The following is a 57082-nucleotide window of genomic DNA, read 5'->3' as shown; positions in this document are numbered from 1 at the left end:
CAGTCGTTCGTAATTGCGCGGTTCGCCGGTGCTGCCGTGGGTCAGGGCCTCGCACCACAGCGCCGGATCGACGAGCGGTTCGCCGATCAGCCGTTCGAGGAAGGCGCGGCTGTCCTCGCCCAGTCCCGGCCTGAGGGCCATCGGTTCAGAGCGTGGCACCGATCCGGCTCCAGCGGGTGGCGGTGAACCAGGTCCAGGGCTTGATCCAGCTCGCGGAACCGTCGGTCGAGAACATCATGATCGTGGCGCGGCCCACCAGGTTGTCCTGCGGAACCAGCCCGATCCCCGCGCCCTCCATGGCCGGGAACCGGCTGTCCATCGAGTTGTCGCGGTTGTCGCCCATCAGGAACAGCATGCCTTCTGGCACGACCACCGGCGGGGTATCGTCCTGCGGGGTCGAGCCCAGGTCGAGCACGTTGTAGCTGCGGCCGCCGGGCAGGGTTTCGCGGAAGCGGGGGTAGTGGCACTCATAGCTGCCGTCGCGTCCGGTGGCTTCGAAGGCGGGTGCATAGCACCGCGTGTTGGGCGAAACCTTCAGCACGGAATCGGCGATCCGCACCTTGGGCACGGCCTGGCCGTTGAGATGGAGTACCCCGCCAATCATCTGCACCTGATCGCCGGGCAGTCCGATCACCCGCTTGATATAGTCGGTGTCGTTCACCGGAGGCGCCTTGAAGATCACCACGTCGCCGCGCTGCGGCTGGTGGGCGAGCACCCGGCTGGGGATCAGCGGCACCGAGAAGGGCAGCGAATAGCGCGAAAAGCCGTAAGGCCACTTGGCGGCCAGCAGATAGTCGCCGTTCTGCAGACCCGGCAGCATGGATTCGCTCGGGATATTGAACGGCGCGAAGGCAAAGCTGCGGAAGGCGCCGACGATCAGCACCAGCTTGAGCAGGAATACGAAGAAGCTTTCCTCCTTCGGTTCCTTGGCCGCACTGTCCGCGGTGGCGCTGTCCGTGATGGCACTGCCCACCTTGGCACTGTCCGCGCTGGCGCCGGTGCCGGTCGTATCAGGCTCGTTCGATGGCGCGTCGGCGGAAGCGGGGCTGGTATCGGTCATCCTGTGGTCCATCGATCGAGCAGCGAAGCGCCCCGGCTGATCCTGGCCATAGTCGACGCAAACGGCGGAGGAAAGGGGCGGCCGGACGAGGTTCTGCCGCGGCGGTCCGGCGAATACGATTGTCGCGATCCGCGGATACTTGCGGCTTGCGCCAAGTTCGGCCAGCGACACGCAGGTGTGTGGCGCTGTCGGATTCGACCGGGAGCGGCCGGCGCCGGTGAACGGCAAGACGCGAAGGATCGAACGATGAACGAGGCGGTGGACACGGCATGGCAGGCGCTGGCGGATTCGCCGTGCCGCACCCTGGCGGACCTGTTTGCCGATCCACGGCGGGTCGAACGGCTGGCCACCACGCTGGACCTGCCGGGCGGCCCGATCCGGTTCGACTGGTCGAAGACCCATCTGGATGAGAACCTGATCGCCGGTTTCGAGCGGCTCGCCCAGGCAGCCGGCTTCGCCGAGCGCCGGGCCGCGCTGCTGGCGGGTGAGAAGGTCAACGTCACCGAGGGGCGGGCTGCCGAGCATACCGCCCAGCGCGGGATCGGCCGGGACACCTCGGTGGAAGAGGCCAGCGCGCTGCACCAGCGCATGCGCGGCCTGGTCGAGGCGATCCGCGAGGGCGCCCTGGGCGAGGTGCGCCACCTGATCCACATCGGCATCGGCGGATCGGCGCTGGGCCCGGCGCTGGCGATCGACGCGCTGACCCGCGATGGTGCCGATGTGGCGGTTCATGTCGTCTCCAACATCGATGGCTGCGCACTGGAACAGGCCTTCGCCGCCTGCGACCCGGCCACCACGCTGATCGCGGTCGCCTCCAAGACCTTCACCACCATCGAAACCATGACCAACGCCGCCTCGGCCCTCGCCTGGCTGGGCGACAACGGGGTCGAGGACCCCTATGGCCGGGTGGTGGCGCTCACCGCCGCGCCCGAGAAGGCGGTCGAGTGGGGCGTCGACGAGACCCGCGTTCTGCCCTTCCAGGAGAGCGTCGGCGGGCGGTACTCGCTGTGGTCGTCGATCGGCTTCCCGATCGCCCTCGCGCTGGGCTGGGACGAATTCGCCGCCTTCCTCGATGGCGCCGCGGCGATCGACCGCCACTTCGCCGAGACCGAGGGCGCGGCCAACCTGCCGCTGCGCGCGGCCTTCGCCGACCAGTACTACACCCGGCTCGGCGGCTGCCAGACCCGCGCGGTCTTTGCCTATGACGAACGCCTGGCGCTGTTTCCCGACTATCTCCAGCAGCTTGAGATGGAATCGAACGGCAAGGCGGTGAAGGCCGATGGCACCCCGGTCGACGGGCCCACCGCCCCGGTGACCTGGGGCGGGGTGGGGACCGATGCCCAGCACGCGGTGTTCCAGCTCCTCCATCAGGGCACGGTGCTGATCCCGGTCGACTTCATCGCCTCGATCCAGCCGGGACATGGCCTCGACCCGGCTCATCACCGCATCCTCCTGTCCAACTGCTTCGCCCAGGGCGCGGCGCTGATGGCGGGCAAGGCCAGCGACGATCCGGCGCGCACCTACTCGGGCGACCGGCCCTCGACCACGATCCTGGTTGATGACATCAATGCCGCCACCCTGGGCGCGCTGATCGCCTTCCACGAACACCGGACCTTCGCCAATGCGGTGCTGCTGGGGATCAACCCGTTCGACCAGTTCGGCGTCGAGCTGGGCAAGCAGATCGCCAACCAGATCGAGGCGGGCGGGACGACCTTCGATCCCAGCACCGAGGCGCTGCTGAAGCTGGCCGGGATCGCCTAACGGTCGGCGCGTCGGCTGCGCGGCGGCGCAGACCCGCTCAGCGTCGCGGCCTCCGGCGCGCGCTTCCGCGGGCCTGCCGCCGCGCCATCGCAGCGCTCCCCGCGATGATCGCGATCCCGGTGTTCTCGAGGATGTGGTTCATCCGCAGGGCCAGGAAGCGGAGGTTGAGCACCTCGCCCATGTGATGGAACGAAGCCGCCCGGGCCGCGACGAACGCGCACAGCAGCGCCAGACCGAACAGGGCGCCAAGCACCCATCGCCCTGCCTTGCGGAAGGTGAAGGCGACGACGACCATGGCGGCGGCCGCCAACAGGATCGTCCCTTCGATGAACATCTTCTGCATTTCGCGGCGGTGATCGTACCAGCCGTGCCGGATCGCGTTGCTGCGGAACACGGCGGTCAGCAGCGATTGCAGGTCGAGCTGCTTGTTGATGCCCAGCGCCAGCATGACCATGGCGAGGAAGGCCCAGAACTGCGAATTGCGCCAATCGGCGCGGGCCGCCTTCACCGCCATGACCACGGCCAGCGCATAGTTGGCGACCGTCAGCCAGCCCCAGATCGTGGGGTCGCCGATGCCGGGCCGCCATCCTTCAATCTCAAACACGGCCACCACCATTTCCCGTTGATCGCCGTCGGTTGTCTCGAAAGCGGCGGCAAGTCAAACCCTATGCCGCGCAGCCCGACGCGGCGGACTCCGCTCTGGCAATCCGCGCCAAGCCCCGCCATATCCCGGCACCCACCTGGAGCACCGAGCCGATGACCGACACCTACGATTACGACCTCTTCGTCATCGGCGCCGGATCGGGCGGGGTACGGGCCAGCCGGATCGCCTCCGGGCATGGCGCGAAGGTCGCCATCGCCGAGGAGTACCGCGTCGGCGGGACCTGTGTCATCCGCGGCTGTGTACCCAAGAAGCTGCTGGTCTATGGTTCGCACTTCGCCGAGGAACTGCAGGACGCCGCGCACTACGGCTGGACTGTCGAGGGGATGCGGTTCGACTGGAACACGCTGCGCGACACGGTGCTGCGCGATGTTGACCGGCTCAACGCGGCCTATACCCAGACGCTGGAGAGCAACCGGGTCGAGCATTTCCTCGAGCGCGCGACGATCACCGGGCCGAATTCGGTGCGGCTGGCGGGAGGGCGCGAGATCACCGCGAAGGTCATTCTCGTCGCGGTTGGCGCCTGGCCGGTCAAGCCCGAGTTTCCGGGGATGGAGCATTGCATAACCTCGAACGAGGTGTTCCACCTGCCCGAGCTGCCGCGACGCATCGTGATCCAGGGCGCGGGCTATATCGCGCTGGAATTCGCCGGGATCTTCAACGCGCTGGGCTGCGAGGTGACCGTGGTCAACCGCAGCGACCAGATCCTGCGCGGCTATGACGAATCGCTGCGGGATCGCTTGCTGCAGATCACCATGGCGCGCGGGATCGTCTATCGCTTCAACTGCCCGATCCAGTCCGTTGAAAAGCAAGCGAATGGCAGCCTGAAGGTGTCCATCGGCAAGGCCGATCCGATCGAAGCCGATGCGGTCCTGATCGCCACAGGCCGCAAGCCCAAGACCGAGGGGCTGGGGCTGGAGAACGCCGGGATCACGCTGGGCGCCAAGGGTGAGATTCCGGTCGATGCCTATAACCGGACCGCGTGCCCCAGCATCTATGCCGTGGGCGACGTGACCGACCGGGTGCAACTGACCCCGGTCGCGATCCGCGAGGGCCATGCCTTTGCCGATACGGTGTTCGGCAACAACCCGCGCACGGTCGATTACACCTGCATCCCCAGCGCCGTGTTCTCGCAGCCGCCGCTCGCCGGGGTGGGCCTGACCGAGGGGCAGGCGCGCAATGCCTATGGCAACGTCAAGGTCTACACCTCGGACTTCCGCCCGATGAAGAACGTCTTCGCCGGGCGGATGGAGCGCGGGCTGTACAAGCTGGTGGTCGACGCCAACACCGATCGCGTGCTGGGCGTCCACCTGATCGGTCCCGAGGCGCCGGAAATTCTCCAGGCCGCGGCGATCGCGGTGAAGGCGGGGCTGACCAAGGCCGATTTCGACGCCACCGTGGCGCTTCATCCCAGCATGGCGGAAGAGCTGGTGCTGATGCGTTGAGGGCGGCGGCGTTGGGGCGTGCACCGCTGCGCATGGCGGCTTGCGCCCGGGTGCAGGCAAAAGAAGAAAAAGATCAAACCAAACTAGACCCGCTCAGCCTGAGCCTGTCGAAGGCCACGCGCCGTCATTGGCCCCGTGCTCCTGAGACCATGCCTCCAGACGGACCCGCTGCAGACGCCCGGCTCAACCGTCGCGAGTGGGCTTCGACAGGCTCAGCCTGAGCGGGCTTTGGGGATATCGGACTGTGTTCGTGGTTTGGCTATCCTCAGGTCCCGCCCAACGGCAACTCCCCCGGCACCGACATCATGTTCCCGGCTCCACCGCTGTCGCCCCTGCGGAGGCAGGGGCCCAACCCAGCCTGGCCCGACGAACCGACCCTGTCGCTGGCGGACAGGTGGGGATGGGCCCCTGCCTCCGCAGGGGCGACGGTGGCTTTGGAGGACAACTGCAATCCGCCCGGTCCAGCCATTCTCGCCAGCCCCTTTAATCGATCGCTTAAATTCTGTTGACGAGGCCTTCGGGCCGTGGCTTAGCGGCAACGGAAAACTGCGACGCACTCGGTCAGCACCAGGAGAGGGTAGCCCGGCATGTCCGCCAATATCGCCGAAATGGAAAAGCGCCGCGCCGCCGCCAAGCTGGGCGGGGGGCAGAAGCGGATCGACGCACAGCATGCCAAGGGCAAGCTGACCGCGCGCGAGCGGCTGGAAATCCTCCTCGACGAGGGATCGTTCGAGGAAGTGGACATGTATGTCGAGCACAACTGCGTCGACTTCGGCATGCCCGAGAACACGATCCCCGGGGACGGCGTGGTCACCGGGTCGGGCACGATCAATGGCCGGCTGGTCTATGTCTTCAGCCAGGACTTCACCGTGTTCGGCGGGGCCGTGTCCGAACGCCATGCGATGAAGATCTGCAAAATCATGGACACCGCGATGAAGGTGGGGGCCCCGGTGATCGGGCTCAACGATTCGGGCGGCGCGCGCATCCAGGAAGGCGTCGCCTCGCTGGGCGGCTATGCCGAGATCTTCCAGCGCAATGTGCTCGCCTCGGGCGTGGTGCCGCAGCTCTCGCTGATCATGGGCCCCTGCGCGGGCGGCGCGGTCTACAGCCCGGCGATGACCGACTTCATCTTCATGGTGAAGGACAGCTCGTACATGTTCGTGACCGGTCCCGACGTGGTCAAGACCGTGACCAACGAGATCGTGACGCAGGAGGAGCTGGGCGGGGCGGTGACGCACTCGACCAAGACCTCGGTCGCCGACCTCGCGCTGGAGAACGACATCGAGGCGCTGCTGACCGCGCGCGAATTCTTCGATTTCCTGCCGCTGTCGAACAAGGAAGAGGTGCCGGAACGGCCCAGCGCCGACCCGTGGGACCGCAGCGAGCCGAGCCTGGACACCATCGTCCCGGCCTCGGCCACGCAGCCCTATGACATGCACGAGGTGATCCGGAAGGTCCTGGACGAGGGCGACTTCTTCGAGATCCAGCCTGGCCATGCCGGCAACATCCTGTGCGGCTTCGGCCGGGTGGAAGGCAAGACCGTGGGCGTGGTCGCCAACCAGCCGCTGGTCCTGGCCGGCGTGCTCGACATCAACTCGTCGAAGAAGGCCGCGCGCTTCGTGCGGTTCTGCGATGCCTTCAACATCCCGATCGTCACCTTCGTCGACGTGCCCGGCTTCCTCCCCGGCACCGCGCAGGAACTGGGCGGGATCATCAAGCACGGCGCCAAGCTGCTGTTCGCCTATGCCGAGGCGACCGTGCCCAAGATCACCGTGATCACCCGAAAGGCCTATGGCGGGGCCTATGACGTGATGGCATCCAAGCACCTGCGCGGCGACCTGAACTATGCTTGGCCGACCGCCGAGATCGCGGTGATGGGGGCCAAGGGCGCGGTGGAGATCATCTTCCGTGGCCTGTCGCCCGAGGGCATTGCCGAGAAGACCAAGGAATACGAGGATCGCTTCGCCAACCCCTTCGTGGCGGCGTCGAAGGGCTTCATCGACGAGGTGATCCACCCCCATTCCACCCGTCGCCGGATCGCCCTGGGCCTGCGCAAGCTGCGCACCAAGGCCCTCGAGAATCCGTGGAAGAAGCACGACAACATTCCGCTCTAACTAGCCGCTCCCCCGCAGCGGTCGCAGAAAGCAGGATATCCCATGGAAGACATCTACATCGTCAGCGGCGTCCGCACCGCCATCGGCACCTTCGGCGGCAGCCTGGCGGGGTTCCGCCCGGCCGAGCTCGGCACCATCGTGATGAAGGAGGCGATCGCCCGCGCCGGGGTGGCGCCGACCGACATCGAGAACGTGGTGGTCGGCACCGTGGTCCCGACCCAGCCCAAGGACGCCTATGTCAGCCGCGTCGCTGCGGTTAACGCGGGCATCCCGATCGAGGCGCCGGCGATGAACGTCAACCGCCTGTGCGGATCGGGCCTGCAGGCGATCGTCTCGGCCTGCCAGGCGATCGCGCTGGGCGAGCATAAGCTGGCGATCGGCGCCGGGGCCGAGGTGATGTCGGGCGCGCTGCGCGTGATGCAGGGTACCCGCAACGGCCAGAAGATGGGCGACCTGACGCTTGAGGACATGATGCTGGGCGCGCTGCACGATCCCTTCGCGGGGATCCACATGGGCGTGACCGCCGAAAACGTGGCCGAGCGCTGCGGGATCAGCCGCGAGCAGCAGGACCAGGTCGCCGCCGAAAGCCACCGCCGCGCCGCCGCCGCCATCGCCGCGGGCTATTTCAAGGACCAGATCGTCCCGGTCGAGGTCAAGACCCGCAAGGGCGTGACCGTGTTCGACACCGACGAGCATGTCCGCGCCGAGGCCAGCGTGGAATCGATGGCGGGCCTGAAGCCGGTGTTCAAGAAGGACGGCACGGTCACCGCGGGCAATGCCAGCGGGATCAACGACGGCGCCGCCGCGGTGGTCCTCGCCAGCGGCACTGCCGTCGCGGACAAGGGCCTCAAGCCGCTGGCCAAGGTGCTGGCTTGGGGCCATGCCGGGGTCGCGCCGGAGGTCATGGGGCTGGGCCCGGTCAAGGCCGTGCCGGTGGCGCTGCAGCGGGCAGGGCTGACGCTGGACCAGATCGACGTGATCGAAAGCAACGAGGCCTTCGCCGCCCAGGCCTGCGGCGTCGCCAAGGAGCTGGGCTTCGATCCGGCCAGGACCAACCCCAACGGCTCGGGCATCTCGCTGGGCCACCCGATCGGCGCGACCGGCGCGATCCTGACGATCAAGGCGGTCTACGAACTGCACCGCACCGGCGGGCGCTATGGCCTGATCACCATGTGCATCGGCGGCGGGCAGGGCATCGCCATGGTGATCGAGCGGGTGTGACGATGAAGCTGGGCCGCATCAACCACATCGGGGTCGCCACCCCGGATCTCGATGCCAGCATCGCGTTCTACCGCGACGTGATGGGGGCGACCGACATCACCGAACCCTTCGTGCTGGAAAGCCAGCAGGTGCGGGTGTGCTTCGTCAACACGCCGGGTGAGAACGGGACTGCCGGGACCCAGATCGAGCTGCTCCAGCCGACCGTGGCGGACAGCGCTGTGGGCAAGTGGCTGGAGAAGAACCCGCTCGGGGGCCAGCACCACATCTGCTACGAAGTGCCCGACATCCATGCCGCCAAGGCCTGGTTCGAGGGGCTGGGCAAGCGCGTGCTGGGCGAGCCGCGGATGGGCGCGCACGGGACGCTGATCTTCTTCGTCCACCCCAAGGACATGGGCGGACAGCTGACCGAGATCATGGAGACGCCCGGGGACGGGCATCACTGAGGTCTTCTCCTGTCGTCACCCTGAACCTGTTTCAGGGTCCATCGCGCCTCCGGGTGCGACGACGAGTGGGGCAACATGGATGCTGAAACAGGTTCAGCATGACGGATGTGCGAGATGGTAGGATGACCGACAAGACTCTGGCCGACTGGCAGGCAGCCCTAGTGCTGAAGTCGCACTGTTGGTCGTCACCCTGAACTTGTTTCAGGGTCCATCGTGCCTTGGGGCGCGACGGCGATGGGGACGACATGGATGCTGAAACGAGTTCAGCATGACGTAATGTGTGAGAGCGTGGGATGACCGACAAGACACTGGCAGACTGGCAGGCCGCCGCGGCCAAGGAAGTCAAAGGCAAGGACCTCACCTGGCACACGCCGGAGGGGATTGCGGTCAAGCCGCTTTACACCGCCGCGGACGTGACGGCCGATCCCGGCCTGCCGGGTTTTGCCCCGTTCACCCGCGGCGTGCGCGCCTCGATGTATGCCGGCCGGCCCTGGACGATCCGCCAGTATGCGGGCTTTTCCACCGCCGAGGAATCGAACGCGTTCTATCGCCGCAACCTCGCCGCCGGGCAGAAGGGCCTGTCGGTGGCCTTCGACCTTGCCACGCACAGGGGCTATGATTCGGATCACCCCCGCGTGGTCGGCGATGTCGGCAAGGCCGGCGTGGCGATCGACTCGGTCGAGGACATGAAGATCCTGTTCGACGGGATCCCGCTCGATCAGATGTCGGTTTCGATGACGATGAACGGCGCGGTGATCCCGATCCTGGCCTTCTTCATCGTCGCGGGCGAGGAGCAGGGCGTTCCCACCGAACAGCTCGACGGGACCATCCAGAACGACATCCTCAAGGAGTTCATGGTCCGCAACACCTACATTTACCAGCCCGAGCCGAGCATGCGGATCATCTCGGACATCTTCGCCTATACCAGCGCCAAGATGCCGAAATTCAACTCGATTTCCATCTCCGGCTACCACATGCAGGAAGCCGGGGCGACCCAGGTGCAGGAGCTGGCCTTCACCATCGCCGACGGCATGGAATACGTGAAGTACGGCGTCGCCTCGGGCCTCGACATCGACAAGTTCGCCGGGCGCCTCTCGTTCTTCTTCGCCATCGGCATGAACTTCTTCATGGAAGTGGCCAAACTGCGCGCCGCGCGCGTGCTGTGGCACCGGGTGATGACCCAGCTGGGCGCCAAGGACGAACGCAGCAAGATGCTGCGGACCCACTGCCAGACCTCGGGTGTCTCGCTGCAGGAGCAGGACCCCTACAACAACGTGATCCGCACCACGATCGAGGCGATGGCGGCGATGCTGGGTGGGACCCAGTCGCTCCACACCAATGCCCTCGACGAGGCGATCGCGCTGCCCACCGACTTCTCCGCCCGGATCGCGCGCAACACCCAGATCGTGATCCAGGAAGAGACCGGCATGTGCAACGTGGTCGATCCGCTGGGCGGGTCGTACTACATCGAGAGCCTGACCCAGCAGCTGGTCGATCAGGCTTGGGCGATCATCGAGCGGGTCGAGGCCGAGGGCGGCATGGCCAAGGCGGTCGCTGCGGGCTGGCCCAAGGCGATGATCGAGGAAGCCGCCGCCGCGCGCCAGGCCCGGGTCGACCGGGGCGAGGACGTGATCGTGGGCGTCAACAAGTACCGCCTGGCCGAGGAAGACCAGCTCGACACGCTCGAGGTAGACAACCACGCCGTGCGCGAAGGGCAGATCGCCCGGATCAAGCGCGTGCGCGAAACCCGCGACGAGGCCAAGTGCCGCGCCGCGCTGGCCGCGCTGACCGAGGGTGCGCGGGACGGGGGCAACCTGCTCGCCCTCGCGGTCGAGGCTGCACGGCATCGCGCCACGCTGGGCGAGATCTCCGATGCGATGGAGGCCGTGTTCGGCCGCCACGGCACTTTCCCGACCCCGGTCAAGGGCGTCTATGGCGCCGCTTACGATGGCGACAGCCGCTACAGCCAGGTCCTCGACGGGGTCGCGGCGGTCACCCGCCGGCTGGGCCGCAAGCCGCGCCTGCTGGTCGCCAAGATGGGGCAGGACGGGCACGATCGCGGCGCCAATGTCATCGCCTCGGCCTTCGGCGACATGGGCTTCGAAGTCACCTCGGGCCCGCTGTTCCAGACCCCCGCCGAAGCCGCCGCGCTGGCGCTGGAGAACGATGTCGACGCGGTCGGCGCCAGCTCGCTCGCCGCCGGGCACAAGACGCTGATCCCCGAACTGATCGGCCACCTGCGCGAGGCCGGCCGGGCCGACATCAAGGTCATCGCCGGGGGCGTGATCCCGCCGCAGGACTATGACTTCCTGCGCGAGGCCGGGGTCCAGGGGATCTATGGCCCGGGCTCCAACGTGGTCGAATGCGCCGCCGACGTGCTGCGCCTGCTGGGCCACAACATGCCGCCGCTGGGCAGCGAACTGGAAGCGGCCGAGTAAGCCGTGGCCTTCGGCTTCTCCGTCGAGGCATTGCTGCCCACCGCGCGGGTCTCCGGCCAGTTGCGCATGGGGCTGGGGCGCATCACCGAGGCCGAATGGCGCGATCCGGCCCCCGATGTGGCGGCGCGCGCGGCGGTGTTCGCCGCCCATCCCGATGCGGTGCAGGTCCTGCCGGGAAGCGAGGACGCAATCGCCGAGCTGGGTGAAGTGGTCGGCGTGTCGGGCGATCTCGCCACCATCGCCAGCGCCACGCACGAGGACTGGTGCCTGCTGACCCAGGCCGAGCCGGGCGGGTCCTTCGTGCTGGTCGCCGGGGCGGTGGGCTATCCCACCGACTGGCAGGTGGCCGACAAGATGGGCAAGCCGGTCCATGCCGTCCACCAGCCGACTCACGGCTATGCCGAGCGGCTCGCCACCTCGGTCGACCGCTTCATGGACGGGCTCGCCCCGCGCGACCTGTTCGGGCGCACCAACATGTTCGTGCTGGCCAGCAGCGCGCACCGCTACATGCCGACCGTCCCGATGGTCGAGCGTTTCGCCCATGTGACGGCCGACAACGCCGGCGAGACGCTCTACGTCCGCTGCGAGCGCGAGACCCTGCGCCGCCTGCCGCGCAGCGGGGCGATCGTCTTCGGCATCGGCATCTACCGCGCCCCGCTCGGCACGCTGTCGGACGAGAACCTGGCGCGCGTGGCCAAGTCGCTCACCGGCTTCATGCCCGGCGAGGACGAGCGCCGCGGCGTTCCCCACTATGCCGCGGCGGCGGCGGGGTACATTTCCCGGCGGCTGGGCGTGGAGGTGGCGGCGTGACACGAATTCGCACAGACGGAGAGGTGCGATATGCCTACGGTTCTGCGGATTGGCGCGTTCCGGTTCTATTTCTTCAGTCACGAACCCAACGAGCCACCGCATATCCACGTCGACCGCGGATCGGCTTCGTTGAAAGCGTGGCTGGACCCGGTCGCGGTGGCGCGCAACGTCGGCTTCCGGGCGCACGAGATCGGTGGCATTCTTGCCATGGTCGAGGACCATCGCTCGACGCTGCTGGAGGCGTGGCATGAACATTTCGGCTAGGGTCACCGACGAGCGCGTGCTGGATGTGCGATGCGACGAGCATCGGCTGATCGTGGACCTGATGGACGGGCGGACCATCGCCGTGCCGCTGGCGTGGTATCCGCGCCTACTGAATGCGTCGGCCGATGCACGGGCCAAGTGGGAGCCATGCGCCGGGGGCTACGGGATCCATTGGCCTGAGATCGACGAGGACCTCAGCACCGAAGGCTTGCTGCGGGGGGCTCCGGCTCCGAAGGCGGCGTGAAGGTTATGACCTCGTGCATCGATCGTCATGCTGAACTCGTTTCAGCATCCATGTCTCCCCGGCCGGCTTCGGTGCGTGGTGCGCGCTGGACCCTGAAACGAGTTCAGGGTGACGATCCAGAGAGGATCGCCTGATGACCGGCGGGCAATGGATCGCGGTCTTGTGGGTCAGCTTTGCAATGCTGAATGTCACTACGACTGCAGCTTGGCTCTTCGCTCCGTTATTCTGATTGGCCTTAATGATCTGGCCGCTGTTTGTTTTTCTCATTGTGCGCAGGAAGAAGCACTGATGTTCAAGAAAATCCTCATCGCCAACCGCGGCGAGATTGCCTGCCGCGTCATCAAGACCGCCCGCCGCATGGGTATCCAGACTGTCGCGGTCTATTCGGATGCCGATGCCCGTGCGCCCTTCGTGCAGATGGCGGACGAGGCCGTGCACATCGGTCCGGCCCCGGCGGCGCAGTCCTACCTGATCGCCGACAAGATCATCGCCGCCTGCAAGCAGACCGGCGCCGAGGCGGTGCACCCGGGCTATGGCTTCCTGTCCGAGCGGACCTCCTTCGCCGAGGCGCTCGCCGCCGAGGGGATCGCCTTCGTCGGCCCGCCGGTCGGCGCCATCGCGGCGATGGGTGACAAGATCGAGTCCAAGAAGCTGGCCAAGGAGGCCGGGGTCAACGTGGTCCCGGGCTTCGTCGGCGAGATCGAGGATACCGAGCATGCGGTGCGCATCTCGGCCGAGATCGGCTATCCGGTGATGATGAAGGCCTCGGCCGGCGGCGGGGGCAAGGGCATGCGCCTGGCCTATACCGAGCAGGACGTGCGCGAGGGCTTCGAGGCGGTGAAGCGCGAGGGGCTCAACAGCTTCGGCGACGACCGCGTGTTCATCGAGAAGTTCATCCTCAACCCGCGCCACATCGAGATCCAGATCCTGGGCGATCAGCACGGCAATATCCTCTACCTGAACGAGCGCGAATGCTCGATCCAGCGCCGCCATCAGAAGGTGGTCGAGGAGGCCCCGTCGCCCTTCGTCACCCCCAAGATGCGCAAGGCCATGGGCGAACAGTGCGTCGCCCTGGCGCGCGCGGTGGGCTACTATTCGGCCGGCACGGTGGAACTGATTGTCTCGGGCGCCGACCCGTCGGGGGAGAGCTTCTACTTCCTCGAGATGAACACCCGCCTGCAGGTGGAGCATCCCGTCACCGAGGCGATCACCGGGATCGACCTGGTCGAGCAGATGATCCGCGTTGCCGCCGGCGAGAAGCTGGCCTTCACCCAGGACGACATCAAGATCGATGGCTGGGCAATCGAGAACCGCGTCTATGCCGAAGACCCCTATCGCGGCTTCCTGCCCAGCACCGGGCGGCTGGTGCGCTACAACCCGCCGGTGCCGGGCTGGACCGATGACGGCGCCGAGAACGGGCGTCGCGGCGTGGACGGCGTGCGCGTGGACGATGGCGTCTACGAGGGCGGCGAGGTTTCGATGTTCTACGACCCGATGATCGCCAAGCTGGTCACCTGGGGCGCGACGCGCGACGAGGCGGCCGACAAGCAGATCGCCGCGCTCGACGCCTTCGAGATCGAGGGGCTGGGCCACAACATCGATTTCGTGAGCGCGATCATGCAGCACCCGCGCTTCCGTTCGGGCGAGCTGACCACCGGGTTCATCGCCGAGGAATATCCCGAAGGCTTCACCGGGGCGGCCACCAGCGAGGCGCTGAAGGCGCGGATCGCGGCGATCGCCGGGTTCATCGCCACGGCCCGCGCCGATCGTGCGCGCAATGTCGATGGTCAGTTGGCCCACCACCTGCCGCCGCCGTCGGAATGGGCGATCCGGCTGGGCGGTTCGACCTTCGCGGTCGAGGTCAGTGCCGACGAGATCACGGTCGACGGGCAGCCGATCGATCTGGCCATGGAGTACACCCCGGGCGACCGGATCGTCGCCGCCGAGGTCGAGGGCGAGGCCATCGCGCTGAAGATCGAGCCGACCCGCACCGGGTTGAAGGTGACCACCCGCGGCGCGATCCACAAGGTGGAGATCCTGCTGGCGCGGATCGCTCATCTGGCCGGGCACATGATCGAAAAGATCCCGCCCGACCTCTCCAAGTTCCTGATCTGCCCGATGCCGGGGCTGCTGGTCTCGCTCAACGTCCAGGAAGGCGACAAGGTCGAGGCGGGGCAGCCGCTGGCCGTGGTCGAGGCGATGAAGATGGAGAACATCCTGCGCGCCGAGAAGTCCGCCACGGTGAAGAAGGTCAATGCCAGGGCAGGCGAAAGCCTGGCGGTTGACGCAATCATCCTGGAGCTGGAATGAGCTTCGCCGAGGTCCTCGCCTCGGCCCGGCCCGAGGACGACGGCTTTGCCGTCACCGTTCCGGAAAGCTGGTTCCAGGGCCGCACCGCCTATGGCGGCTTCTCGGCCGCGCTGGCCTTTGCGGCGGCGCGGCGGATCGTGCCGGACCTGCCGCCGCTGCGCACCGGGGTGGTCTCGTTCGTCGGGCCCACGGCGGGGACGGTGCGCGTCCGCGCCCGCCTGCTGCGGCGCGGGCGCAACGCGGCCTGGGTTGAAAGCCGCGTGGAGAGCGAGGCCGGGACCACGGTCACCGCGACGTTCTGCTTCATGGCGGCCGTGGCCAGCACCCTGCAGCTTGACCTGACGGCCCCGCCTGCGGACCTGATCCCGCCGGACCGGGCGGTGCCCGCGCTGACCGGCGGGTTCGCCCCGGCCTTTGCCAGTAACCACCTCGAAATGCGCCATGCCCTGCCGCGCGGGGCCGCCCCGCGCGCCGAGCTGTGCCTGTGGGCCCGGGCGCGCGAGGGGGTCTCCTGGCCCGGCGAAGCGGGTGCGGAGGCAGATCCCATGCTTGCGCTGGTGCTACTGGGCGATGCCCTGCCACCGGCGGTGATGCCGCTGATCGCGCCAACCGTCCCGGTCAGCTCGATGACCTGGCAGTTCAATCTGCTCACCGCCGCGCCGAGGACCAGCGATGGCTGGTGGCTGCTCCGTTCGACTGCGGACTACGCCGCCAACGGCTGCGCCAGCCAGCACATGCAGGTGTGGAACAGCGCCGGCGAACCGATGGTGGCGGGCATGCAGGCGATCGCAGTGTTCGGCTGAGCCGCGCGGGCGCCCCCTGCTCGCGCCCCACAGCCGCGGGCAGGGGGCGTCACGGCCGCAGCGGCCGGGACCGCTAAAGCTGCTCGTCGAGGAAAGCGGCGACGTCCTCCAGCGCCACGTCCCTGGCCAGATAGGCCTCGCCGATGTCGCGCAGCAGGATGAAGGGCAGGGTGCCCGAATCCATCTTCTTGTCGTGCAGCATGTGGGCCACCAGCCCGGCTCCGTCCGCCGTCAGACCCAGCTCGTGAAGCTCGGTGCGCAGCCCAACGGCGCGCAGATGGGCCGCCACCCGTTCCGCCTCAGCCGGGTCGATCAGGCCGCGGCGGGCGGAGTAGCGGGCGGCGAGGACCATGCCGAGAGCCACGCCCTCGCCATGGAGCAGCCGGTCGGAAAAGCCGGTCTCGGCCTCCAGCGCATGGCCGAAGGTGTGCCCCAGGTTGAGCAGGGCCCGCAGGCCGGTCGTTTCGAATTCGTCCTCCGCCACGATCCGGGCCTTGGCCGCGACCGAGGCCGCGATCGCCTGTTCGCGCAGCGCCTGGTCGCCGTCCATCAGCGCCGGGCCGTGATTCTCGCACCAGGCGAAGAAGGCGCCGTCGCCAAGCAGGCCGTACTTGACCACCTCGGCATAGCCCGCCCCCAGCTCGCGCCGGGGCAGCGTTTCCAGTGCGAGCGGATCGGCCAGGACCAGCGCGGGCTGGTGGAAGGCCCCGACCAGGTTCTTGCCTGCCCGGGTGTTGATCGCGGTCTTGCCGCCGACGCTCGAATCGACCTGGGCCAGCAGGGTGGTGGGCAACTGGATGAAGCGGCAGCCGCGCTTGAGCATCGATGCCGCGAAGCCGACGAGATCGCCGATCACCCCGCCGCCGAGCGCCAGCACGTGATCCTTGCGCTCGATCTCGAGGGCCAGCAGCCAGTCGACCACGTCGGCCAGATATGGCCATGACTTGGTCGCCTCGCCGGCCGGGAGGACCTTCCAGTGCGGCTGGAACCCGGCCGCGCGCAGCGAGGCATCGATGCGCTCGCCCCAGGCGGCCTGGACATTGGCGTCGGTCACCACCGGGACAATCGCCTTGCGCAGCAGCGGCGCGCACTGGTTGCCCACATCGGCGAGCAGGCCCGGCGCCACCCGCACCTCATAGGGGCGGCCGGCGAGATCAACCGGAACTACAGGCATGCGGCGATCCCCTTCAGTACCTTGTCCAGCGTCCGGCTGTGCGGGCCATTCTGGCTGATCACCTTGATCGGCGCTTCGGCATAGCAGGGTGCGCGCTCGGCGCGCAGGCGGCTGAGGATCTCGCGCGGGTCGCCGCCGCGCAGCAGCGGGCGGCTGTCCTTGCGCGCGACCCGCTCGACCAGGGTCTCGACATCCGAATCGAGCCAGACCGCGATCGCCCGCTCGAGGATCAGCCGGCGCGTCTCCGGATTGACGAAGGCGCCGCCCCCGGTGGCGATCACATAGGGCCGTCCGTTCTGTTCCTGATCGATCAGGCGGGCGATCACCCGCCGCTCGCCGTCGCGGAAATAGGCTTCGCCATAGGTCGCGAAAATCTCGGAAATCGACATCTTCGCCGCCTCTTCGATCGCATCGTCGGCATCGACGAAGGGCAGGTGGAGGGCGTGGGCGAGCTTGCGTCCGACCGAGCTCTTGCCCACCCCCATCATGCCCACCAGCGCGATCGGCTGCCTGACGCGTTCCGCCAGGGCCGCGATTTGCTGCGAGGTCATGCGCGGTTCGTCGACTTCCATTGCAGCGCCGCCTATAGTTGGGCTAGTCGCCGGCGCAAGCGTCCCGCCGTTGCGGGATGGTGCGGTCGGGACGGCAGATGGCAGGTCAGGGTGTCTCAGGTCAGGGTGTCGGGCGTGGCAGGACGGCGAGGCGGGCGATGGTGGTGTTGACCGGCCTGGCCCTGATCGCCCTGGTGGCCTGGGCCTGGATCGACGGCGGACGCGAACCCCTGCGCGAGATCGCCGAGCCCGTGGCCGTGCCGGAGGCTGTCCGATGAAGGTCGCCCTGTGGCTCGCCGGGACGGCGCTCGTCCTGAGTTCGGCCCTGGCGATCGCCCAGGATGCGCCCGAATCCCTGCTGCCGCCAGGGTTCGATCGTCCGGCCCCGCGCCCGGCCCGCGCCCCTGCGCCCGCGTCCGCTCCGGCTGCGACTGCGCCTCAGGCTCCGCGCGCCGCCACCCCGGTGGTCCAGCCGCTGCCGGGAGCGGCACCCGCGACTGCTGCGGGGCCGGTCGCCCTGCCGACCAATCTTCCCTCGATCGAGGCCCTGGCGGCGATGACGCCGGAAGAGCTCGAGGCGGCGCTCAACCTCAAGCCCAGCGACGATATTCCCCCGGCGGCCCGGCGCGCGATGAGCCGGGTGGGCCTGCTGGACGAGGGTGAGGGCGGTCTGCCGCACTGGCATCTGGCGCGGCAGGATCCGCTGCTGGTGCGCACGGCGCTGGCCGCAAATCGGGGCCGGCTGGTCTCGCGCTGGGGGCACATCGTGCTGCGCCGGGCGCTCGCCTCGCGGCTCGACGCGCCGGCGGGGATGGACCCGGCCGAGTTCGCCGCGCTGCGGGCCGGGCTGCTGGTCCGCATGGGTGAGGGCGAGGTCGCGCGGGGCTTGGTGCAGGATGTCGACACGGCCAACTTCGGCCCCCTGCTGACCGCCGCCGCGCTCGATGCCTATGTGGCCACGGGGGATTTCACCGGGATCTGCCCGGCGGTGCAACTGCAGGGCGCCGGCAGCAGGGACAAGCCGTGGCAGGTGCTCGGGGCGATCTGCGATGCCTTCGCCGGGGAAGGCAGCCGCGGCCTGGCTTCGCTCGATCGCCTCACCTACTTCGGCGCCATGCCGCGGGTCGACATGCTGCTGGCCCAGAAATACGCCGGGGCCGCCGGCAAGGGGCGCCGCGCGGTGACGATCGAATGGAACCAGGTCAAGGACATGACGCCGTGGCGCTATGCCATGACCACGGCCATCGGCCTGCAGCCCCCGGCCGACCTGATGAAGAGCGCCGGCCCAGGCTATGCCCTGATGGCGGCCACGGCGCCGGCGCTGGGCCTGGAAGCGCGGGCGGTGGCGGCCGATCGGGCCGCGGCCTGCGGCATCCTGTCGAGCACGGCGATGGTCGACCTTTATGCCCAGATCTATGACGAGGCGGACGCCACCAGCGAGAGCGGCCAGCGCGCCGCAAAGCTGCGGGATGCCTATGTCGCCGCCACTGCCGACGATCGCGCTGCGGCGATCCGTTCGCTGTGGGGCGAGGGGCGCGATCGTGAGCTGCGCTATGGCCGCCAGGTCCTGACCGCCTATGCCGCCGCGCGTCTGGCCCCGACCAAGGCCCTGGCCGACGACGCGGCGCCCCTGATCGCCGCGATGCTCAGTGCAGGGCTGGACCGCAACGCCGCCCGCTGGTCCGGAGTGGTGGACAGCGGCAGCGAGGCCTGGGCCTTGCTGGCCCTCGCCAATCCCGCCGCGACCCCTGTCACCGCCGGGGCGATCGACGATTTCCACGCGGCCGATGACAGTGCCGACCTGCGCAAGAGCCGGTTCCTGGTTGCCGGGCTGGCGGGCCTGGGGCGGTTGCCTCTGGCCACGGCGCAGGATCTGGCCGGCAAGTACGGCTTCGCGCTCGATCGGCCGAGCCGCTGGGCCAAGGCGATCGACCTGGCCGCCGAATACCGCAATGCCACGCTGGTGGCGCTGCTGGTCGGTCTGGGCATGCAGGGCGATGACTGGAAGCGGATGACGCCGCGCAACCTCTTCCACATCGTGAGCGCGCTCAACCGGGTCGGGCTGGGGGCCGAGGCCCGGATGATCGCGGCGGAAGCGGTCGCGCGCGCTTGACCGGGAGCGGCAATCCGGTCGATTCCTTTCTGGCGATGCTCGCGGCCGAACGCGGCGCGGCGCTCAACACCCTGGCCGCCTACCGGCGCGATCTCGATGGCGCGGCCGGGGTCTTGGGCGACCTGGCCGGGGCCAGCGAGGATGACCTCGGTCGCCTCGGCGCAGCCTGGAGCGAGCTCGCTCCGGCCAGCCTGGCGCGCAAGTGCTCGGCCCTGCGGCAGTTCTACGGTTTCCTGGTCGACGAGGGGCTGCGCCGGGACGATCCGTCCACCGCGCTGCCCCGGCCCCGCGCCCGCCGCCCCTTGCCCCGGCTGCTCAGCCATGCCGAGATCGCCTCGCTGTTCGCCCGGGCCGAGGAGGAGGCCGTGGCCGACCAGCCCGAGGCGGTCCGCCTGCTGGCCCTGCTCGAGCTGCTCTATGGCTCGGGCCTGCGCGCCAGCGAGCTGGTGACGCTGCCTCTCGCCGCCGTGCCGCGCGATGCGCCGTTCCTGACCCTGACCGGCAAGGGCGGGCAGCAGCGGATGGTGCCGGTCAGCACCCGGGCGCGGCAGGCGCTGTCGCGCTGGCTGGCGGTGCGGGTCGCCCCCGCAACCGGTCCGGGGGCGCGCCAGCTCTTCCCTTCGCGCGGCGAGAAGGGCCACCTCACGCGGGTCCGCCTGTTCCAGATGCTGCGCGACCTGGCCCTGCGCGCGGGGCTGGCGCCGGAGAAGGTCTCGCCCCACGTGCTGCGACATGCCTTCGCCACCCACCTGCTGGAAGGCGGGGCCGACATCCGGGTCCTGCAGGCCCTGCTGGGCCATGCCGATATCGCCACGACGCAGATCTACACGCACGTCGACTCGGCCCGACTGGTCGAGCTGGTCAACCGGCGCCACCCCCTGGCCACGCGCCCAAGGCCCGGCGCATCGGACGATGGCCACGGCTGAATGGCTTGCCCAGACCGCTCGGCCCGACTAAGCCGCCGCGGATGATTTCCTTTCTCGAATTCGAAAAGCCCGTGGCCGCGCTGGAAGCCCGCATCGCGGAGCTGCGTGCCACCGCCGCCGACGGCGATATCGACATCGCGGCCGAGATCGAGCGGCTGGAAAAGAAGAGCGCCGCGCTGCTGGCCAGCACTTACGCGGCCCTGACGCCGTGGCAGAAGACGCAGGTCGCCCGCCACCCGTCGCGGCCGCATTTCGCCGATTTCGTCGCCCATGCCTTTTCCGATTTCATGCCGCTGGGCGGGGATCGGCGGTTTGGTGACGACCGGGCGATCATCGGCGGCTTCGCCCGGCTGGGCAAGCGGCGGGTCATGCTGATCGGGCACGAGAAGGGCCACGACACGCACAGCCGCATTCGCCACAACTTCGGCATGGGCAAGCCCGAGGGCTATCGCAAGGCGATTCGCCTGATGGAGCTGGCCGGTCGGTTCGGCCTGCCGGTGGTCACTCTGGTGGACACCTCGGGCGCGTTCCCCGGGGTCGAGGCCGAGGAGCGCGGCCAGGCGGAAGCCATCGCCCGCTCGACCGAGGCCTGCCTGTCGCTCGAGGTGCCGATGGTCGCCGCGATCGTCGGCGAGGGCGGATCGGGCGGGGCCGTGGCCCTCGCCAGCGCCGAGCGCGTGCTGATGCTGGAGCACGCGGTCTATTCCGTGATTTCGCCGGAAGGGGCCTCGTCGATCCTGTGGCGGACGGCGGATCGGGCGCCTGACGCCGCCGAGGCGATGAAGGTGACCGCGCAGGACCTGCTGCGGCTGAAAGTGATCGACCGCATCGTGCCCGAGCCGGTCGGAGGCGCGCATCGCGATCCGCTGGGCACGGCGCGGGCCCTGGGCCAGGCCATCGGCGAGGAGCTGGATGGGCTTGCCCGGCGCAAGCCGGCCGACCTGCTCAGGCTGCGCGAAGAGCGGTTCCTGGCCATCGGCGACTGATCGTCGGCAGGGGAGGCATCGTCCGCCCCGTCGCTTGCCTGCCTAGCTATCGAACCGGACGCCCGGTCGCAGCGGGGGGACTTGGCCCGCCGCGTTTGCCAGCGATCCTATCGCCCAAACGAAAGCGGGCGGCAGGTTGCCCTGCCGCCCGCTCTGTTTCTGGACCTTCGTCCGCCGATTAGGCGTTGGCAGCGTTCAGCTGCGACGAGGTGCGCGAGAAGGTGGTGTTGAGCTGCGAGCCCAGACCCGAAACGGTGGTCATCACGGCGACGGCGATGAGGGCGGCGATCAGGCCATACTCGATCGCGGTGGCGCCAGCTTCGTCGCGGATCAGCTTGCTGAAGAAGGTCATGTCTAGTCTCCTGGTTGAGCAGTCTTGTTACCCGTCTCTTCCCGTCCCACCGGGCCGAGCGGTCTTCGAACTATCAGGCAGGTCTTGCCAAAACGTTAAGCGGAATGGCGGTTTTGTTCAGGCGTTGGTCGCATTGCGCATGGTGGTGGTGACGCGCGACCACATCGAGTTGGTCTCGCTGGCAAGGCCGCTGATCGCCGCCATGATGGCAAAGCTGAGCAAGGCGCACAGCATCGCATACTCGACCACCGTCGCGCCCTTTCGGTCACGCAGCAGTTGCTTCATGATACGCAGCATGTTCATTCAGCCCCCGCCGAAAGCAATCTCCGCCCAAGGCTGCCACGCTTCTCGTTACCATCGGGTTATTGAGGTCGCTCGGTAGAATGCCGTCCCCCGTCAGCCGCATGCCCGGCGTGTCCGCCGACTCAGCCGATCCCGCGGCGCCCGTGGTGCCGCCCGCGGCGATCCTGGTGGTGGCGTTGGCATTGCTGGATGATCGGGGCCGGGTCTGTCTGCAGCAGCGCCCTTACGACAAGCAACACGGCGGGCTCTGGGAGTTTCCCGGTGGCAAGGTCGAGCCCGGCGAGCATCCCGAGGCCGCGCTGCGCCGCGAGATCGACGAGGAGCTTGGCGTCGTGGTGGCGCAGGACGATCTCAGCCCCTGCGGCTTTGCCGCCTCCCCGGGACTGGTCATCCTGCTCTATGCCTGCCGCCGGTGGCGCGGCGAAGTGGCCTGCCTCGAGGGCGAATCGCTCGGCTGGTTCGATCCTGCAGCGGTGCCGCAACTGGCCATGCCGCCGCTGGATTACCCGCTGGCCGCCCAGTTGCAGAATCTTCTGGCGACCGGCGCGATTTAGCCATTGCCAAGCCCCGCACTCTGTCCTAATGGCGCCGCTCCCGAGGGCGCCCGTAGCTCAGCTGGATAGAGCATCAGACTACGAATCTGAGGGTCGGACGTTCGAATCGTTCCGGGCGCGCCAGGGACAAGACCCCGGAAACCACTGGTTTCCGGGGTTTTCTTATGGTGATAGAGCCATCAGCAAACGCGGCTGCCGCCATTCTGCTGCCCGGGGGGCGGCAACAAGAATTGTCCATAGGCTGGTGCCAAACCGCCATGGCCGCCCGGCGGGCGAGCGTGTAGGCCCGGGGCATGACCAGCGAAAACCCTGCTTCCGCAACGGCCGAGGACGCGGTTCTCACGCGCGTGGATGTCGTGCGTCTGGCTGCGACGGCGGGCAGCGCATCGGCGCAGCTGGTGGGGTGCACGCTCGACGGCGCCGATCTGTCGGGCCTCGATCTCACCGGCTGGCGCTTCGAGCGGTGCAGCCTGCGCGAGGCGGACCTGGCCGGTGCGCGGCTGGATCACAGTCGCTGGCATTCATGCCGCGGGGCGCTGGCCTCATTCCGGGCGGCGGACCTGACCGAGGCGGAGTTTCGCGCCTGTGACTTCAACAATGCCGACCTGCGCGGAGCCCGGATGACGTCGGTGCGCCTGACCGGGTGCAAGCTGACCGGCGCCGACCTGACCGAAGCGCGTCTGTTCGATCTGGCTTGCGAGGAGGTCCTGTTCGCGGGGGCGCGTCTGGCCGGCAGTGTCTGGCGGCGGCAGCGGCTGCGGCGGATCGACTGGGGCCAGGCCGATCTGCGCAAGGCCGATTTCCGGGAGGCCGTGTTCGAGGACTGCAGCCTGCGCGACGCGCTGCTCGCCGGTGCGCGGTTCGACAAGGCGGACCTGCGTGGCGCCGATCTGGGCGGGCTCAGGCTGTCCGATGCGGCCCTGTTCCGCGGAGCGACCATTTCTCGCGACCAGGCGGCCCTGCTGATGGCCGAACTGGGCCTGCGGCTGGGCTGAACCCCGCTGGCCGTCGCTTACCGCCTTGATGCACCGGCGACCGAGGTTGCGCAGGTGCTGGGCTGCGCCGCGGCGGGTGATCCCTGGCCGGGCGGCGAGGTGGTGCCGGGCGGCTATGCCCCGGTGATGATCGCCGACCGCGAAAAGGGCCGGCATCTGGTTCCCCGGATGTGGGGCGTGCCGCCACCGCGCGGCGACTATCTGGTGCCCTTTGCCCGCAATCTCGACAGCCCGTTCTGGGTCGGGGTGCTGCGCCACACGGGCTTTCGCTGCATCGTGCCGATGACCGGGATCCGCCGGGGGAGAGACTGGTGGGTGCCGCCGGGCAATGCGATCAGCGCCTGCGCCGGGATTTGGCGTGATACCGAAATTCCCAGCTTCGCCATCCTGACGAGCGGCGGTGCCGACGGTCAGCCCGGCGGACTGCCGGTGGCGCTGGGCCCTCGCGCCTGCGACCTGTGGCTGCGCGCCGATATCCGCGAGGCCCGGGTCCTGGTCGAAGAGGCATCGGCCGGGTTTCTTGCCCCCTAGAACTTAGAGCGCCAGCGGCAGTTGTCGGTCCTCGGGCGGGAAGGGCGGAACATCGGCCAGGACGGCCAGGGCCAATTCCCGCGCCGCGGCGGCGCGCTGCCGGGGATCGGGCGAGCCGAGCGCGGCATGGGCCCAGTCCGGCGCCGCGAGGATGGCGTGAGTCAGCTGATCGGCATCGATTCGCATGCCGGACAGTTTAGAACATAAGCGGAACATGTAAAGGCAATGCCCGTTCCGGGCGAAGGCAGGGCCCTTTGGGTGAAGCAGCACCCATGTAAAGAATTGTAAGCCTTGGCCCGTCCAGGCGGCCTGACACTGCACAACCGCAATCAGTTGCATTCGGTAACGGAAGCAACGCGGCCACCAGTCCATCCCAAAAAGGCGATGCCGCAGGCGATGATGGCGGCATCCGGGTGCACCGGTTGAGCTATATGTCGTTGTAAAAACTACAAACTACAGTCGCATCCGCATGGGTCCGGAGATCATGGCGACCGGATACCGCTTACGAAATCGATTGTACGTAATACCCCAGGGCTCGGGGACAACGCCAGATTTGCGCGGATACGGGCAGAGCGCCAGCCGACGCGACAGGAGCAAGAGGACAAGAGCATGCGTGCTGGCAAGACCATCCGCGAAACGGCGCGCAGACTGGGCGGGGTCGTGATCGTGAGCTTTGTGGTGGCTGTGGGGCTGGTGACCCTGGCCCTGCAGACCGTTCGGGTCGGCGGCCAGATGGATCGCGAGAACCAGCTCAACGCCGATTTCGTTGCGGACATCATGCCTCCGGCGTTGTTCCTGGTGGAACCGATGCTCCATGCGACCTGGATGGTCGCCGATCCCGAGCAGACCGAGCAGCATGCGGCCGAGCTGGACCGGCTGGAGAAGACCTATCGCGAACGCCTGAAGTACTGGCAGGGCACCGAGCTCGATCCGGAGTTTCGCCGTGAGGTGGTGGAAAAGCTGCAGCCGCTGGGCGACAAGTTCTGGCAGCATGTCCACGCCGAACTGATCCCGGCCGCGCGGAGCCGTGATGCCGAGCGTATCAATGTGGCCCATGACGGATTGGAAGGCTTCTATGCCGACTACAAGGCCCAGATCGATCACCTGGTCAGCGTGTCCCAGGCCCGCAACGCGGAACTGCATGACAACAGCCTGACGGTGAGCAACTTGGCGCTGGTGGCGCTTGGCGGTCTCTGCGCGGTGTTGGTGGCGCTGTTGCTGTGGACCATGCGCACCCTGAACCGGCGGGCACTGGTCCCGCTGGCCGAAACCGCCAGCACGATGAGCCGCATGGCCGCGGGCGATCTCGAGGCCGGCCGGACCACCGATCACCGTCCCGACGAGATCGGCGAGATGACCCGTGCGATCGAGGTGTTCCGTCAGGTGTCGCGCCAGCAGGTCGATAGCGCCGAGGCCCAGCGGCTGGTGGTTTCGGCCCTGACCGAAGGGCTCGACAAGCTGGCTGCCGGAAAGGTCAACTTCCGCATCGAGACGCGCTTTGCCAGCGAGTACGAAGCGCTGCGCGTCAGCTTCAACGAGACTGTCGCGACCCTGGGCACCCTGATTCGCGATGTGGCCGAATCCGCCCACAACGTCAGTCTGGGCGCATCGGAGATCCTCAGCGCCTCCGACGATCTGGCCAACCGCAACGAGCGTCAGGCGGGCAGCGTCGAAGAGACCGCTGCGGCCATGCGCCAAGTCGCGACCAGCGTATCGGCGTCGGCCCAGAACACGGTGCAGATGCGCGACACCATCGCCGAGGCCAACACTGAGATCGAGGCCGGGAACGGCGGGGTCTCGCGAATGGTGGCGGCCATGACCGAGATCGAGGCCTCCTCGCGCGAGATCAACGAGATCATCTCGGTGATCGAAGGCATCGCCTTCCAGACCAACCTGCTGGCTCTGAACGCCGGGGTCGAGGCGGCGCGCGCCGGCGAGGCGGGCAAGGGCTTTGCCGTGGTCGCCAACGAGGTCCGCGCCCTGGCCCAGCGGTCGAGCGATGCGGCGCGCGAGATCAACCAGTTGATCAAGACCTCGTCGATCCGGGTCGGCGAGGGGGTCAGCCTGGTGAACGCCACGGGCGACATGCTGGGGGTCGTCGCCCGGCGGATCGGCAGCATCAACGACAACGCCGCCCATATCTCGGAATCGGCCGAGGCGCAGGCGCGCAATCTGGAGCAGGTCAGCAGCGCCGTGTCCGACATGGACCGCGTCACCCAGCAGAACGCCGCCATGGTCGAGCAGACCACGGCCGCGGCACGCTCGCTGGCCGAGGAGGCCAAACGGCTGGCGCTGCTTGTCTCGCAATTCGATGCGGGCGGCAACGCCGGCGCGACCGGGGCAAGCCGGGCCGAAGTGCGGACGGCGGCGCAGCCGGTCGCGGCGATCCCGATCGTGCGGGCTCCGGCTGGCGCCATGCCGGTGCCGGCCACGATCGGCGCGACCGCGCTGGCCATGGCCGAGCCGGCCGACTGGTCCGAGTTCTGACGGTCTCCCGGCCCGGCCCCCGGCCGGGACGACACCCCCGGTCAAGCCCTGGAACGGGGGACCGTGGCGGGCGTTTTGCCATCAGGCTCGCAGTCGGGGTACAGGCCGTCTTGTGTCCAGTGCCAACGACGCCCTGACCGAATCCGCCCTGCCGCCCGAAACCGGCGAAGGCCCGGCCTATTGGCGCTTTGCCCGGGCCAGCCGGGCCCATGTGGTGGTCGACGCGGCCGACTTCTTCCTGCTGATGCAGCAGGCCATGCTGCGGGCGCGCCGGCGGATCATGCTGATCGGCTGGGATTTCGATACGCGGGTGCGGCTGGGGCCCGGCCGGCGCTGGTGGAACCGGCCCAACCGGCGGCGCTATCCGGCCCGGCTGGGCGCCTTCGTGATCTGGCTGGCGAACCGCACGCCCGGGCTTGAGGTGCGGGTGCTCAAATGGAACTTCGGGGCACTGAAGTTCCTGTTCCGCGGCAGCATGATCCTGGATCTGCTGCGCTGGTTCTGGCACCCCGCGATCGACTTCAAGTTCGATTCCGCCCATCCGCTGGGGTGCAGCCACCATCAGAAGATCGTGGTGATCGATGACCGGTTCGCGGTCTGCGGCGGCATCGACATGACCGGTGATCGCTGGGACACGCCCGAACACCGCGAGCATGATCCGCGGCGGCAGGGCCCCGGTCGCCACATCTATGGTCCGTGGCACGATGTCACGATGATGATCGAGGGCGAAGCGGCGGCGGCGCTGGGGGACCTGGGCCGGGCGCGCTGGCGGCGGGCCGGGGGCGGAGACCTGCGGCCCTGCCCGGGCCAGGTCGAGAGCGCCTGGCCGCCCGGGCTGATCGCCGAGTTCACCGACGTCGAAATCGGCATTGCCCGCACCTCGGCGCGCTGGGGACCTTACCCGGAAGTGCGCGAGATCGAGGCCCTGTTCGTCGAACATATCGCCCGCGCGCAGCACTTCATCTATGCCGAAAGCCAGTACTTCGCCTCACGCCGGGTCGCGGAGGCGCTGGCCGCCCGGCTGTCGGCCTCCGATCCGCCCGAAGTGGTGCTGATCAATCCCGAAAGCGCACACGGCTGGCTGGAGCAGGCCGCGATGGATGGCGCCAGGGTGCGACTGCTCCACGCCATCGCCGAGCACGATCCGCTGCGGCGGCTGAGGGTCTTTGTGCCGTATTCCGGCCGCAAGCCGATCTACGTACACGCCAAGCTCATGATCGTGGACGACGAGATCCTGCGGGTCGGGTCGGCCAACCTGAACAACCGGTCGATGGGTCTGGACAGCGAGGCAGACATGTTCATTGACGCCACGCGTCCCGCCAATGATCGCGCCGAGGTGCGATCGGCCATCACCCGCTTGCGCCATCGCCTGCTGGCGGAACACTGCGGTCTCGATCCGGCGGCGCTTCCCGCGCTGTTGGCGGAGGCGGGATCGATGGCGGCGATGATCGATGCCCGGCCGCGGTCGGCCAAGCGGCTGCAGGCTTTTGACTTGCGCCCGCTGACCGATGCTGAAAAAGCGATAGCCGACAGCGCGCTGCTGGATCCGGAACGGCCCGAGGAACTCTTCGAGCCGATCAGCCGCGGGCGGGTAAGGGGACTATTCCGGAGGGGCGGGCTGTTGCATCGGCCGCGCTAGCAAGAGGCGAATTCCATGAGCAAGACCAATGACGCCGCCGCGGGCATGCCTGCCGGGCTGGCCCCCGACGGCAAGATCATCGTGCCCGACGAGGTGCAGGAGGCGATCCGCACGCTGATCCGCTGGTCGGGTGACGATCCCCAGCGCGAAGGCCTGATCGACACCCCGCGCCGCGTCGCGCGGGCCTGGCGCGAGTATTGCCAGGGCTATGGCGAGGACCCGGCGGTCCACCTGTCGCGGATCTTCGAGGAAGTGGGCGGCTACAACGAGGTGGTCCTGCTCAAGGACATCCCGTTCCAGTCCCATTGCGAACACCACATGGCGCCGATCATCGGCAAGGCGGCCATCGCCTATCTGCCGCGCAACCACGTGGTGGGCATCTCCAAGCTGGCCCGGGTGCTGCACGGCTTCGCCCGCCGCCTGCAGATCCAGGAGCGACTGACCGCCGAGGTCGCGCAGTGCATCTGGGACAACCTGAAGCCCATCGGCGTCGCCGTCGTGATCGAGGCCAGCCACGCCTGCATGACCGCGCGCGGCGTGCGCACGCCGGGGGTCAACATGGTGACCAGCCGGCTGATGGGCACCTTCCTCGACGATGAGCGCTCGCGCAAGGAAGTGCTGAGCCTGATGGGCTACTGAGGTCAGCCGGGCCGCGGGCCCAGGCACCCTGATCCAAACGGGAGGGCACGGGGGAAGGCTGGCTCTCCCCTTATCCTCGCCAAACAAAAGAGGGCCCGTAACGGGCCCTCTCCTGTTTCCTCCCCGCAAGCGGGCAGGTCATGCCTGGAACCGGAGCCGTTCGGCCCGGCCGGTCCTTACAACTGCTCGAGCATGTAGTCGGCGGCGCTCACCTTGAACTCGCCCGGCGCCTCGACGTTGACCGTCTCGACCACGCCGTCGTTGATGATCAGCGAGAAGCGCTGGCCGCGCTGGCCCAGGCCGAAGCCGCTGCCGTCCATGGTCAGGCCCAGGGCCTTGACGAAATCGCCGTTGCCGTCGGCCAGCATGGTGACATCGGCCGATCCGCTCGCCGCGCCCCAGGCCTTCATCACGAAGGGATCGTTGACGGCGGTGCAGACGATCTCGTCGATCCCCTTGGCCTTGAGTTCGGCCGCCTTCTCCACGAAGCCGGGCAGGTGCTTGGCCGAGCAGGTCGGGGTGAAGGCCCCCGGAACCGAGAACAGGGCGACCTTCTTGCCCTTGAAGTACTCACCGGTCTGCACCGGCTCGTTGCCCTCCTGAGTGGCCTTGATCAGCTTGACGTCGGGAAGGGTATCGCCCTGGGCAATGGTCATCGTCTGGTCCTTCTGGCTGTCCGGCAGGTGCCGGGTGACTGTGTGGCCAGACATAGGGACGCCCCGATGAATCGCAACAGGGCATCGGGACGGCTTGCGCCATGACGGCGGAGCGAAGGGTGGTTGCGACGAACCGAACAGGGTGAACATCGGCTTAAGCGCGTGTCTTGAACGCTGGGTAAGCCTGGCTGCGTCACACCTCGGACGTGGATGGGACCACGCGAGGGAGCGCACGATGGACAGGATCAGGACCGGACACAGGATCAGGGCCGGAATGGCGGCACTCGCCGCGATCGGCACGCTGCTGGCCACGCCGGCACGGGCCGGGGATGCGCAGGAGGCGGAAAAGCTGCGGCGGCTGGACATCATGCTGATGGTCACCGCGCTGCGCTGCCGCACCACCGAAGACAATTTCCAGGCGGATTTTGCCGCGTTCGAGGCCTCGCACCTGGCCGAGCTGAACGACGCCGCGCTGCAGCTCCGCAAGAGCCTGGTCGCGGCGAACGGGGTGGTCGGGGCGAGCCGCGAGCTCGACCGGATCAGCACCGGCATGGCCAACCAGTACGGCCAGGGCCATCCCCGCCTGGATTGCGCCGAGCTCAAGCAGGCGACGCGGCTGCTGGCCGAACTGAAGGGCCGCGAGGCCCTGCTGAGTGCGGCGGACGAGCTGCTGGCGGCTCCGGCGCGGCCGGTTCTGGCCCTGTCGCGCTGAGGTCATGCCAGGGGCGCCGCCGGCCGGTCCGGAAGGACATATAAAGACTTCTTTATATTGAGAGCGAATACGGCTAAGGGCGGTGCCATCCGGCGCTGCCCCAAGCTGTCTGCGGCGCGCTGTCATGCAGGAGAACACCGTGTCCGCCACGCTCGAAGCCGCCAAGGATTACGTCATCGCCGATATCGGTCTCGCCGATTTCGGCCGCGCCGAGATCGCCATTGCCGAAACCGAGATGCCCGGCCTGATGGCGCTGCGCAAGGAATTCGGGCCGAGCCAGCCGCTCAAGGGCGCGCGGATCACCGGCTCGCTGCACATGACGATCCAGACCGCCGTGCTGATCGAGACCCTGGTCGCCCTGGGCGCCGAGGTCCGCTGGGCGACCTGCAACATCTTCTCCACCCAGGACCACGCCGCCGCGGCGATCGCCGCCGCCGGGATCCCGGTCTTCGCCGTCAAGGGTGAGAGCCTGGCCGAGTACTGGGACTATGTCGGTTCGATCTTCGACTGGGATGACGGCACCGGCCGCACCGCCAACATGATCCTGGACGATGGCGGCGATGCCACCATGTTCGCGCTGTGGGGCGCCCGCGTTGAAGCCGGCGAAGCGCTGTTCGAGCCGAGCAACGCCGAGGAAATCGAGTTCTGCCGCGCGCTGAAGGCCTTCCTCAAGCGCAAGCCCGGCTACCTGACCATGTCGGTCGCGCACATCAAGGGCGTCTCGGAAGAGACCACCACCGGCGTGCACCGGCTGTACCAGATCGCCAAGGACGGCAAGCTGCCGTTCCCCGCGATCAACGTGAACGACAGCGTCACCAAGTCGAAGTTCGACAACCTCTACGGCTGCAAGGAATCGCTGGTCGACGCGATCCGCCGCGCCACCGACGTGATGCTGGCCGGCAAGGTCGCCTGCGTCGCCGGCTTCGGCGATGTCGGCAAGGGTTCGGCCGCCTCGCTGCGCAATGGCGGCGCCCGCGTGATCGTGACCGAGATCGATCCGATCTGCGCACTGCAGGCGGCGATGGAGGGCTATGAGGTCGTGACGATGGAAGAGGCCGTGACCCGCGCCGACATCTTCGTCACCGCCACCGGCAACGAGGACGTGATCACTGCCGAGCACATGAAGGCGATGAAGCCGATGAGCATCGTCTGCAACATCGGCCACTTCGACAGCGAGATCCAGATCGCCGCGCTGAACAACTACAAGTGGACCGAGGTCAAGCCGGGCACCGATCTGGTCGAGTTCCCCGACGGCAAGCAGATCATCATCCTCGCCAAGGGCCGCCTGGTGAACCTGGGCTGCGCCACCGGCCACCCCAGCTTCGTGATGAGCGCCAGCTTCACCAACCAGACGCTGGCCCAGATCGAGCTGTTCACCAAGAGCAGCCAGTACAAGAACGAGGTCTATGTCCTGCCCAAGCACCTCGACGAGAAGGTCGCGGCGCTGCACCTGGAGAAGCTGGGCGTCAAGCTGACCACGCTGAGCAAGCGCCAGGCCGACTACATCGGCGTCCCCGAGGCGGGCCCGTTCAAGCCGGACCACTACCGCTACTGAGCGGTCGCTCCCTGCGGGGCTCAGGACAAATGCATAAGGGCGGGGCGAAAGCTCCGCCCTTTCGTCTTTGTGGCCGGTGCAACGACTGTAAAACCGGTTGCAGGACCATTGTCATTCGTCGCCCCGCCGCATAGCCAGAAGGCCATGCCCCTTGATCCCACCGTGCTGATGTTGATCGGCCTGCTGCTGGCTGCCTGGACGGCCGTGGCGGTGTGGTTCATCGTCGTGGCCCGAGGGCGCGCGCGCCGCGCCGACGCCGCCCTGCGCGGGGCGCGGCGGCTGGCGCGCATGGTCGACGAATCGCCCGCCATCCCGCTGCTGGTCCGTGCCGACGGCCGGATCGAGGCCTCGGCCCGCCTCGCGCTGTGGCTGGGGCTGGAGGCGGTGCCGCAGTACCTCTCCGAGCTGGGCCAGGGCGAACGGTCGGAGGGCGGGATCCCGCTGCTCCAGTTGGGCGAGCTCAACGATGCGGTCCGGCGTTGCCAGAAAACCGGGGCGGCATTCCGGATGATCGTCACTCCGGCCGGGTCGAACCGCTCGCTCTCGCTGCGCGGCCAGCTTGCCGATCCGCAGATCTCCCCGGGCGGCTCGGCGCTGGTCTGGGTGTTCGACTTTTCCGAGAGCGAAACCGAGATCGTCCGCCTGCGCAGCGAGGCTGCACGGGCGCGGGCCGATTTCGCCGCGCTGATCGGGCTGATCGAGGCCGCGCCGATGCCGATGTGGTTCCGCGATCGCGACGGTCGGCTGCGGCTGGTCAACAAGGCCTATGTCACCGCTGTGCAGGGCGACAGTGCCGACAGCGTCGCCGCCGCCGGGATCGAGCTGGTCGAGGCGGTGGACGGCATCAGCGCCCGGGAGATGGCCCTGCGCGCCGTGACCGAGGGGGCCCCGATCGAGCGCATGGTTGGTGCGACGATCGGCGGCCAGCGGCGGACCCTGCGGGTCAGCGACTTGCCCATCGGCGACCAGGGCGTGGCCGGCTATGCGATCGATATCGAGGACATGGAGGAGCTGGGGCGGGCCTTCCGCGCCTTCCGCGAGGCGCAGCGATCGATGCTCGACCAGCTCTCGGCCGGGGTGGCGCAGTTCGATGCCCGCCGGGGGCTGACCTTCGCCAACCAGCCGTTCCAGCGCATTTTCGGGCTGACCCCGGCGATCCTGATCGACCAGCCCCTGTTCGAGCGCCTGCTCGACCTGATCCGCGACCATGGCCGCGTGCCCGAAGTCCGGGATTTCCCGGCCTGGCGGCGCGAAAAGCTCGACTGGTTCCGCGACAACCAGCCCCATGAGGAGGCCTGGACCCTGCCCGACGGGACGCACCTGCGGGTGGTGGCCCAGCCGATGCCGGATGGCGGCCTGCTGTTGATCGTCGAGGACCGGACCGAGGAGATCCGGCTCTCGGCCACGCGCGACACGCTGCTGCGCACCCGCACGGCGACCTTCGACAGCCTGTTCGAATCGCTCGCCGTGTTTGCGCCGGACGGCAAGCTGCAACTGTGGAATCGCCGCTTCGAGCAGGACTGGGAGCTTGAGGGCGAGTTTCTGGATACCCACCCCAAGATCGATCTGCTGCTGGACCGGATCGCCACGCGGCTGTCGCAGCCCGATCAGGCGGGCCTGATCGGGGGCGTGGTCAGCGCCGCGACGCTCGATCGCCAGCAGACGAGCGGCCGGGCGCTGCTGGCCGATGGGCGGACGCTGGAATTCGCCGGGGTGCCCTTGCCCGACGGCAATGGCCTGCTCACCGTGCTGGACATCACCGACAGCCAGAAGGCCGAGGCCATGCTGCGGGAACGCAATGCGGCGCTGGTCGAGGCCGATGGGGTCAAGACCCGGTTCCTGGCCAACATGAGTTACGAGTTCCGCACCCCGCTGACCTCGATCGGCGGCTTTGCCGAGCTGCTCGAAGCCGGTCTGGGCGGCGAATTGAGCCCGCAGGGGCACGAATATGTCGGGGCGATCCTGACCTCGGTGAAGCGGCTCGGCGAGCAGATCGAGACCGTGCTCGACCTGTCGCAGAGCGAGGCCGGGCTGCTGCCGCTGGCCAGCGAGAAGATCGAGCTCCTGCCCTTCATGACCCGCATCGTCGAGGAGCGGGCCGGGCCGTTGCGCGAGGGCGGGCTGAGCCTTGACCTGCGCGGTAATCGTTCGGCGGGCTGGATCACCGGCGACCGGCGGCGGCTGGCCCGGGCGATCGGCCACCTGATCGACAACGCCATGGCCGCGACATCGCCGGGCGGGCGTATCCTGGTTGATCTCAGCCCGACCAAGCTGGGCCCGCGCGTGGTCATCTCGGACAATGGACCCGGCATGGATGCCGCCACGCTCGCCCGCGCGCTGGAGGGCCTGGCGCCCGACAGCGAGGCGGCCAGCGGAGAGCGTCGCCGCGGGCTGGGCCTGCCGTTGGCGCGGCAACTGATCGAGGCCCATGGCGGCACGCTCGAGCTGTTGTCCGAGCCCGGGCAGGGCACGGCGGCGATCGTGCAGTTCCGATGACCGGGGCCTGCACCGAACCCTTGCCCGACCTGGCCGCGATGACCCGCTTCGGGCAGCGGATCGCCACCCGTCTGCGGCCCGGCGACGTGGTCGCGCTGTCGGGCGGCCTGGGCGCGGGCAAGACCACCCTGGCCCGGGCCATCCTGGCAGCCCTGGGCCATGCGGGCGAGGTCCCGTCGCCGACCTTCTCGATCGTCGAGCTGTACGAACCGCCCGCGACCCGCCTGCCGACCGTCCACGCCGATTTCTACCGGCTGCGTGACCCTGCGGAAGCGGAGGAGCTTGGTCTGGACGATTATCGCCAGGGCGGCGTGCTGATCGCCGAATGGCCCGAGTGCGCGGGCGGGTTCGCGCATGAACCGGGGTGCCTTGGCATCCTGTTGGAAAATGACGGGACAGGACGGATCGCCATTGTCGAGGCGGGGGCGGATTGGGTAGGGCGGCTGCCATGAGCAGTGCCGATCCCGCCGCCGTTCCCGAAGGCATCGAGCCGTTTATCGCCAGTGCCGGCTGGTCCGGCGCCGCGATCGAGCCCTTGCCGGGCGATGCCTCGTTCCGGCGCTATTTCCGCCTGCGCCGCAGCGGGGATCGCACGGCCATGCTGATGCACGCCCCGCCGCCGCACGAGGACCCGGCGCCGTTCCTGCGCGCGGCGCGGTGGCTGGATGATGCCGGGCTGCGGCCGCCGCGCGTGCTGCACGAGGATTCGGCAAAGGGCTTCGTCCTGCTGGAAGACTTCGGGGAGGTGCGGATGCGCGACTACCTCGACGCCTGGCCCCAGGACGAGCGCGAGATCTATGCCGCCGCGGTCGATACCCTGACCACGCTGCACAAGGTCACCCCCGGGCCCTTCACCGCCTATGGCCTGCCCGAGTACCAGCGCGAGGCCAAGCTGTTCATCGACTGGTTCTGCCCGGCCCGGAACCTCTACGTTGACGGCAAGGGCTGGGCCGAGGCCTGGGACGAGGTGCTGACCCCGCTGCTCGGCCGCCAGCGCCCCGGGGTGACCGTGCTGCGCGATTACCACGCCGAGAACATCATGCTGCTGGGCGCCCTCCACAAGCAGGGCCTGCTCGATTTCCAGGACGCGCTGGTCGGGCATCCGGCCTATGACCTGGTTTCGCTGCTGCAGGACGCCCGCCGCGACGTCAGCCCCGAGCTGGAAAGCGAGATGGTCGCCCGCTATCTGCGCGGCCATGCCGATCCGGAGACCTTCGTGGCCGACTATGCCCGGCTCGGCGCCCAGCGGAACGCCAAGATCGTCGGGATCTTCGTCCGGCTGTGGAAGCGCGATGGCAAGCCCCGCTACCTGGATCTGATCCCCCGCGTCTGGGCCCTGCTGGAGCGGGATCTGGCCCATCCCGCGCTGGCCCCGGTGGCGGCCTGGTTCGATGCCAACATCCCGGCCGACGTGCGCCGTGCCGGAGGCGGGGCGTTCGAGGCATGAGGGCCGGTAAGGCGGAGGCGCGGAAGGGCCGAGCGAACTGCGGTTCGCCCCAGGCCGCCTTGCCTTGGCGTCAACCCGCAAGGCGCGCCGCATGACCCAGGCCTCCGACACCGCGATGGTCATGGCGGCCGGGCTCGGCAAGCGGATGCGGCCGCTCAGCACCACCCGGCCCAAGCCGCTGGTCAAGGTGGGCGGCAAGGCGCTGATCGACTGGAGCCTGGACCGGCTGGTCGAAGCCGGGATCGGTCGGGCCGTGGTCAATGTCCATTACCTGGCCGATGCGCTCGAGGCCCATCTGGCGCAGTACGGCCGCCGGCAGCCCGACCTGGCGATCACCGTGTCGGACGAGCGCAGCCTCCTGCTCGAGACCGGCGGCGGCATGGTCCGGGCCCAGGCCCAGGCCCTGCTGCCCGACCCGTTCTTCTGCCTGAACAGCGACAACATCTGGCTCGACGGGCCGCGCACCGTCTTCGCCGAACTGAGCAGCGCCTGGGACCCGGCGCGGATGGATGCCCTGTTGCTGGTGGTGCGTCATCCGGCGGCGCATGGGCATGAGGGCAAGGGCGATTTCCATCTCGACCCCCTCGGCCGGATCAGCCGCCGCCGGCCCGGGCGGGTCGCGCCTTTTATCTACACCGGCATCCAGATCGTGGCGCACCGCCTGTTGCGCGATGCGCCGGAAGGGCCGTTTTCCACCAACCTGCTGTGGACCCGCGCGATGGAGGAGGGGCGGCTGTTCGGCTGGGTCCACACCGGCCAGTGGTTCGAGGTCGGCACGCCCCAGGCGATCGCCCCGACCGAGGCGCTGCTCTCGCGTGGCTGACGCCGCCCCCGAACTCTGCCTTCCCCGTTCGCCCGACACGAACGGATCCCGGTGCTATGGCTGAGGGGAAAGGCAGCGGCCGCCCCGGACCGCAGCTCTATTCCATCGCCGCGCACCGGGGCTTTGCCGATGCGCTCGTCGCCGGGCTGATCCCGCGTTACGCCGATCCCGACCTGGGCCTGGCGCGGCTGACCCTGCTGCTCCCCAGCCAGCGCGCGGTCCGCACCGTCACCGAAGCCTTCGTACGCCTGTCGGGCCGGGGCCTGCTGCTGCCGCGCATGGCGGTGGTGGGCGATCTGGACCTGGACGAGACCCTGGGGCCGCTGCTCGATCCGCTGGGGGCGGACGATATCCCCCCGGCGGCCGATCCGGTGCGGCGATGGCTGCGACTGGCGGAACTGCTGCGCGACGAACTGGGGGATGCGGCCCCGCGGGGCGCGGCGCTGCTACGCCAGGCCTTCGAACTGGGGCGGACCATGGACCGCCTGCTGGTCGAGGGGATCGGGCCGCAGGAGCTGCTTGAGGACCGGGTGATCGGCGTGGTGGGTGACCAGGCCGCGCACTGGCAGGGCTCGATCCGCACCTTCGCGCGGGTCCAGGCCCGATGGCTGGCCGAGCTGGAAGCGCGTGGCGAGATCGACGTGCCGGCCCGGCGCAACCGCCTGTTCGAGCGCGCGGCGCAGCGCTGGCGGGCCGCTCCGCCGGTCACCCCGATCGTGGCGGCCGGGGTCACCAGCGCCTCGCCCGCATTGGCCCGGCTGCTGCGGGTCGTGGCCGACCTGCCGGGTGGGGCGGTGATCCTGCCCGATCTCGACCTGACCCTGGAGGATGCGGTGTGGGACGCGCTCGGCACCGCCGGCGCTCCGGCCGGGCCAGACGATCCGCCGCTGGGGCGGGACGATGCCGTCACCCATCCGCAGTATCACCTCAAGCTGCTGCTCAACCGCATGGGGGTGCGCCGCGACGAGGTCGAGCCCTGGCACCGCTCGGGCCTCAGCGCGGCCGAGCCGGCGCGCAGCCGGGCGATCTCCAACCTGTTCCTCCCGCCTGCCGCCAGCGCGCGCTGGGTCCGGCTGAAAGCCGACGAGCGCCGCCTGTCCGGGGTCCGGGTGATGGAGACCGCCCACCCGGAAGAGGAGGCCCAGGCGATCGCGGTGCTGATCCGCGAGGCCCTGGAGATTCCGGAGCGCCGGGTCGCTCTGGTCACCCCCGACCGCGGGCTGGCGGCCCGGGTTGTCGCCCATCTGCTGCGCTGGAACATCGTCGCCGACGACACCGCCGGCCAGCCCCTGCCGATGACCGCCGCCGGACGCCTGCTGCTGCTGCTGGCCGAAGTCATCCGCACCGCCGCAGCCCCGGTTCCGCTGATCGCCTTGCTGGTCCATCCGCTGGGGGGCGAGGGCGTGACCGGCTGGGATGGCGACCGCGCGACCTGGCTCGATCATGCCCGGAGGCTGGACAAGGCCCTGCGCGGACCACGCCCCGAGCCGGGCCTGGACCATATCCGGCGGCTGGTCGAGGCGCGTGATGATGCGGCGTTCAGCGCCTGGTGGACCGCGGTCGCGGCGCGGCTGACGCCCCTGCTCGACGGAACCGACCGCACGCTTGGAGTGGCCCTCGATGGTCTTGCCGAGGCGGCCGGGGCCTTGTCGGGTGGCCGGGTCTGGGCCGGGGGCGATGGTCGATGCCTGGCCCAGTTCATCGAACAGACCCGCGTCGCGGCCCATGCGGTCGGCACCGTGGTGGCCCCGGGCGATCTTGCGGCCGTGCTGCGCGACGCGATGGAGCGCATCGCCGTGCGGCCGCTCTGGGGTGGGCATCCGCGCGTCGCGATCTACGGCGTGATCGAGGCGCGGATGAGCCGCGCCGACCTGGTCATCTGTGGCGGCCTGACCGAAGGCACCTGGCCCGGCGCCGCAGCGCCCGATGCCCTGCTGGCGCCGGCCGTGTTGCGCGCGCTCGGCGTGCCGGGGGCGGACTTCCGGGTCGGGCTCGCCGCCCACGATCTGGCTGCCGCGCTCGGGGCGCCCGAGGTGGTGCTGAGCCATGCCCGCCGCGATGTCTCGGGGCCGGCGATCCCCTCGCGCTTCGTCCTGCGCGTCCGCGCCATGCTGGGCGAAACCCTGCTGCAGGATCATGCGGAGCAGGAGGCGGTGGCGCGGGCCCGCGGGATCGATGACGCGCCCGCCGAACCGCCAGCGGTCCAGCCCCGGCCGAGCCCCAGCGCAGCGCAGCGCGACGTGCCCCTGGCCGTGACCGCGCTCGACCGGCTGCGCGGCGATCCCTACCAGTTCTATGCGAGCGAAATCCTGCGGCTGCGCGCCTGGGACCCGCTCGATGCCGATCCCTCGGCCGCGTGGAAGGGCACCGCAGTCCACGCGATCCTCGAAGCCTGGCACAAGCAGGGCGGGGATCTGCTGCCGATCGCCCGCGCCGAGGTGGCGAAGATGAGCGCCCACCCGCTGGTGCGCGGGCTGTGGTGGCCGCGGCTCGAGGCCGGACTGCAGTGGATCGAACAGGCAATCGCCGATCAGGAGGCGATCGGGCGGACGGTGATCGCCAGCGAGGCCAAGGGGCACATGACCTGGCGCGGCGTCAAGCTGAAGGGCCGGGCCGACCGCATCGATCGCCTGCCCGACGGCACGCTCGCCGTGGTCGACTACAAGACCGGCAGCCCGCCCAGCGCGCGCCGGGTGGAAGAGGGCTTCGCGCTGCAACTGGGGCTGATCGCCCTGATGGCGCGGGACGGGGCCTTTGCCGGGGTCAGCGGGGAGCCCACCCGGTTCGAATACTGGTCGCTGCGCAAATCCTCGCGCAGCCCGACCGGGTTCGGCGACTGTTCGGAGCCGGTGCTCGAAGGCAAGAAGAGCTCGGGCATTCCCCGCGAGGAATTCGTGGCGACCACCGCGCACTTCCTGGCCGACGCGATCGACCGCTGGATCAGGGGCAGCGAACCGTTCACCGCGCGGCTCAACCCGGATCTTCCAACCTACACCGATTATGACCAGTTGATGCGGCTGGACGAATGGCAGGGCCGGAGCGCCGCGGAGGGCATGCCATGAGCCGGGTCTATCCGCTGCAGGACAACCAGCGCCGTGCGGTCGATCCGGCCGAGACGGTCTGGCTTTCGGCCTCGGCCGGGACGGGCAAGACCCAGGTCCTCTCGGCCCGGGTCTTGCGGCTGCTGCTGCAGGAAGGGGTGGGCCCGGGGCAGATCCTGTGCCTGACCTTCACCAAGGCCGGCGCGGCCGAAATGGCGACCCGGGTGAACGAGGTCCTGGCCAACTGGGTGCGCATGCCGGACACCGACCTGGCCGAGCAGCTCGCGGCGATCGGGGCCCCGATCGATCCCACCACCCGCGCCCGCGCCCGCACCCTGTTCGCCGCCGTGCTCGACTGCCCGGGCGGCGGGCTGCGCATCAACACGATCCACGCCTTCGCGCAGTGGCTGCTTGCCGGCTTTCCCGAAGAGGCCGGGCTGACCCCGGGCACCCGGGCGATGGAGGATCGCGACCGGCTGTTGCTGAGCCGCGAGGTCCTGGCCGAGCTGCTCGTGGCCGCCGAGGCCCGCGGGGACGAGGGCCTGCTCGATGCCCTGGGCCGGCTGTCGCTGCGCATGGCGCCCGAGGATGTCGAACGCTTCCTGATGCGCTGCGCCACCTGCCGCGAGGCCTGGTTCGGCCCGGGCGCCTGGATGCCGCCGCTGCGCGATCGGGTCGAGGCCTTGCTCGGGCTGCCGCCGGGCGCGACCCTGCGCGAGCTCTGCACCGACGCGGCTTTCGATGTGCGGAGCCTGCGCCGTTGCATGGCAATCAACGCGGCGTGGAAAGCGGCGACCGGACAGAATGCCGCCAATGCGATCGGTGACTGGCTGGCTTTGGCCCCGGAGGAGCGGGCTGCGCGCATCACTGGGCTGGCCGAGCATTTCCTCACCAAGGCGGGCGAGCCCAAGTCGACCAAGAACCTCGACAAGGTCGATCCCGCCTATGTCGATCACGCCGCGCGGGTGATCGACAGCATCCGCCAGGTGCAGGAGCGCGCCGCCATGCTGGCCCTGGCCGAATGGCTGGCCCCCGCGCTCGAACTCGGCCGGACCTTCGCGCTCGCCTGGGACGAGGCCAAGCGGCGCGAGGGGCTGATCGATTTCGACGACCAGATCCGCCAGGCCGCCGACCTGCTGGGCCGCTCGGAGCTGGCCGAATGGATCCGCTACAAGCTCGACCGCCGCTTCGATCACATCCTGATCGACGAGGCGCAGGATACCAATGCCGCCCAGTGGGAGATCATCGGCGCGCTGACCGGGGACTTTTTCGCCGGGGTCGGACAGCGCGATCCCGAGGTGCTACGCACCCTCTTCGTGGTGGGCGACTACAAGCAGGCGATCTTCCGCTTCCAGGGGACCAGCCCGGAAAACTTCGAGCGGGCCCGCCGCCAGGTCCGCGCGCAGATGTCGGGACTGGCCGAAAATGTCGTTCGGCTGCGCGCCGCCGAGGAGGCCCGCGAGCTGCGCGAGCTGGGGCTGGGGCGCAGCTATCGCACTGCGCGGCCGATCCTGGACTTCGTGGACCGGGCCATCGCCGCGATCGGGCCGGAACGCTTCGGGCTGAAGCAGGCCCCCGATCCGCATGTGGGGGAAGAACGCCCCGGCATGGTCGTGCTGTGGCCGCCCGCGGTGCCGACCGGGGGGGAGGATGGCGATCCGGGCGAGGAGGGGGAGGAGACCTGGCTCCCGCGCCCCGACCGGCAACTGGCTGACCGTCTGGCGCGCCAGATCGCCGAATGGCTCGACCGGCGCAAACCCGGCTATCCGCTCCACAAGGGCCGGCACCGCCGTGCCGAGGCCGGTGACATCATGATCCTGGTCCGCAAGCGCAAGGAGCTGGCCGGGCTGATCGTCGCTCGGCTCCATGCGCGCGGGGTTCCGGTTGCCGGCGTCGATCGCCTGCGCCTGGGCGCGCCGCTGGCGGTGAAGGACGTGATGGCCGCGCTGCGCTTTGCCGCTCAGCCGCTCGACGATCTCAATCTGGCGGGGCTGCTGGTCTCACCCCTGGTCGGCTGGTCGCAGGAGGACCTGCTGGCCCATGGCTACCGGCCCGCCGGCGTGCCCTTGTGGGAGCACCTGCGCCGTTCGCGCGAGCCGCTGGTGACCGCGACCGTGGGCCAGTTGGTCGGGCTGCTCGCCCGGGCCGATTACGACATGCCCCAGACCCTGTTGCACTGGCTGCTGGTCGGGCCCTGGCAGGCGCGGCGCAAGCTGGTGGCGCGGCTGGGGCGCGAGGCGAACGATCCGCTCGACGAACTGCTCAACGCCGCCCACGGCTATGGCACCAGCGAGACCGCCAGCCTGACCGGGTTCCTCCACTGGTTCGATGCGGGCGACGGCGAGCTGAAGCGCGAGGCCGAGGGCGGCGGCGGGCTGGTGCGGGTGATGACGGTCCACGGGTCGAAAGGCCTGCAGGCGCCGATCGTGATCCTGGCCGACGCCGCGGACGATCCCGATCGCGGTCTGGGCACACCGCTGGCCTTGGCCGAGCCGCGTCCGGCCGGATGGGAGCACGCCTACCATGCCGCGCGGACGATTCCGCTGCCAGGCCTGCGCAAGGACGAGAAGCTGGGCCGGATCGCCGAAGCCGAGGCGCGCGCCCGGGCCGAGGAGCGCGAGGAGCACTGGCGGCTGCTCTACGTCGCCATGACCCGCGCGGAGGAGGCGCTGTTCGTCACCGGATCGCTCTCCGCCCGCGAAACCGAACCGGCGGCCGATTCGTGGTACGCCCGGCTGGCCGCCGCGCTGGATGATGTGGCGCCCGAGCCTGACCCGCTGTGGGATTGCCGGATCGCCCTGGGCGTTCCGCCGCCGCCCGCCCCGCCCGCCGCGGCGGAGACGCTGGAGCTGGATCTTCCCCCCTCGCTGCCGCCATGGATGGGGCGCCCGGTCGGCGAAGAACCGCGCCCGCCGCGCCCGCTCGCCCCGTCCTCGCTGGGCGAGGACGAGGGGGCCGATCCGCCCTATCCGCCCGGTTCGGGCGGCGATGCCGCGCGGCGCGGCACGTTGATCCACCAGTTGCTCGAGCGCCTGCCCGACGTCCCTGCGGAACATCGCGACGAGCGGGCGGCCCGCTGGCTGGCGCGGCACGCGACCGATCTGGGCGAGGCGGCGCGCGCCGATCTGGCCCGGGATGCGCTGCGGGTCCTGGCTGATCCGCGCTGGTCCGATCTGTTCGCGCCCGGCGCCCTGGCCGAAGTGCCGATCGCCGCCACGGTGGGCGAGCGGGTGATTGCCGGCACGATCGACCGGCTGGTGGTCACGTCCGAGCGGGTCCGGCTGGTCGATTTCAAGACCACCCGCCGACCGCCGTCTGACCTGGCCGAGGTCCAGCCCGCGATCCTGCGCCAGATGGGCGCCTATGCGGCGGCGCTGGAGGTGACCTTCCCGGGACGGACAGTCGAAGCGGCCCTGCTGTTCACGCATGGCCCGACGCTGCTGGCCATTCCGCCCGAGGTGCTGGCGGCGCACAAGCCGCTCTTCGTCGCAGGCGATTAATCCTATCGGGATTGCCCGGTTGCACCCTACCGCCGAAGCCCTAGATAGACGGGCAAACGCCTTCAGGAGTCTGTCGCATGTCCACCAAAGCCGTCACCGATGCCAGCTTCGCCGCCGATGTCCTCCAGTCGGACAAGCCGGTGCTGGTCGATTTCTGGGCGGACTGGTGCGGCCCATGCAAGATGATCGCGCCCGCCCTTGAGGAAATCTCGGACGAACTGGCCGACCAGGTGACCATCGCCAAGATGGACATCATGGAAAACACCGACACCCCCGGCCAGTTCGGCGTCCAGTCGATCCCGCTGCTGATCCTGTTCAAGGATGGCCAGCCCGTGGCCCAGAAGCTCGGCGCCGCGCCGAAGGGCCAGTTGAAGCAGTGGCTGGAAAGCGTTCTCTGAGCCTTGACCTCGCGAGTTGATTGATAGGGGCTTTCGCCCCCCAAATTCGCGACGCCCCAAGAGTGATTGTCATCCCGGGCTTGACCCGGGATCCAGTTCTCTTGCGCTGCAGGAACCCCGACAGAAGAGCTGGGCCCCGGGTCAAGCCCGGGGTGACGATAGGCGGACCGCCGCCCGCCTTGCGGTATCGCGTGTCAGCCCAGCGCCGCCATCCGCCCGGCCAGCTCGTCCCACAGCGCCGGGCTGGCCGCCGCGATCAGCCCCGGCTCGAGGTGGCGGTCGACCCGATAGTCCGAACCGTCCGGCCGCGCCGCCCTGCCGCCGGCCTCGTTGACGAACAGCACCCCGGCGGCATGGTCCCAGGCGAGGGTGCGTTCGAAGATCGACATGTCGTTCTGCCCCAGCACGATGCGGGGATACTGCTCGGCGGCGCAGCGCGGGATGTCGACCAGGGTGTAATGCGGGGCGATGTGGGTCTTCAGCCCGGCGCGGCGCTCCGGATCGGCGAAGAGCAGCGAGATCGCCGCGACCGGCGGGGTCTCGCCGGTCGGACGCGCCCGCACCGCTTCGCCATCCACCCAGGCCCCCTGGCCCTGGAGGGCATGGCAGAAGCGGCCCGACAGCCCGTCGAGGATCCACCCGCCCACGGTTACCCCGCGCTCGGCAAGGGCGACCAGCACGCCGAACGGCGGCTTGCCCGCGGCGAAGTTGTTGGTGCCGTCCAGCGGGTCGATGATCCAGCACAGCGCGTCGCCCAGCCGGTTAAGCACGGCGGGATCGGCATGGGCCGCCTCCTCGCCGACGATCACCGCTTCGGGCAGCAGCGCGGCGAGGCCCTCGGCCAGCATCAGCTCGGCCTCGCGGTCGGCCACGGTGACCATGTCGTCCGCCGCCTTGGCGATCACCTCGTCGGCGGCGAGGGTCTGGTAGCGCGGCAGGATCGCGGTGCCGAGGGCGCGGCGCATCACCGCCTCGACCCCCAGGGTGAGCGCCCCGCTCACGAGCGGTAATCGGCGTTGATCGAGATGTATCCGTGCGTGAGATCGCAGGTCCACACCGTGGCGCGGCCGGTGCCGAGCCCCAGATCGACCTCGATCGACACCTCGCGGCCCTTGAGATGGGCGGCGACCGGGGCCTCGTCGTAGTCGGGCAGGGGCTGACCCTCGCGCGCGGCCCAGATGCCGCCGAAGCCGATCGACAGCCGGTCGCGGTCTGCGGGCTCGCCGGCCTTGCCCACGGCCATCACCACGCGCCCCCAGTTGGCGTCCTCGCCGGCGATCGCGGTCTTGACCAGCGGTGAATTGGCGATGGCCAGGCCCACCTTGCGGGCGCTGTCATCCGAGACGGCGCCGCTGACGCTGACGGCGATGAACTTCTGCGCGCCTTCGCCATCCTTGACCACGAGGTGCGCGAGCTGCCGGCAGATGTCTTCTAGCGCCGCGGCAAAGGCATCGGCCCCCGGGCTGTCGGGCCCGCTGAGCTCGGCATTGCCTGCCGCGCCGGTGGCGAAGGCCAGCACCGTGTCGCTGGTCGAGGTGTCGCTGTCGACGGTGATGCACGAGAAGGTGCGCCGGTTGGCCTCGCCCAGCAGATCCTGCAGATAGGCGGGCGCGATGGCGCAGTCGGTGAAGACATAGCCCAGCATGGTCGCCATGTCGGGGGCAATCATCCCGCTGCCCTTGATGATCGCGGCCAGCGTGACCTTGCGGCCATCGACCAGGGCCGTGGCCATGGCGCCCTTTGGGAAGGTGTCGGTCGTGCCGATCGTGCGCGCGGCATCCTCCCACGTGCAGGGCGCGGCGGCCAGGGCGGCAGCCACCCCGTCGCGGGCCTTGTCCTTGGGCAGCGGCACCCCGATCACCCCGGTCGAGGAAACGAAGACCTCGTCCGCCGGGCAGCCGAGTGCATCGGCGACCTGCGCCATGATCTGCTCGACCGCCTCGCGCCCGCGATAGCCGGTGAAGGCGTTCGAGTTCCCAGCATTGACCACCAGCGCCCGGGCGCGGCCCTGCGCCACGTTGCGCCGCCCCAGCTCGACCTCGGACGAACAGCACAGGTTGCGGGTGAAGACCCCGGCGACGGCCGTGCCTTCGGCCAGCTCAACATAGGTCAGGTCGCAGCGGCCCCAGGCCTTGTATCCGGCGCGGGCGATCCGCGGGGTCACCCCGGCGATGGCGGGCAGCGCGGGGAAGGGCGAGGCGAGCGGGGAGACGGCGTCGGACATGGCTGCGCCTATCGATCCAGGCGGGATTGAGGTCAAGGCGGGTTTGGGGTTCGGCAAGGCCGCGATCGGAATGGCGAGGGTGGGTGGAGAGCGGCCATAATTTCCTCCCCGGCACGGGGTGGGGGACCACCGCAGGTGGTGGAGGGGCACCCTCCTTGGGGCAAGGCCTCTCGTCCAGACAGTGTGCCCCTCCACCATGCTTCGCATGGTCCCCCTCACCCGTCGGGGGAGGAAACCAATGTCTGATTCCGAGCGCTACCAGCCTTTCGAACGTGCCCATTCCGCCTAGGCCGCCTTGGTCTTCACCTCGGTCGGCTTGGCCTGGAACGAGACCAGGCGGAAGAACAGGTAGGACAGGACCAGCGCCGCCGCGATGGCGCCGTACTTCACGCCGATGCCCCGGCCGAACAGCTCCGACATCGAAACCAGCACGGTCAGGTGGACACAGTAGAGCGGCAGCGAAAAGGTGCCGAGCCATTCCAGCGCGGGCATCAGCGCCTGGGGCGGGCGGCACATGGCGACGCCCCACATCGCGACCGGCAGGAAGGGGATCACGAACAGGAGGTCGCCCGTCGCCATGCGGAAGGGCAGGCCGGGCACCAGCATGATCCCGGCCATCGGCAGGGCGAGGGCGATCGGCCAGGGCAGGGCGGGGGTGCGGACGCCCGCCTTGTAGAGCCGGCCGAGCCACACCCCGAGGACGTAGGACCAGCCGACCCGGGGCAGGGCCATCCACCAGGTCTTCCAGGTCGGGGCATTGACCCCCATCGTGTCGGCGCCATGGCGGCGCACGGTGTAGACCAGCGCGGCGCCGAACAGCGCGGCGATCAGCGGCAGCCAGCGGGTCGGCACCCGGCGCAGCAGCAGGGCGTGGAGGAAGTTGGCGAGCAGTTCGTAGAACAGGGTCCATTGCGGCCCGTTGAGCCGGTAGAACGGTCCGCGCCCGGCCAGGCTGGGGATCATCGCCAGATCGAGCGCTAGGGTCAGCGCCAGTTCCAGCGGATGCGCGCCAAGCACCAGCGAGCGCACCGCCGCGACCCCCGCGCCCACCGCCACGAGCGGCCAGAGCCGGACGAACCGGGCCCGGGTGAAGGCGATCGCGCCGATCCCCGCGTTGAGCTTCTTTTCGGTCGAGACCGCCAGGACGAAGCCGCTGAGCAGGAAGAACAGGTCGACCAGCAGGTAGCCGCGCACGAAGGGGGTGTGCGTGCGGAACACCATGTCGGCGTGATAGAGCATGATCACCACCGCGGCGAACCCGCGCAGGCCGTCGAGCTGGGACAGGCGCGCGTGGGGGGCACCTTGGGGGCCACCCGGAGGGCTTGCCGGGGTCGGTGTGGCTGCGGTGCTCATCTGGTCAGTCCCCTCCGACGTGTGTCGCTCTGCCGGCTCCATAACGGAGTGGGAGCGGGTGGCCAACCGCGGGACCGCGCGGCGTCACGCCTGCGGTGTGGAAGCGAGCAGCCGGCCCCCTGGCCATCACTGATCTGCAGTCTTGACGAGAGTGCAGCCCATGTCATGAGTGTGTGGTTGAAGCGATCGGGGTGATGTCATGATCTCGGCTCTTGTGCTGGCCCTGTCCGCAGCCCCTGTCATAGCGGATTATTCGCGACAGATCCCTGGCGCCTTGCCACGGTCGGCCACTCCGTTGGGCAACCCGGGCGCCTGGGTGACCACGGCGGACTATCCCCCGGACGCGCTGCGCGCCAATCTGGAGGGCGTGACCGAGTTCCTGCTGACGGTGGGGCCCGACGGCATGGTGACGAGTTGCCAGATCAAGGCGTCAAGCGGTTCACCTAGCCTGGATGTCACCACCTGCGATCTCATCCGCCGCAGAGCGAGGTTTACCCCTGCGCGTGATCCGTCCGGCGCGGCGGTATCCGGGACCTATTTCAACCGGGTGCGCTGGACGATCCCCCGGCCGCCGCCGCCCGAAGCTGGCGAAATGACCGTCTCCTATCTTGTCTCGCCGGATGGATCGCGTTCGGAGTGCCGGGTCGAAACGGCGGTGGGAGCCGCGCTGACCATGGTTGCCAAGGCTGATCCCTGCAAGAACACGGCCGGGTTTTCGCGCGGCTTTGTGGACCAGGCGGGCAAGCCCGTCGCGCGCAGGGTTCGCAGCACGGTCAAGGTCGAGGTGCTGCCCGTGCCCTGAGCAGGGCCTGTGGCGGCGCCGATCCGCGCGGGCCGACCGCACAGGCTGGACGACCTTGGCGGTTGTCCCTATATCGCTGCCGCACCGATGACCCGTTTCCTGATCGCTTTCCTGGCCCTGCTAGGCCTCGCCGCGCAAGCGCCCGCTTGTCCGCGCCTGGTCGAGACGCGCCCGGAAGTGGGTCTCTACGCGGCCCAGCGCGTCGCCGCGCAGGCGCGTCAGGCGGCGGTGGCCGGGCTGCTGCTGCCCGCTGCGCCGCGCGCCGTCCGCCCCCTTGCCATCCCGGCAGCCGGCCGTCCCGTTGCCGCGCTGATGGCGCGCGTCCCCGTTCTCACCGGGATCGACCGCGCCCGCGAATAGGCCGCGCCGCGCGGTGCGCCGCGCCTGACGCCTGCCTGCCCTTTCCGCCGCGCGCCTTGCCGCGGCCCTTCCATTCACAGGATACCCTCTATGTTCGGCGCCCTTGCCAAGGCCGTGTTCGGCTCTTCCAACGATCGTTACGTCAAGAAGCTCGAAAAGATCGTCGTCCGGATCAATGCCTTCGAGCCCGAGCTCGAGGCCCTGTCCGACGAACAGCTCAAGGCCCAGACGGCCAAGTTCCGCGATCTGCTCGCCGGCGGCGCCACGCTCGACGATATCCTGCCCGAAGCCTTCGCCACGGTGCGCGAGGCTTCGAAGCGCGTGTTCGGCATGCGCCACTTCGACGTGCAGATGATCGGCGGCATCGTGCTCCATCGCGGCGAGATCGCCGAGATGCGCACCGGCGAGGGCAAGACCCTGGTCGCCACCACCGCGACCTATCTCAACGCGCTGGAAGGCAAGGGCGTCCACGTCGTCACGGTGAACGATTACCTGGCCCGCCGCGACGCCGAATGGATGGGGCAACTGCACCAGTTCCTGGGGCTGACCGTGGGCGTGATCGTGCCGAACCTCAACGAGCAGGAACGGCGCGAGGCCTATAACGCCGACATCACCTATGCCACCAACAACGAGCTGGGCTTCGATTACCTGCGCGACAACATGAAGCACGAGCGCAGCCAGATGGTGCAGCGCCCGTTCAATTACGCGATCGTCGACGAGGTGGACTCGATCCTGATCGACGAGGCGCGCACCCCGCTGATCATCTCGGGCCCGACCGACGACAAGAGCGATCTCTACATCTCGGTCGACGCGGTGGTGAAGCGCCTGCCGGCGGAGCTCTACGAGGCCGACGAGAAGACCAAGAACATCACTCTGACCGAGGACGGGGTGGAATGGGCCGAGCGCGCGCTGGAGGAGGCCGGGCTGCTGGTCGGCAGCAACCTCTACGACGTCGAGAACACCCAGGTGGTCCACCATCTGGACCAGGCGCTCAAGGCCAATGTCATGTTCAAGCGCGACATCGATTATGTCGTGAAGGACGACAAGATCATCATCATCGACGAGTTCACCGGCCGCATGATGGATGGCCGGCGCTGGTCGAACGGCCTGCACCAGGCGGTGGAGGCCAAGGAGGGCGTCCAGATCGAGCCCGAGAACCAGACCATGGCCTCGATCACCTTCCAGAACTATTTCCGCATGTACCCGAAGCTGTCGGGCATGACCGGGACGGCCGCCACCGAGGCGCCCGAGTTCTTCGACATCTACAAGATGAACGTCGTCACCATCCCGACCAACGTCCCGGTCCAGCGCCGCGACGAGGAGGACGAGTTCTACAAGAACACCCAGGACAAGTTCGGCGCCATCGCCAAGCTGATCCGCGAGAAGAGCGACGGCGGCCAGCCGGTGCTGGTCGGCACGGTGTCGATCGAAAAGTCCGAGCTGCTGTCCGAATTCCTCAAGCGCGAAGGCGTGAAGCACGCGGTGCTGAATGCCCGCTTCCACGAGATGGAGGCGCACATCGTCGCCCAGGCCGGCCGGCTGGGCGCGGTGACGGTGGCAACCAACATGGCCGGGCGCGGCACGGACATCCAGTTGGGCGGCAATGTCGAGTTCCGCATCGAGGATGAGCTCAAGGACGTGCCCGAAGGGCCCGAGCGTGATGCCGCTATCCAGCGGATCAGGGACGAGGTGGCCGCGGAGAAGGCCCAGGTGCTGGCCGCCGGCGGGCTCTGCGTGATCGGCACCGAGCGGCACGAGAGCCGCCGCATCGACAACCAGCTGCGCGGCCGGTCGGGCCGCCAGGGCGATCCGGGGATGAGCAAGTTCTACCTCTGCCTCGAGGACGACCTGCTGCGCATCTTCGGGCCCGACACGCTGTTCTCGCGCATGATGAACAGCAACCTGGCCGATGGCGAGGCGATCGGCAGCAAGTGGCTGTCGAAGGCGATCGAGACCGCGCAGAAGAAGGTCGAGGCGCGCAACTACGATATCCGCAAGCAGGTCGTCGAATACGACGACGTGATGAACGACCAGCGCAAGGTGATCTACGAGCAGCGCGCCGACATCATGGACGCCGAGGCCGTCGACGAGGTGGTGCTCGACATGCGCCACGACACGGTCAACGCGATTGTCGCCGACGCCTGCCCGCCGGGGTCATACCCGGAGCAGTGGAACATCGAGGGCCTGAAGGAGCGTGCGGCAGCGATCCTGGGGGTCGCGGTGCCGATCGAGGAGTGGATGGCCGAGGACGGGATCGATCCGGAAGTGATCGAGGAACGCCTCTCGGACCTGGCCGACGCCCGCATGACCGAGCGCACCGCCGACCAGCCCGAGGTGTGGCGCACGATCGAGAAGTCGATCCTGCTCGAGCGGCTCGATCACTACTGGAAGGAGCATCTCGCCACGCTGGATGCGCTGCGCCAGGTCGTGTTCCTGCGCGCCTATGCGCAGAAGACGCCGATCAACGAATACAAGCAGGAAGCCTTCGGCCTGTTCGAGAAGATGCTGGAGACGATCCGCGAGGACGTGACGCAGATGCTCTGCACCAGCGAGTTCCGGTTCCAGCAGCCGCAGGACTATGCCCTGCCGGAACTGCCCTCGTTCCTGACCGGCCAGATGGATCCGCTGGGCGGCGGGGCGATCGAGCCGGTCGGGTTCGGCGCGGGGATCGGCACCGGCAGTTTCGGGCTGGCCGCTCCGGCGATGGCCGCTCCGGCGGGCGGGGCCGACCCCTATGCCGACCAGGGTCTGTCGCGCAATGCGCCGTGCCCGTGCGGATCAGGCGCCAAGTACAAGCACTGCCACGGCGCCGCGGCCTGATCCGCTGACCGATCCGGCGGGGGTGCCTCTGGGGTCCGCGCCGGGTCTCCAGCCCCGCGCTGATGGTGGCCCGCAATTGCTAGCTGGCCCTTTGTCCCGGTTCGGGCTAAGGGGCCGGCCGAGGGCGCATCGCGCCTGCCTGCTCATGCCGCCGGGTGGCGGCCCACTGGATACCCCGTTTTCATGACATTTACCCACGTTCCCGCGCCGCTGGGCGATGCCCTGGCCGCGCGCGGCTATGCCGAGCCGACCCCGGTCCAGGCCGCCGTGCTCGAGTCCGAGGCCATCGGGCGCGATCTGATCGTCTCGGCCCAGACCGGCTCGGGCAAGACCATCGCCTTCGGCCTGGCCTTCGCCTCCGAACTGCTCAGCGAGGGCACCCTGCCGCCCGCCGCCAGCCCCCTGGCCCTGGTCATCGCCCCGACGCGCGAACTGGCCCTGCAGGTGAGCCGCGAGTTGGAGTGGCTCTACGCCCCCGCCAATGGCCGGATCGCAACCTGTGTCGGCGGCATGGACCCCAGCCGCGAGCGCCGCGTGCTGGGCTATGGCGCGCATATCGTGGTGGGCACGCCGGGGCGCCTGCGCGACCATCTGGAACGCGGCGCGCTCGATCTGTCCGCCCTGCGTGCCGTCGTGCTGGACGAGGCCGACGAGATGCTCGACATGGGCTTCCGCGAGGACCTCGAGGAAATCCTCGACGGCACTCCCGGCGAGCGGCGCACCCTGTTGTTCTCGGCGACCATGCCCGCGCCGATCGCCGCCCTGGCGCGACGCTACCAGCGTGATGCGCTGCGCATCTCGACCGTTTCGGCCGAGCGCGGCCATGGTGACATCGCTTACCAATGCGTGGCCGTGGCCCCCGCCGACATCGAGCATGCCGTGGTCAACCTGCTGCGGTTGCACGAGGCCGAGACCGCGATCCTGTTCTGCGCCACGCGCGACAGCGTGCGGCGCCTGCATGCCAGCCTGACCGAACGCGGCTTTGCCGCCGTCGCCCTGTCCGGCGAACACAGCCAGAGCGAGCGCAATCACGCGCTGCAGGCCCTGCGCGATCGCCGGGCCCGGGTCTGCGTCGCCACGGACGTCGCCGCGCGCGGGATCGATCTGCCCGGCCTCAGCCTGGTGGTTCACGTCGAGCTGCCGCGCGACGCCGAGACGCTGCAGCACCGTTCGGGCCGCACGGGCCGGGCCGGCAGCAAGGGCACCGCCGTGCTGGTCGTGCCGTTTCCGCGCCGTCGTCGGGTCGAGGCGATCCTGCGCACCGCGCGGGTCCAGGCCGAATGGATCGCCGCGCCATCGGCTGCGGACGTGCGTCAGGCCGATCAGGAGCGGTTGCTGACCACCCTGCTGGCCCCGGTCGAGCTGGCCGACGAGGACCGCGTCCTGGCCGAGCGGCTCCTGGCCGAAAAGTCGCCGGAAGACATCGCCGCGGCCCTGGTCCAGGCCCATCGCGCCCGCCTGCCGGTGCCCGAAGACCTGATCGGGGATGAAGCGCTCCAGGCGCCGCGTGGGCCGCGCCCCGGGTTCGAGGACACCCAGTGGTTCCGGCTGAACGTCGGCCGCAGCCAGAATGCCGATCCCCGCTGGATCCTGCCGCTGCTCTGCCGCCGCGGCCATGTCGCCCGGGGCGACATCGGCGCCATCCGGATTGCCGCGCGCGAAACCCTGTTCGAAGTGCCGAGCGCGATCGCCCGGCGCTTTCTCGAGGCGGTGCGGCGGACCGCCGAAGGGGATGACGGGATCGAGATCGCTCCGGTCGAGGGCTCGCCGCGCGAGGCGGCGCGGCACAACCGGCGCGACAATGCCGGTTCACCGGACGGTCCCGCCCCGCGCGCATCGCATCGCGGCCAGGGCGCCCGCGCCCATGCCCCGCGTGGACCCGGAGCGGGTGCGGGGCAGGGAGCGGGTCAAGGCGCGGGTCAAGGCGCGGGTCAAGGCGCGGGTCAGGGGCCGCGCAGTGGCGGGCAGCGGGGACCGGGCGCAAAAGGCTACGGGTCGCAGGGCCATGGGACGCAGGGTCACGGGTCGCAGGGGCATGGCGGCAAACCGCGCGGGCCTATGGGCAAGCGTGGCCCCAAGGGGCCGCGCCCGTTCTCGTGAGGCCTTGGCTCAGGTGAGGCCCCCGGTTCAGGCGCTCCCGACCGCCGGCTTGGAGGCCAGCCAGATGCAGTGCATGTCGGTCTGGCTGCCAGCATAGGCGGGTACGCTCAGTTCCTCCACGGCGAAGCCGCCATCGCGCAGCCGCGTGACGAAGTCGCCGTCGGGATAGGCCGACCAGACGGCCAGCATGCCTCCGGGCCGCAGCGCCTTGCGGGCCGAACGGATGCCCCAGTTGCAATAGAGCCGGTCATTGGCATCGCGGATAAAGCCGTCCGGACCGTTGTCGACATCAAGCAGGATCGCGTCGTAGCGCTCGGTCGCGTCGGCAATCACGTCATGCACATCGCCCAGGGTGACACAGGCGCGAGGATCGGCCAGCTTGTCGCCGAACACGTGGGCGAGGGGCCCCTGGGCCCATTCGACCACTTCGGGCAGCAGCTCGGCCACCTCGACCCGGGCTTCGGGGCCCCAGGCGGCCAGCGCGGCCCCCAGGGTGAAGCCCATGCCAAGGCCACCGATCAGCACTTCGCCATCCAGGTGCGGCAGGCGCGAGGCGACCGCCGTGGCCAGGGCCTCTTCCGAAATGTGGTCCGTGCTGCCCATCAGCTCTTCGTCGTCGAGCTGGATCGAGAAGTCGCCGCCACAGCGCAGCAGCAGCAGCCTGCCCCCTTCCGGCAGGACCGCCGAGGAGACGACGTGGATCGGTTCGCCATCGTCGGCGTGACCGTAGGGCACATCACCGGCGTCGCCGGGCAGAGGGGCGGACATCCGGGCCGACGGGCCGGCGGGGGAAACGGATTGAGCCAACGGCCGGTCTTCCAGATGGTCGCGCATTCGCGAAATGGCGCGGCGGTGACAGGCACCGGCAAGACCATAACCGAAGAGCTGGGAATGAAATGCGACAGGCCGCACCGGCCATGCGCGAGGACGAGGCCGGACCTTAGCCCCGTGCGCGACGAATGCAAGGTCCGCCGGGACAGCCGGGCAGGGGAGCGCGGCACCCGCTTCGGGCCATGAGGCCGGGCGGCAAGGCTGAACTGCCGCGCAAACCTGCAGGACACAATGTTCCCGATCCCGGCCCGGGCTGACGGCTGGTCATGACGGCGGAGGGAGGAGAGCCGGCACACGAGCCTGACGCGGCCGCCTCTTGGCGCCGCAGCCCGGCCATCGGTGCTGGATGAAAATGGCTCCCCGAGTTGGATTCGAACCAACGGCCGCTCGATTAACAGTCGAGTGCTCTACCGCTGAGCTATCGGGGAGCAGCCCCGTTTCCGGGGCAGGGGTGCGCCTATAGCAGCGCCTTCGGGCAATGCAAGCGTTCCATCGCAAGTTTTCCCGCGGCCGACACCAAGCCGGATCAGACCTGGAACTGCTCTGCGAAAATCCGCTCTTCCAGGGTCTTGCCCGGATCGAACAGCAGGGTCAGACGGTGGTCGCGGGCCGTGGTGATGTGGACTTCGGCCACGTCGCGCACTTCCTTCTGGTCAGCCACGGCGGCCACCGGGCGCTTGTCCGGCTCGCGGACCCGGAAGCTGACCCGGGCGCTGTCCGGCAGGATCGCGCCGCGCCAGCGGCGGGGGCGGAAGGGGCTGATCGGAGTGAGCGCGAGCATGCGCGAGCCCAGCGGCAGGATCGGACCATTGGCCGACAGGTTGTAGGCGGTCGATCCGGCCGGAGTGGCGACGAGGATGCCGTCGCCGGCCAGCTCCTCCATCTGCACCTTGCCGTTGACCGCCACTTCCAGCTTCGCCGTCTGGCGGGTTTCGCGCAGCAGCGACACCTCGTTGATCGCATAGAAGCGATGGTGCCGGCCATCGCGGGTGACCGCGTCCATCTCGAGCGGAACCACCTCCACCTCGCGCGCGCGGGCTACCCGTTCGGCGATCGTCCGGCGCGAATTGCGGTTCATCAGGAACCCCACCGTGCCCAGGTTCACCCCGTAACAGGGCTTGAACAGATTGCGCTCGAGCATTTCGTGCAGGACGTGGAGCAGAAAGCCGTCCCCACCGACCACCACCAGCACGTCGGCATCCTCGGGCGCCACCCATTCGTGAGCCTCGCTGAGCGCCGCAGCCCCGGCCTGGGCCTTCAGGCTGTCCGAAACCAGCAGCGCCAGCTTCGTGCGATCCTTCTTCACGCCCCGTCACTCCTCGCATTCCGCCATGGCAGCGGGTCCGGGCCGATGCATCCTGGCCCAGCCGGGAGCCGGGATATGGAACCGGGACCCGTTTGGCAATCGACCTGCCGGTGGCCCGGTGGTTGAGAGTTTCGCAACCGATCCGCGCTAGGGCAGGGAGGATGACTTCTGCCGCTACCCTGGCCCCCGCGGCCGAGCGCGATCCGCTGACCGGACTTCCCGGGCTGGAGGCCGCACGCGAGCGGCTCGATCGCTGGGCCGGGGAACTGCCGGTCCATGGCCTCCTGCTCAGCCTGTCGCGGCTGTCGGCCATCAACCTGGCCTATGGCGACAGCACGGGCGATGCCGCGATCGCCGAGGCCGCTTCGCGCCTGCTGCACTTCGCCACGGGAGAGTTCGACGGGCCGTGGTTCGCCGCGCGGCTGGGCGGGGCCTCGTTCCTGCTGCTGGCCCGCGAGCCGCTCAGCCGCGAACGCTGGGAACTGATCGCCAGCGGCCTGGCCGACGCCATCGCCCGGCCGATCACCGGGCTGATCAGCGGAGCGGGGAGCACGCTGCGGCTCTCGCCCCGGCTGGCCCTGCTGCGTGCCCTGCCCGGCGAGAGTGCCGAATCCCTGCTGGATCGGCTGGGCCAGACCATGGCCACGCTGGAACGACGCGGCGGCCGCCGCTTGCTCTGGGCCGATGGCGAGGTGGTCAAACCGGGGCACAGTGCCGCCCGGCTCGAAGCCGAGCTGCTCAAGGCGATCGATCGCAGCGAGATCGAGGTCCTGTTCCAGCCGCAGTTCGCGCTGGATCCCCGGTCGGGCGCCACCGGGGCCCTGACCGGAGCCGAGGCGCTGGCCCGGTGGAACCATCCCAAGCTCGGCCGCATCGGGGGCGGGGCCCTGTTCGCGATCGCCGAGCGGACCGACTACATCGTCCAGCTTTCGCAGCAGATCGCGCGACAGGCCCTGGCCCAGGCAGCGCAGTGGGAGCAGCCCTGGCGGCTCTCGCTCAACGTGACCTCGGCCGACCTGGCCTTGCCCGACTATGCCGCATGGTTGCTGGAGACCGTGGCCAAAAGCGGCTTCCCGGTCGATCGCCTGACGCTGGAAGTGACCGAACAGGCCCTGATCGGTGACATCATGGCCGTATCGGTCCAACTGGAGGCTCTGGCCCGGGCGGGCGTGCGGGTCGCACTTGACGATTTCGGGGCCGGCTTCTGCAACTTCCGCTATCTGAAGCTCCTGCCGTTGTACTACCTCAAGCTCGACCGTTCGATGGTCGACGGGATCGTCGGGGATGCGCGCGATCTTGCGGTCCTGCGCGCGATCGTGGCCATGGCGCGGGCGCTCGGGCTCGAGGTGATCGCCGAGGGGGTGGAGGATGAGCCGCAGCTCGCCCTGGTGGCGCGCGAAGGGTGCGCCGCGGTCCAGGGGTTCATCCGGGCCTATCCGATGTCCGCAACGGAGTTCCTGGCTTTCGCCGCGGGCTAGGTCGGGTGGCACCCGGTCCAGATGGGACCGACCGGACCGGGTGGGCAGGGGCCGTTGGGCCCAAACGCCCAGAGGCCGCCCAAAACTCGTTCGCACACCCGCAAAACGGTACCTCCTTAAAGCCATCGTCGTCCCGGGCTTGACCCGGGACCCGGCTTGCCTGTCCCGGCGGAGGTCAGGCGCCCGGGACAGGGCTGTTCTTCCCCGACCGTTGCCACGCAAGCCCCGCCCCGGGTCAAGCAACCGTGGATGGTGTTTGGAATGCCGGGTCATCGCGGGCGATGGCATTGAGGATGGAGATGAGCTTCCGCACGGTTGCGATCATGGCGAGTTTGAAGGGTTTTCCGCTGCTTCTG

48 protein-coding genes and 2 tRNA genes (1 of these 50 cut by a window edge) are annotated in these 57082 nt (G+C 69.2%); 35 read left to right on the top strand and 15 right to left on the bottom strand.

Annotated elements, in window-relative coordinates; translation table 11 throughout:
• Together rnc and lepB are read right to left on the bottom strand one after the other, a co-directional pair.
• Nucleotides 1–141 carry the 5' portion of a ribonuclease III gene (rnc, locus tag H7F49_RS08380; RefSeq protein WP_185683135.1) on the bottom strand. 543 nt of this gene lie to the left of the window's left edge, so the window shows 141 of its 684 coding nt (coding positions 1–141); the start codon lies at nt 139–141; its stop codon lies beyond the left edge, outside the window.
• A gap of 4 nt (nt 142–145) precedes the next feature.
• Nucleotides 146–1060, bottom strand: coding sequence for a signal peptidase I (gene lepB / locus H7F49_RS08375; RefSeq protein WP_185683134.1), 915 nt, complete (start codon nt 1058–1060; stop codon nt 146–148).
• Nucleotides 1061–1306: 246 nt separating this feature from the next.
• Between lepB and pgi the strand changes: the two genes are divergently transcribed.
• Nucleotides 1307–2821 (top strand): glucose-6-phosphate isomerase, encoded by a 1515-nt coding sequence (pgi, locus tag H7F49_RS08370; protein ID WP_185683133.1) that lies wholly within the window; start codon nt 1307–1309, stop codon nt 2819–2821.
• A 37-nt stretch (nt 2822–2858) separates the two neighbouring features.
• On the opposite strand, the gene H7F49_RS08365 is transcribed toward pgi, so the two are convergent.
• Nucleotides 2859–3425, bottom strand: a complete 567-nt coding sequence (locus H7F49_RS08365; RefSeq protein WP_185683132.1) for a hypothetical protein — start codon at nt 3423–3425, stop codon at nt 2859–2861.
• 152 nt (nt 3426–3577) lie between these two features.
• Here H7F49_RS08365 and gor point away from each other — a divergent pair, with 152 nt between their 5' ends.
• From gor to H7F49_RS08315, 10 genes are all read left to right on the top strand, one after another.
• The gene (gene gor / locus H7F49_RS08360; RefSeq protein ID WP_185683131.1) at nt 3578–4927 is read left to right on the top strand and encodes a glutathione-disulfide reductase; all 1350 of its coding nucleotides are present in this window, start codon (nt 3578–3580) and stop codon (nt 4925–4927) included.
• Nucleotides 4928–5514: 587 nt separating this feature from the next.
• Entirely contained in the window at nt 5515–7041 is a 1527-nt protein-coding gene (locus H7F49_RS08355; protein ID WP_185683130.1) for an acyl-CoA carboxylase subunit beta, read from the top strand.
• A gap of 42 nt (nt 7042–7083) precedes the next feature.
• The gene (locus tag H7F49_RS08350; protein ID WP_185683129.1) at nt 7084–8262 is read left to right on the top strand and encodes an acetyl-CoA C-acyltransferase family protein; all 1179 of its coding nucleotides are present in this window, start codon (nt 7084–7086) and stop codon (nt 8260–8262) included.
• Between the two features lie 2 nt (nt 8263–8264).
• The gene (gene mce / locus H7F49_RS08345; RefSeq protein ID WP_185683128.1) at nt 8265–8705 is read left to right on the top strand and encodes a methylmalonyl-CoA epimerase; all 441 of its coding nucleotides are present in this window, start codon (nt 8265–8267) and stop codon (nt 8703–8705) included.
• A gap of 293 nt (nt 8706–8998) precedes the next feature.
• Nucleotides 8999–11143 (top strand): methylmalonyl-CoA mutase, encoded by a 2145-nt coding sequence (scpA, locus tag H7F49_RS08340; protein ID WP_185683127.1) that lies wholly within the window; start codon nt 8999–9001, stop codon nt 11141–11143.
• A 3-nt stretch (nt 11144–11146) separates the two neighbouring features.
• Entirely contained in the window at nt 11147–11953 is an 807-nt protein-coding gene (locus H7F49_RS08335) for a heme-dependent oxidative N-demethylase subunit alpha family protein (RefSeq protein ID WP_185683126.1), read from the top strand.
• Nucleotides 11954–11983: 30 nt separating this feature from the next.
• Nucleotides 11984–12217, top strand: coding sequence for a DUF4160 domain-containing protein (locus H7F49_RS08330; protein WP_185683125.1), 234 nt, complete (start codon nt 11984–11986; stop codon nt 12215–12217).
• Nucleotides 12201–12461 carry a DUF2442 domain-containing protein gene (locus tag H7F49_RS08325; protein ID WP_185683124.1) on the top strand — a complete coding sequence of 87 codons (261 nt, stop codon included), beginning with the start codon at nt 12201–12203 and terminating at the stop codon, nt 12459–12461. The genes H7F49_RS08330 and H7F49_RS08325 overlap by 17 nt, the downstream gene beginning before the upstream one ends.
• Before the next feature lie 288 nt (nt 12462–12749).
• Entirely contained in the window at nt 12750–14771 is a 2022-nt protein-coding gene (locus H7F49_RS08320) for an acetyl-CoA carboxylase biotin carboxylase subunit (protein ID WP_185683123.1), read from the top strand.
• Nucleotides 14768–15574 (top strand): acyl-CoA thioesterase, encoded by an 807-nt coding sequence (locus tag H7F49_RS08315; RefSeq protein ID WP_185683122.1) that lies wholly within the window; start codon nt 14768–14770, stop codon nt 15572–15574. The genes H7F49_RS08320 and H7F49_RS08315 overlap by 4 nt, the downstream gene beginning before the upstream one ends.
• 73 nt (nt 15575–15647) lie before the next feature.
• Here H7F49_RS08315 and aroB read toward each other — a convergent pair whose 3' ends face one another.
• Nucleotides 15648–16748, bottom strand: coding sequence for a 3-dehydroquinate synthase (aroB, locus tag H7F49_RS08310; protein WP_185683121.1), 1101 nt, complete (start codon nt 16746–16748; stop codon nt 15648–15650).
• Nucleotides 16739–17320: a shikimate kinase gene (locus H7F49_RS08305; RefSeq protein WP_185683120.1), complete on the bottom strand. Its 582-nt coding sequence runs from the start codon at nt 17318–17320 to the stop codon at nt 16739–16741. Before H7F49_RS08305 ends, aroB begins: the two co-directional genes overlap by 10 nt.
• Nucleotides 17321–17573: 253 nt before the next feature.
• On the opposite strand from H7F49_RS08305, the gene H7F49_RS08300 reads away from it, so the two are divergent.
• From H7F49_RS08300 to H7F49_RS08290, 3 genes are read left to right on the top strand one after another with little or no spacing between them, the layout of a single operon-like run.
• On the top strand, nt 17574–19412 hold the full coding sequence (locus H7F49_RS08300) for a hypothetical protein (RefSeq protein ID WP_185683119.1): 1839 nt from the start codon (nt 17574–17576) through the stop codon (nt 19410–19412).
• Nucleotides 19409–20338, top strand: a complete 930-nt coding sequence (locus tag H7F49_RS08295; protein WP_185683118.1) for a tyrosine recombinase — start codon at nt 19409–19411, stop codon at nt 20336–20338. The genes H7F49_RS08300 and H7F49_RS08295 overlap by 4 nt, the downstream gene beginning before the upstream one ends.
• 41 nt (nt 20339–20379) lie before the next feature.
• Nucleotides 20380–21324, top strand: coding sequence for an acetyl-CoA carboxylase carboxyltransferase subunit alpha (locus H7F49_RS08290; protein ID WP_185683117.1), 945 nt, complete (start codon nt 20380–20382; stop codon nt 21322–21324).
• A gap of 178 nt (nt 21325–21502) precedes the next feature.
• Here the strand turns inward: H7F49_RS08290 and H7F49_RS08285 are convergent, their stop codons facing one another.
• Both H7F49_RS08285 and H7F49_RS08280 read right to left on the bottom strand, forming a co-directional pair.
• Complete coding sequence (locus H7F49_RS08285) at nt 21503–21676, bottom strand: Flp family type IVb pilin (RefSeq protein ID WP_185683116.1); 174 nt, start codon at nt 21674–21676, stop codon at nt 21503–21505.
• A gap of 117 nt (nt 21677–21793) precedes the next feature.
• Nucleotides 21794–21979, bottom strand: a complete 186-nt coding sequence (locus tag H7F49_RS08280; protein WP_185683115.1) for a Flp family type IVb pilin — start codon at nt 21977–21979, stop codon at nt 21794–21796.
• Between the two features lie 101 nt (nt 21980–22080).
• Here H7F49_RS08280 and H7F49_RS08275 point away from each other — a divergent pair, with 101 nt between their 5' ends.
• From H7F49_RS08275 to H7F49_RS08260, 4 genes are all read left to right on the top strand, one after another.
• A complete protein-coding gene (locus H7F49_RS08275) occupies nt 22081–22533 on the top strand; it encodes a (deoxy)nucleoside triphosphate pyrophosphohydrolase (RefSeq protein ID WP_185683177.1) in 453 nt (150 codons plus the stop codon).
• Between the two features lie 46 nt (nt 22534–22579).
• Nucleotides 22580–22656, top strand: a tRNA-Arg gene (locus H7F49_RS08270).
• Nucleotides 22657–22826: 170 nt separating this feature from the next.
• Nucleotides 22827–23528 (top strand): pentapeptide repeat-containing protein, encoded by a 702-nt coding sequence (locus H7F49_RS08265; RefSeq protein WP_185683114.1) that lies wholly within the window; start codon nt 22827–22829, stop codon nt 23526–23528.
• A gap of 54 nt (nt 23529–23582) precedes the next feature.
• Nucleotides 23583–24059 carry an SOS response-associated peptidase family protein gene (locus tag H7F49_RS08260; protein WP_185683113.1) on the top strand — a complete coding sequence of 159 codons (477 nt, stop codon included), beginning with the start codon at nt 23583–23585 and terminating at the stop codon, nt 24057–24059.
• 3 nt (nt 24060–24062) lie between these two features.
• On the opposite strand, the gene H7F49_RS08255 is transcribed toward H7F49_RS08260, so the two are convergent.
• Nucleotides 24063–24245 carry a DUF6771 family protein gene (locus H7F49_RS08255; RefSeq protein ID WP_185683112.1) on the bottom strand — a complete coding sequence of 61 codons (183 nt, stop codon included), beginning with the start codon at nt 24243–24245 and terminating at the stop codon, nt 24063–24065.
• Between the two features lie 423 nt (nt 24246–24668).
• Here H7F49_RS08255 and H7F49_RS08250 point away from each other — a divergent pair, with 423 nt between their 5' ends.
• From H7F49_RS08250 to folE, 3 genes are all read left to right on the top strand, one after another.
• Nucleotides 24669–26546, top strand: coding sequence for a methyl-accepting chemotaxis protein (locus H7F49_RS08250; RefSeq protein ID WP_185683111.1), 1878 nt, complete (start codon nt 24669–24671; stop codon nt 26544–26546).
• A gap of 112 nt (nt 26547–26658) precedes the next feature.
• Nucleotides 26659–28185, top strand: a complete 1527-nt coding sequence (locus H7F49_RS08245) for a phospholipase D-like domain-containing protein (RefSeq protein WP_185683181.1) — start codon at nt 26659–26661, stop codon at nt 28183–28185.
• A gap of 15 nt (nt 28186–28200) precedes the next feature.
• Entirely contained in the window at nt 28201–28824 is a 624-nt protein-coding gene (gene folE / locus H7F49_RS08240) for a GTP cyclohydrolase I FolE (RefSeq protein WP_407940296.1), read from the top strand.
• Between the two features lie 176 nt (nt 28825–29000).
• Here the strand turns inward: folE and H7F49_RS08235 are convergent, their stop codons facing one another.
• Nucleotides 29001–29480 (bottom strand): peroxiredoxin, encoded by a 480-nt coding sequence (locus H7F49_RS08235; RefSeq protein ID WP_185683175.1) that lies wholly within the window; start codon nt 29478–29480, stop codon nt 29001–29003.
• 274 nt (nt 29481–29754) lie between these two features.
• On the opposite strand from H7F49_RS08235, the gene H7F49_RS08230 reads away from it, so the two are divergent.
• From H7F49_RS08230 to trxA, 9 genes are all read left to right on the top strand, one after another.
• Nucleotides 29755–30192 (top strand): S-adenosyl-L-homocysteine hydrolase, encoded by a 438-nt coding sequence (locus H7F49_RS08230; RefSeq protein WP_185683110.1) that lies wholly within the window; start codon nt 29755–29757, stop codon nt 30190–30192.
• A 124-nt stretch (nt 30193–30316) separates the two neighbouring features.
• Nucleotides 30317–31747 (top strand): adenosylhomocysteinase, encoded by a 1431-nt coding sequence (ahcY, locus tag H7F49_RS08225; RefSeq protein ID WP_185683109.1) that lies wholly within the window; start codon nt 30317–30319, stop codon nt 31745–31747.
• A gap of 144 nt (nt 31748–31891) precedes the next feature.
• On the top strand, nt 31892–34243 hold the full coding sequence (locus H7F49_RS08220; protein ID WP_185683108.1) for a sensor histidine kinase: 2352 nt from the start codon (nt 31892–31894) through the stop codon (nt 34241–34243).
• Entirely contained in the window at nt 34240–34695 is a 456-nt protein-coding gene (gene tsaE / locus H7F49_RS08215; protein ID WP_185683107.1) for a tRNA (adenosine(37)-N6)-threonylcarbamoyltransferase complex ATPase subunit type 1 TsaE, read from the top strand. Before H7F49_RS08220 ends, tsaE begins: the two co-directional genes overlap by 4 nt.
• Nucleotides 34692–35690 carry an aminoglycoside phosphotransferase family protein gene (locus H7F49_RS08210; protein ID WP_185683106.1) on the top strand — a complete coding sequence of 333 codons (999 nt, stop codon included), beginning with the start codon at nt 34692–34694 and terminating at the stop codon, nt 35688–35690. Before tsaE ends, H7F49_RS08210 begins: the two co-directional genes overlap by 4 nt.
• A 91-nt stretch (nt 35691–35781) precedes the next feature.
• The gene (locus tag H7F49_RS08205; RefSeq protein WP_185683105.1) at nt 35782–36513 is read left to right on the top strand and encodes a nucleotidyltransferase family protein; all 732 of its coding nucleotides are present in this window, start codon (nt 35782–35784) and stop codon (nt 36511–36513) included.
• 56 nt (nt 36514–36569) lie between these two features.
• Nucleotides 36570–39575, top strand: coding sequence for a double-strand break repair protein AddB (gene addB, locus H7F49_RS08200; RefSeq protein ID WP_185683104.1), 3006 nt, complete (start codon nt 36570–36572; stop codon nt 39573–39575).
• Entirely contained in the window at nt 39539–43054 is a 3516-nt protein-coding gene (gene addA / locus H7F49_RS08195; RefSeq protein WP_407940295.1) for a double-strand break repair helicase AddA, read from the top strand. The genes addB and addA overlap by 37 nt, the downstream gene beginning before the upstream one ends.
• Before the next feature lie 77 nt (nt 43055–43131).
• The gene (gene trxA, locus H7F49_RS08190) at nt 43132–43452 is read left to right on the top strand and encodes a thioredoxin (protein WP_185683102.1); all 321 of its coding nucleotides are present in this window, start codon (nt 43132–43134) and stop codon (nt 43450–43452) included.
• Nucleotides 43453–43646: 194 nt separating this feature from the next.
• Here trxA and H7F49_RS08185 read toward each other — a convergent pair whose 3' ends face one another.
• The 3 genes from H7F49_RS08185 to H7F49_RS08175 form a co-directional block, all read right to left on the bottom strand.
• Nucleotides 43647–44417, bottom strand: a complete 771-nt coding sequence (locus tag H7F49_RS08185; RefSeq protein WP_185683174.1) for an inositol monophosphatase family protein — start codon at nt 44415–44417, stop codon at nt 43647–43649.
• 32 nt (nt 44418–44449) lie between these two features.
• Nucleotides 44450–45676 (bottom strand): bifunctional glutamate N-acetyltransferase/amino-acid acetyltransferase ArgJ, encoded by a 1227-nt coding sequence (gene argJ, locus H7F49_RS08180; RefSeq protein ID WP_185683101.1) that lies wholly within the window; start codon nt 45674–45676, stop codon nt 44450–44452.
• A gap of 285 nt (nt 45677–45961) precedes the next feature.
• Entirely contained in the window at nt 45962–47029 is a 1068-nt protein-coding gene (locus tag H7F49_RS08175) for an acyltransferase family protein (protein WP_185683100.1), read from the bottom strand.
• A gap of 295 nt (nt 47030–47324) precedes the next feature.
• On the opposite strand from H7F49_RS08175, the gene H7F49_RS08170 reads away from it, so the two are divergent.
• The 4 genes from H7F49_RS08170 (at nt 47325) to H7F49_RS08155 (ending at nt 53111) form a co-directional block, all read left to right on the top strand.
• The gene (locus tag H7F49_RS08170) at nt 47325–47831 is read left to right on the top strand and encodes a TonB family protein (RefSeq protein ID WP_185683099.1); all 507 of its coding nucleotides are present in this window, start codon (nt 47325–47327) and stop codon (nt 47829–47831) included.
• Nucleotides 47832–47918: 87 nt separating this feature from the next.
• Complete coding sequence (locus H7F49_RS08165) at nt 47919–48191, top strand: hypothetical protein (RefSeq protein ID WP_185683098.1); 273 nt, start codon at nt 47919–47921, stop codon at nt 48189–48191.
• A 90-nt stretch (nt 48192–48281) separates the two neighbouring features.
• Complete coding sequence (gene secA, locus H7F49_RS08160) at nt 48282–51011, top strand: preprotein translocase subunit SecA (protein WP_185683097.1); 2730 nt, start codon at nt 48282–48284, stop codon at nt 51009–51011.
• A 183-nt stretch (nt 51012–51194) separates the two neighbouring features.
• Nucleotides 51195–53111 (top strand): DEAD/DEAH box helicase, encoded by a 1917-nt coding sequence (locus tag H7F49_RS08155; protein WP_185683096.1) that lies wholly within the window; start codon nt 51195–51197, stop codon nt 53109–53111.
• 27 nt (nt 53112–53138) lie between these two features.
• Here H7F49_RS08155 and H7F49_RS08150 read toward each other — a convergent pair whose 3' ends face one another.
• The 3 genes from H7F49_RS08150 to H7F49_RS08140 all read right to left on the bottom strand — a co-directional run bounded on the left by H7F49_RS08150 (nt 53139) and on the right by H7F49_RS08140 (nt 55248).
• Nucleotides 53139–53879 carry a spermidine synthase family protein gene (locus H7F49_RS08150; protein WP_235982023.1) on the bottom strand — a complete coding sequence of 247 codons (741 nt, stop codon included), beginning with the start codon at nt 53877–53879 and terminating at the stop codon, nt 53139–53141.
• A gap of 416 nt (nt 53880–54295) precedes the next feature.
• A tRNA-Asn gene (locus H7F49_RS08145) sits at nt 54296–54370 on the bottom strand.
• 98 nt (nt 54371–54468) lie between these two features.
• Nucleotides 54469–55248 carry an NAD kinase gene (locus H7F49_RS08140; RefSeq protein ID WP_185683095.1) on the bottom strand — a complete coding sequence of 260 codons (780 nt, stop codon included), beginning with the start codon at nt 55246–55248 and terminating at the stop codon, nt 54469–54471.
• Nucleotides 55249–55409: 161 nt separating this feature from the next.
• On the opposite strand from H7F49_RS08140, the gene H7F49_RS08135 reads away from it, so the two are divergent.
• On the top strand, nt 55410–56726 hold the full coding sequence (locus tag H7F49_RS08135; protein ID WP_185683094.1) for an EAL domain-containing protein: 1317 nt from the start codon (nt 55410–55412) through the stop codon (nt 56724–56726).
• Nucleotides 56727–57082: the final 356 nt, after the last annotated feature.

It is taken from the genome of Novosphingobium aerophilum (assembly GCF_014230305.1).
In the GTDB taxonomy this organism is placed as follows: domain Bacteria; phylum Pseudomonadota; class Alphaproteobacteria; order Sphingomonadales; family Sphingomonadaceae; genus Novosphingobium; species Novosphingobium aerophilum.
This window is presented reverse-complemented; position numbering and strand designations above follow the sequence as displayed.

Excerpts from the sequence above, each read along its gene's own strand:
- H7F49_RS08355 (WP_185683130.1), top strand. The coding sequence starts at position 5,515 with ATGTCCGCCAATATCGCCGAAATGGAAAAGCGCCGCGCCGCCGCCAAG.
- H7F49_RS08210 (WP_185683106.1), top strand. The coding sequence starts at position 34,692 with ATGAGCAGTGCCGATCCCGCCGCCGTTCCCGAAGGCATCGAGCCGTTT.
- H7F49_RS08230 (WP_185683110.1), top strand. The coding sequence starts at position 29,755 with ATGGCGGCACTCGCCGCGATCGGCACGCTGCTGGCCACGCCGGCACGG.
- ahcY (WP_185683109.1), top strand. The coding sequence starts at position 30,317 with ATGCAGGAGAACACCGTGTCCGCCACGCTCGAAGCCGCCAAGGATTAC.
- H7F49_RS08315 (WP_185683122.1), top strand. The coding sequence starts at position 14,768 with ATGAGCTTCGCCGAGGTCCTCGCCTCGGCCCGGCCCGAGGACGACGGC.
- H7F49_RS08265 (WP_185683114.1), top strand. The coding sequence starts at position 22,827 with ATGACCAGCGAAAACCCTGCTTCCGCAACGGCCGAGGACGCGGTTCTC.
- H7F49_RS08220 (WP_185683108.1), top strand. The coding sequence starts at position 31,892 with ATGCCCCTTGATCCCACCGTGCTGATGTTGATCGGCCTGCTGCTGGCT.
- H7F49_RS08155 (WP_185683096.1), top strand. The coding sequence starts at position 51,195 with ATGACATTTACCCACGTTCCCGCGCCGCTGGGCGATGCCCTGGCCGCG.
- aroB (WP_185683121.1), bottom strand. The coding sequence starts at position 16,748 with ATGCCTGTAGTTCCGGTTGATCTCGCCGGCCGCCCCTATGAGGTGCGG.
- H7F49_RS08185 (WP_185683174.1), bottom strand. The coding sequence starts at position 44,417 with ATGCGCCGCGCCCTCGGCACCGCGATCCTGCCGCGCTACCAGACCCTC.
- H7F49_RS08300 (WP_185683119.1), top strand. The coding sequence starts at position 17,574 with ATGAAGGTCGCCCTGTGGCTCGCCGGGACGGCGCTCGTCCTGAGTTCG.
- addA (WP_407940295.1), top strand. The coding sequence starts at position 39,539 with ATGGCAGGGCCGGAGCGCCGCGGAGGGCATGCCATGAGCCGGGTCTAT.
- H7F49_RS08285 (WP_185683116.1), bottom strand. The coding sequence starts at position 21,676 with ATGACCTTCTTCAGCAAGCTGATCCGCGACGAAGCTGGCGCCACCGCG.
- gor (WP_185683131.1), top strand. The coding sequence starts at position 3,578 with ATGACCGACACCTACGATTACGACCTCTTCGTCATCGGCGCCGGATCG.
- H7F49_RS08205 (WP_185683105.1), top strand. The coding sequence starts at position 35,782 with ATGACCCAGGCCTCCGACACCGCGATGGTCATGGCGGCCGGGCTCGGC.
- secA (WP_185683097.1), top strand. The coding sequence starts at position 48,282 with ATGTTCGGCGCCCTTGCCAAGGCCGTGTTCGGCTCTTCCAACGATCGT.
- H7F49_RS08235 (WP_185683175.1), bottom strand. The coding sequence starts at position 29,480 with ATGACCATTGCCCAGGGCGATACCCTTCCCGACGTCAAGCTGATCAAG.
- H7F49_RS08135 (WP_185683094.1), top strand. The coding sequence starts at position 55,410 with ATGACTTCTGCCGCTACCCTGGCCCCCGCGGCCGAGCGCGATCCGCTG.
- H7F49_RS08290 (WP_185683117.1), top strand. The coding sequence starts at position 20,380 with ATGATTTCCTTTCTCGAATTCGAAAAGCCCGTGGCCGCGCTGGAAGCC.
- scpA (WP_185683127.1), top strand. The coding sequence starts at position 8,999 with ATGACCGACAAGACACTGGCAGACTGGCAGGCCGCCGCGGCCAAGGAA.
- H7F49_RS08175 (WP_185683100.1), bottom strand. The coding sequence starts at position 47,029 with ATGAGCACCGCAGCCACACCGACCCCGGCAAGCCCTCCGGGTGGCCCC.
- argJ (WP_185683101.1), bottom strand. The coding sequence starts at position 45,676 with ATGTCCGACGCCGTCTCCCCGCTCGCCTCGCCCTTCCCCGCGCTGCCC.
- H7F49_RS08325 (WP_185683124.1), top strand. The coding sequence starts at position 12,201 with ATGAACATTTCGGCTAGGGTCACCGACGAGCGCGTGCTGGATGTGCGA.
- H7F49_RS08275 (WP_185683177.1), top strand. The coding sequence starts at position 22,081 with ATGCCCGGCGTGTCCGCCGACTCAGCCGATCCCGCGGCGCCCGTGGTG.
- H7F49_RS08305 (WP_185683120.1), bottom strand. The coding sequence starts at position 17,320 with ATGGAAGTCGACGAACCGCGCATGACCTCGCAGCAAATCGCGGCCCTG.
- H7F49_RS08255 (WP_185683112.1), bottom strand. The coding sequence starts at position 24,245 with ATGCGAATCGATGCCGATCAGCTGACTCACGCCATCCTCGCGGCGCCG.
- H7F49_RS08350 (WP_185683129.1), top strand. The coding sequence starts at position 7,084 with ATGGAAGACATCTACATCGTCAGCGGCGTCCGCACCGCCATCGGCACC.
- H7F49_RS08150 (WP_235982023.1), bottom strand. The coding sequence starts at position 53,879 with ATGTCCGCCCCTCTGCCCGGCGACGCCGGTGATGTGCCCTACGGTCAC.
- H7F49_RS08165 (WP_185683098.1), top strand. The coding sequence starts at position 47,919 with ATGACCCGTTTCCTGATCGCTTTCCTGGCCCTGCTAGGCCTCGCCGCG.
- folE (WP_407940296.1), top strand. The coding sequence starts at position 28,201 with ATGAGCAAGACCAATGACGCCGCCGCGGGCATGCCTGCCGGGCTGGCC.
- H7F49_RS08250 (WP_185683111.1), top strand. The coding sequence starts at position 24,669 with ATGCGTGCTGGCAAGACCATCCGCGAAACGGCGCGCAGACTGGGCGGG.
- H7F49_RS08330 (WP_185683125.1), top strand. The coding sequence starts at position 11,984 with ATGCCTACGGTTCTGCGGATTGGCGCGTTCCGGTTCTATTTCTTCAGT.
- lepB (WP_185683134.1), bottom strand. The coding sequence starts at position 1,060 with ATGACCGATACCAGCCCCGCTTCCGCCGACGCGCCATCGAACGAGCCT.
- trxA (WP_185683102.1), top strand. The coding sequence starts at position 43,132 with ATGTCCACCAAAGCCGTCACCGATGCCAGCTTCGCCGCCGATGTCCTC.
- tsaE (WP_185683107.1), top strand. The coding sequence starts at position 34,240 with ATGACCGGGGCCTGCACCGAACCCTTGCCCGACCTGGCCGCGATGACC.
- H7F49_RS08320 (WP_185683123.1), top strand. The coding sequence starts at position 12,750 with ATGTTCAAGAAAATCCTCATCGCCAACCGCGGCGAGATTGCCTGCCGC.
- addB (WP_185683104.1), top strand. The coding sequence starts at position 36,570 with ATGGCTGAGGGGAAAGGCAGCGGCCGCCCCGGACCGCAGCTCTATTCC.
- pgi (WP_185683133.1), top strand. The coding sequence starts at position 1,307 with ATGAACGAGGCGGTGGACACGGCATGGCAGGCGCTGGCGGATTCGCCG.
- mce (WP_185683128.1), top strand. The coding sequence starts at position 8,265 with ATGAAGCTGGGCCGCATCAACCACATCGGGGTCGCCACCCCGGATCTC.
- H7F49_RS08280 (WP_185683115.1), bottom strand. The coding sequence starts at position 21,979 with ATGAACATGCTGCGTATCATGAAGCAACTGCTGCGTGACCGAAAGGGC.